At 41.9% G+C, this 57,671-nt stretch carries 48 protein-coding genes (2 of these 48 cut by a window edge); 26 read left to right on the top strand and 22 right to left on the bottom strand.

Going from position 1 to position 57,671, the window contains the following annotated elements:
* On the top strand, positions 1 to 582 hold the 3' portion of the coding sequence (locus tag L4D09_RS08890) for a phage integrase (protein ID WP_428457137.1). 423 nt of this gene lie to the left of the window's left edge; 582 of the gene's 1,005 nt are visible here — the last part of the coding sequence; its start codon lies off the left edge, out of view; the stop codon is at positions 580 to 582.
* 325 nt (positions 583 to 907) lie between these two features.
* Here L4D09_RS08890 and L4D09_RS08885 read toward each other — a convergent pair whose 3' ends face one another.
* Positions 908 to 2,287, bottom strand: a complete 1,380-nt coding sequence (locus L4D09_RS08885) for a hypothetical protein (protein ID WP_428457136.1) — start codon at positions 2,285 to 2,287, stop codon at positions 908 to 910.
* A 422-nt stretch (positions 2,288 to 2,709) separates the two neighbouring features.
* A complete protein-coding gene (locus L4D09_RS08880; RefSeq protein ID WP_428457135.1) occupies positions 2,710 to 3,417 on the bottom strand; it encodes an aspartate/glutamate racemase family protein in 708 nt (235 codons plus the stop codon).
* Positions 3,418 to 3,623: 206 nt separating this feature from the next.
* Between L4D09_RS08880 and L4D09_RS08875 the strand changes: the two genes are divergently transcribed.
* Positions 3,624 to 5,303 (top strand): mechanosensitive ion channel family protein, encoded by a 1,680-nt coding sequence (locus tag L4D09_RS08875; RefSeq protein ID WP_428457134.1) that lies wholly within the window; start codon positions 3,624 to 3,626, stop codon positions 5,301 to 5,303.
* Positions 5,304 to 5,613: 310 nt separating this feature from the next.
* Positions 5,614 to 6,054: an META domain-containing protein gene (locus tag L4D09_RS08870; protein WP_428457133.1), complete on the top strand. Its 441-nt coding sequence runs from the start codon at positions 5,614 to 5,616 to the stop codon at positions 6,052 to 6,054.
* Positions 6,055 to 6,149: 95 nt separating this feature from the next.
* Here L4D09_RS08870 and L4D09_RS08865 read toward each other — a convergent pair whose 3' ends face one another.
* Complete coding sequence (locus tag L4D09_RS08865) at positions 6,150 to 7,712, bottom strand: diguanylate cyclase domain-containing protein (protein ID WP_428457132.1); 1,563 nt, start codon at positions 7,710 to 7,712, stop codon at positions 6,150 to 6,152.
* A gap of 265 nt (positions 7,713 to 7,977) precedes the next feature.
* Between L4D09_RS08865 and L4D09_RS08860 the strand changes: the two genes are divergently transcribed.
* Positions 7,978 to 8,223, top strand: coding sequence for a hypothetical protein (locus L4D09_RS08860; RefSeq protein WP_428457131.1), 246 nt, complete (start codon positions 7,978 to 7,980; stop codon positions 8,221 to 8,223).
* A gap of 126 nt (positions 8,224 to 8,349) precedes the next feature.
* On the opposite strand, the gene metE is transcribed toward L4D09_RS08860, so the two are convergent.
* Positions 8,350 to 10,671, bottom strand: a complete 2,322-nt coding sequence (metE, locus tag L4D09_RS08855) for a 5-methyltetrahydropteroyltriglutamate--homocysteine S-methyltransferase (protein ID WP_428457130.1) — start codon at positions 10,669 to 10,671, stop codon at positions 8,350 to 8,352.
* A gap of 283 nt (positions 10,672 to 10,954) precedes the next feature.
* Here metE and L4D09_RS08850 point away from each other — a divergent pair, with 283 nt between their 5' ends.
* A complete protein-coding gene (locus L4D09_RS08850) occupies positions 10,955 to 11,866 on the top strand; it encodes a LysR substrate-binding domain-containing protein (RefSeq protein WP_428457129.1) in 912 nt (303 codons plus the stop codon).
* Between the two features lie 46 nt (positions 11,867 to 11,912).
* Here the strand turns inward: L4D09_RS08850 and L4D09_RS08845 are convergent, their stop codons facing one another.
* Positions 11,913 to 12,101: a DUF4250 domain-containing protein gene (locus L4D09_RS08845; RefSeq protein WP_428457128.1), complete on the bottom strand. Its 189-nt coding sequence runs from the start codon at positions 12,099 to 12,101 to the stop codon at positions 11,913 to 11,915.
* A 129-nt stretch (positions 12,102 to 12,230) separates the two neighbouring features.
* Positions 12,231 to 12,899, bottom strand: a complete 669-nt coding sequence (locus L4D09_RS08840; protein ID WP_428457127.1) for a hypothetical protein — start codon at positions 12,897 to 12,899, stop codon at positions 12,231 to 12,233.
* Positions 12,900 to 13,500: 601 nt separating this feature from the next.
* Here L4D09_RS08840 and L4D09_RS08835 point away from each other — a divergent pair.
* On the top strand, positions 13,501 to 14,349 hold the full coding sequence (locus tag L4D09_RS08835; protein ID WP_428457126.1) for a GGDEF domain-containing protein: 849 nt from the start codon (positions 13,501 to 13,503) through the stop codon (positions 14,347 to 14,349).
* 81 nt (positions 14,350 to 14,430) lie between these two features.
* On the opposite strand, the gene L4D09_RS08830 is transcribed toward L4D09_RS08835, so the two are convergent.
* The 3 genes from L4D09_RS08830 to L4D09_RS08820 are packed head-to-tail and all read right to left on the bottom strand — an operon-like array spanning position 14,431 to position 17,244.
* The gene (locus L4D09_RS08830; protein ID WP_428457147.1) at positions 14,431 to 15,210 is read right to left on the bottom strand and encodes a metal ABC transporter permease; all 780 of its coding nucleotides are present in this window, start codon (positions 15,208 to 15,210) and stop codon (positions 14,431 to 14,433) included.
* The gene (locus L4D09_RS08825; RefSeq protein ID WP_428457125.1) at positions 15,210 to 16,103 is read right to left on the bottom strand and encodes a metal ABC transporter solute-binding protein, Zn/Mn family; all 894 of its coding nucleotides are present in this window, start codon (positions 16,101 to 16,103) and stop codon (positions 15,210 to 15,212) included. The genes L4D09_RS08830 and L4D09_RS08825 overlap by 1 nt, the downstream gene beginning before the upstream one ends.
* Entirely contained in the window at positions 16,093 to 17,244 is a 1,152-nt protein-coding gene (locus L4D09_RS08820; protein WP_428457124.1) for a hypothetical protein, read from the bottom strand. Before L4D09_RS08820 ends, L4D09_RS08825 begins: the two co-directional genes overlap by 11 nt.
* Before the next feature lie 328 nt (positions 17,245 to 17,572).
* On the opposite strand from L4D09_RS08820, the gene glpA reads away from it, so the two are divergent.
* From glpA to L4D09_RS08800, 4 genes are all read left to right on the top strand, one after another.
* A complete protein-coding gene (gene glpA, locus L4D09_RS08815; RefSeq protein ID WP_428457123.1) occupies positions 17,573 to 19,234 on the top strand; it encodes an anaerobic glycerol-3-phosphate dehydrogenase subunit A in 1,662 nt (553 codons plus the stop codon).
* Positions 19,231 to 20,574, top strand: a complete 1,344-nt coding sequence (gene glpB, locus L4D09_RS08810; RefSeq protein ID WP_428457122.1) for a glycerol-3-phosphate dehydrogenase subunit GlpB — start codon at positions 19,231 to 19,233, stop codon at positions 20,572 to 20,574. The genes glpA and glpB overlap by 4 nt, the downstream gene beginning before the upstream one ends.
* Positions 20,571 to 21,782, top strand: a complete 1,212-nt coding sequence (glpC, locus tag L4D09_RS08805) for an anaerobic glycerol-3-phosphate dehydrogenase subunit GlpC (RefSeq protein ID WP_428457121.1) — start codon at positions 20,571 to 20,573, stop codon at positions 21,780 to 21,782. Before glpB ends, glpC begins: the two co-directional genes overlap by 4 nt.
* Before the next feature lie 220 nt (positions 21,783 to 22,002).
* On the top strand, positions 22,003 to 23,889 hold the full coding sequence (locus tag L4D09_RS08800) for a methyl-accepting chemotaxis protein (protein WP_428457120.1): 1,887 nt from the start codon (positions 22,003 to 22,005) through the stop codon (positions 23,887 to 23,889).
* Positions 23,890 to 23,969: 80 nt separating this feature from the next.
* Here the strand turns inward: L4D09_RS08800 and L4D09_RS08795 are convergent, their stop codons facing one another.
* Positions 23,970 to 25,193 (bottom strand): MFS transporter, encoded by a 1,224-nt coding sequence (locus L4D09_RS08795; protein WP_428457119.1) that lies wholly within the window; start codon positions 25,191 to 25,193, stop codon positions 23,970 to 23,972.
* Positions 25,194 to 25,293: 100 nt separating this feature from the next.
* Between L4D09_RS08795 and L4D09_RS08790 the strand changes: the two genes are divergently transcribed.
* Together L4D09_RS08790 and dcuC are read left to right on the top strand one after the other, a co-directional pair.
* On the top strand, positions 25,294 to 26,169 hold the full coding sequence (locus tag L4D09_RS08790) for a LysR family transcriptional regulator (RefSeq protein WP_428457118.1): 876 nt from the start codon (positions 25,294 to 25,296) through the stop codon (positions 26,167 to 26,169).
* A gap of 328 nt (positions 26,170 to 26,497) precedes the next feature.
* Complete coding sequence (gene dcuC / locus L4D09_RS08785; protein ID WP_428457117.1) at positions 26,498 to 27,865, top strand: anaerobic C4-dicarboxylate transporter DcuC; 1,368 nt, start codon at positions 26,498 to 26,500, stop codon at positions 27,863 to 27,865.
* A 105-nt stretch (positions 27,866 to 27,970) separates the two neighbouring features.
* Here the strand turns inward: dcuC and L4D09_RS08780 are convergent, their stop codons facing one another.
* Positions 27,971 to 28,453 carry a prepilin-type N-terminal cleavage/methylation domain-containing protein gene (locus L4D09_RS08780; RefSeq protein WP_428457116.1) on the bottom strand — a complete coding sequence of 161 codons (483 nt, stop codon included), beginning with the start codon at positions 28,451 to 28,453 and terminating at the stop codon, positions 27,971 to 27,973.
* A 358-nt stretch (positions 28,454 to 28,811) separates the two neighbouring features.
* On the opposite strand from L4D09_RS08780, the gene L4D09_RS08775 reads away from it, so the two are divergent.
* From L4D09_RS08775 to L4D09_RS08765, 3 genes are all read left to right on the top strand, one after another.
* The gene (locus L4D09_RS08775) at positions 28,812 to 28,994 is read left to right on the top strand and encodes a hypothetical protein (protein WP_428457115.1); all 183 of its coding nucleotides are present in this window, start codon (positions 28,812 to 28,814) and stop codon (positions 28,992 to 28,994) included.
* 146 nt (positions 28,995 to 29,140) lie between these two features.
* Positions 29,141 to 29,860, top strand: coding sequence for a winged helix-turn-helix domain-containing protein (locus L4D09_RS08770; RefSeq protein ID WP_428457114.1), 720 nt, complete (start codon positions 29,141 to 29,143; stop codon positions 29,858 to 29,860).
* Positions 29,839 to 30,270 (top strand): hypothetical protein, encoded by a 432-nt coding sequence (locus L4D09_RS08765; RefSeq protein ID WP_428457113.1) that lies wholly within the window; start codon positions 29,839 to 29,841, stop codon positions 30,268 to 30,270. The genes L4D09_RS08770 and L4D09_RS08765 overlap by 22 nt, the downstream gene beginning before the upstream one ends.
* A gap of 79 nt (positions 30,271 to 30,349) precedes the next feature.
* On the opposite strand, the gene L4D09_RS08760 is transcribed toward L4D09_RS08765, so the two are convergent.
* From L4D09_RS08760 to L4D09_RS08750, 3 genes are all read right to left on the bottom strand, one after another.
* Positions 30,350 to 30,574: a hypothetical protein gene (locus L4D09_RS08760; RefSeq protein ID WP_428457112.1), complete on the bottom strand. Its 225-nt coding sequence runs from the start codon at positions 30,572 to 30,574 to the stop codon at positions 30,350 to 30,352.
* A 216-nt stretch (positions 30,575 to 30,790) separates the two neighbouring features.
* On the bottom strand, positions 30,791 to 31,030 hold the full coding sequence (locus L4D09_RS08755) for a hypothetical protein (protein WP_428457111.1): 240 nt from the start codon (positions 31,028 to 31,030) through the stop codon (positions 30,791 to 30,793).
* A 28-nt stretch (positions 31,031 to 31,058) separates the two neighbouring features.
* Positions 31,059 to 31,535, bottom strand: coding sequence for a prepilin-type N-terminal cleavage/methylation domain-containing protein (locus L4D09_RS08750; protein WP_428457110.1), 477 nt, complete (start codon positions 31,533 to 31,535; stop codon positions 31,059 to 31,061).
* A gap of 837 nt (positions 31,536 to 32,372) precedes the next feature.
* On the opposite strand from L4D09_RS08750, the gene L4D09_RS08745 reads away from it, so the two are divergent.
* The gene (locus L4D09_RS08745; RefSeq protein WP_428457109.1) at positions 32,373 to 34,757 is read left to right on the top strand and encodes a YgiQ family radical SAM protein; all 2,385 of its coding nucleotides are present in this window, start codon (positions 32,373 to 32,375) and stop codon (positions 34,755 to 34,757) included.
* 97 nt (positions 34,758 to 34,854) lie between these two features.
* Here the strand turns inward: L4D09_RS08745 and L4D09_RS08740 are convergent, their stop codons facing one another.
* The 3 genes from L4D09_RS08740 to L4D09_RS08730 all read right to left on the bottom strand — a co-directional run bounded on the left by L4D09_RS08740 (position 34,855) and on the right by L4D09_RS08730 (position 36,413).
* On the bottom strand, positions 34,855 to 35,010 hold the full coding sequence (locus L4D09_RS08740) for a hypothetical protein (protein WP_428457108.1): 156 nt from the start codon (positions 35,008 to 35,010) through the stop codon (positions 34,855 to 34,857).
* A gap of 115 nt (positions 35,011 to 35,125) precedes the next feature.
* On the bottom strand, positions 35,126 to 35,626 hold the full coding sequence (locus L4D09_RS08735; RefSeq protein WP_428457107.1) for a hypothetical protein: 501 nt from the start codon (positions 35,624 to 35,626) through the stop codon (positions 35,126 to 35,128).
* Positions 35,627 to 35,669: 43 nt separating this feature from the next.
* Positions 35,670 to 36,413, bottom strand: coding sequence for a YggN family protein (locus tag L4D09_RS08730; protein ID WP_428457106.1), 744 nt, complete (start codon positions 36,411 to 36,413; stop codon positions 35,670 to 35,672).
* 377 nt (positions 36,414 to 36,790) lie between these two features.
* On the opposite strand from L4D09_RS08730, the gene L4D09_RS08725 reads away from it, so the two are divergent.
* Positions 36,791 to 37,279 (top strand): LabA-like NYN domain-containing protein, encoded by a 489-nt coding sequence (locus L4D09_RS08725; protein WP_428457105.1) that lies wholly within the window; start codon positions 36,791 to 36,793, stop codon positions 37,277 to 37,279.
* 62 nt (positions 37,280 to 37,341) lie between these two features.
* Here the strand turns inward: L4D09_RS08725 and L4D09_RS08720 are convergent, their stop codons facing one another.
* Positions 37,342 to 38,004: a cation efflux transmembrane domain-containing protein gene (locus tag L4D09_RS08720; RefSeq protein WP_428457104.1), complete on the bottom strand. Its 663-nt coding sequence runs from the start codon at positions 38,002 to 38,004 to the stop codon at positions 37,342 to 37,344.
* Positions 38,005 to 38,187: 183 nt separating this feature from the next.
* On the opposite strand from L4D09_RS08720, the gene L4D09_RS08715 reads away from it, so the two are divergent.
* Together L4D09_RS08715 and aqpZ are read left to right on the top strand one after the other, a co-directional pair.
* Positions 38,188 to 39,075 (top strand): LysR family transcriptional regulator, encoded by an 888-nt coding sequence (locus tag L4D09_RS08715; protein ID WP_428457103.1) that lies wholly within the window; start codon positions 38,188 to 38,190, stop codon positions 39,073 to 39,075.
* A 198-nt stretch (positions 39,076 to 39,273) separates the two neighbouring features.
* On the top strand, positions 39,274 to 39,963 hold the full coding sequence (gene aqpZ / locus L4D09_RS08710; protein WP_428457146.1) for an aquaporin Z: 690 nt from the start codon (positions 39,274 to 39,276) through the stop codon (positions 39,961 to 39,963).
* Positions 39,964 to 40,025: 62 nt separating this feature from the next.
* On the opposite strand, the gene ydiJ is transcribed toward aqpZ, so the two are convergent.
* Positions 40,026 to 43,091, bottom strand: coding sequence for a D-2-hydroxyglutarate dehydrogenase YdiJ (gene ydiJ / locus L4D09_RS08705; protein ID WP_428457102.1), 3,066 nt, complete (start codon positions 43,089 to 43,091; stop codon positions 40,026 to 40,028).
* 175 nt (positions 43,092 to 43,266) lie between these two features.
* Complete coding sequence (locus L4D09_RS08700; protein WP_428457101.1) at positions 43,267 to 44,778, bottom strand: bifunctional NUDIX hydrolase/phosphatase PAP2 family protein; 1,512 nt, start codon at positions 44,776 to 44,778, stop codon at positions 43,267 to 43,269.
* A 174-nt stretch (positions 44,779 to 44,952) separates the two neighbouring features.
* Here L4D09_RS08700 and L4D09_RS08695 point away from each other — a divergent pair, with 174 nt between their 5' ends.
* From L4D09_RS08695 to L4D09_RS08670, 6 genes are all read left to right on the top strand, one after another.
* On the top strand, positions 44,953 to 46,620 hold the full coding sequence (locus tag L4D09_RS08695) for a VRR-NUC domain-containing protein (protein WP_428457100.1): 1,668 nt from the start codon (positions 44,953 to 44,955) through the stop codon (positions 46,618 to 46,620).
* Positions 46,621 to 47,277: 657 nt separating this feature from the next.
* Positions 47,278 to 48,582 (top strand): outer membrane protein transport protein, encoded by a 1,305-nt coding sequence (locus L4D09_RS08690; RefSeq protein ID WP_428457099.1) that lies wholly within the window; start codon positions 47,278 to 47,280, stop codon positions 48,580 to 48,582.
* Between the two features lie 241 nt (positions 48,583 to 48,823).
* Positions 48,824 to 49,651 (top strand): pirin family protein, encoded by an 828-nt coding sequence (locus L4D09_RS08685; protein ID WP_428457098.1) that lies wholly within the window; start codon positions 48,824 to 48,826, stop codon positions 49,649 to 49,651.
* Between the two features lie 336 nt (positions 49,652 to 49,987).
* Complete coding sequence (locus L4D09_RS08680; protein ID WP_428457097.1) at positions 49,988 to 52,093, top strand: TonB-dependent receptor plug domain-containing protein; 2,106 nt, start codon at positions 49,988 to 49,990, stop codon at positions 52,091 to 52,093.
* Positions 52,081 to 52,674 carry a YfiR family protein gene (locus L4D09_RS08675; RefSeq protein ID WP_428457096.1) on the top strand — a complete coding sequence of 198 codons (594 nt, stop codon included), beginning with the start codon at positions 52,081 to 52,083 and terminating at the stop codon, positions 52,672 to 52,674. The genes L4D09_RS08680 and L4D09_RS08675 overlap by 13 nt, the downstream gene beginning before the upstream one ends.
* Positions 52,667 to 54,667, top strand: coding sequence for a diguanylate cyclase domain-containing protein (locus tag L4D09_RS08670; RefSeq protein ID WP_428457095.1), 2,001 nt, complete (start codon positions 52,667 to 52,669; stop codon positions 54,665 to 54,667). The genes L4D09_RS08675 and L4D09_RS08670 overlap by 8 nt, the downstream gene beginning before the upstream one ends.
* Positions 54,668 to 54,883: 216 nt before the next feature.
* On the opposite strand, the gene L4D09_RS08665 is transcribed toward L4D09_RS08670, so the two are convergent.
* Both L4D09_RS08665 and L4D09_RS08660 read right to left on the bottom strand, forming a co-directional pair.
* Positions 54,884 to 55,360, bottom strand: a complete 477-nt coding sequence (locus L4D09_RS08665) for a DUF2947 domain-containing protein (protein WP_428457094.1) — start codon at positions 55,358 to 55,360, stop codon at positions 54,884 to 54,886.
* Positions 55,361 to 55,572: 212 nt separating this feature from the next.
* Positions 55,573 to 55,791, bottom strand: coding sequence for a hypothetical protein (locus tag L4D09_RS08660; protein WP_428457093.1), 219 nt, complete (start codon positions 55,789 to 55,791; stop codon positions 55,573 to 55,575).
* A 344-nt stretch (positions 55,792 to 56,135) separates the two neighbouring features.
* Between L4D09_RS08660 and L4D09_RS08655 the strand changes: the two genes are divergently transcribed.
* A protein-coding gene (locus L4D09_RS08655; protein WP_428457092.1) for a long-chain-fatty-acid--CoA ligase crosses the window boundary here: on the top strand, positions 56,136 to 57,671 show its 5' portion. Its footprint extends 9 nt past the window's final position; only the first 1,536 of its 1,545 coding nucleotides appear in the window; the start codon lies at positions 56,136 to 56,138; the stop codon falls past the right edge of the window.

Below are 57,671 nucleotides of genomic sequence, written 5' to 3'. Positions count from 1 at the left end.
GAGCTAATTCGGGTTAAAGAATGGGAATTGCCAAACCCATTTGCAGATGTGAAGAAAATTCGTGTTGGTGATTCTGAATTGGCGTTCTTGTCACCAGAAGAAATTAAAGTGTTATTGGCTTTTGTCACTGAGCGTAACAGCCCAGAAGAAATGGCCAATGTCATTAAGGTGTGTTTAGCGACTGGCGCACGCATTATGGAAGCCGTTTCGCTTAAAGGCAGCCAGCTGTCTAAGTACAAAATCACGTTCATCAATACTAAAGGTAAACGTAACAGAACAGTGCCAATTTCTGCTGAGCTGTATGACGCTATTTATAAGCCTGGTAGTGGGCCGCTGTTTTCGGTTAACTACCACCCTATCTATATGCGTATTAGAAAGTGCTTTCCAGATTTGCCTAAAGGCCAAGCAACCCATGTACTGCGTCATACCTTCGCGAGTTACTTCATGATGAATGGAGGCAACATTCTTGTGCTCCAACGTATCTTAGGCCATCAAGATATAAAACAGACGATGGTATATAGCCACTTCTCTCCTGATCACCTTCAAGATGCCGTTACGAAGAACCCACTCAACTCTTTGTAAGTAAGCAAATTTCCCGTCCTAAAAATGGCGATAAAGTGGCGACAGAATGGCGGCAGAGGTGAATTAATACCGCCTAAGTTGCTGATTATTGCGTTATCTTGAGAATTGTAAGTCATTGATACTAACAGCTAGCCATTGATTTCATTGAAGTTATTTGTTTTTGCCAATAATAGCGATGGTACTATTGCCCCCTTCTTGTAAGGGGGCTTTTTTTGTTCGAGTTTCACTTATTAGAAGATTCACTAACTACCGCGACCACGTTCCTGTTGAGCTGGCTGTAATTATTCCCAACTTCGTCCCCAAGGCGACACAATTTTAATCTGGTTTACTGTTGCATGGAATTAACTAGATTCTTGAATATATGGCTGGTAAACATGGTTGATTTATCTTTACCAATTCCATGGCAAGTAAAACAGTTATTGGCAACCATTTTATCGGGCATTGTATTAGGGTTAGGTTCAGCCTGAAATGTGGTTTCCATGGTTATATTGGCAAGGCCCAGTGAGCCTCTTAAGTGAGGGTTTGCTTTACTACCGACAATATTACCTGATATCCCATCTGCAAAGTTATAGCCTTGAACACTTAACCAAATAGAGCCTGAATAAAAATAGTTTCCCCAGATACTATCATTCTCAGCAAGATTCTTATCCACGCTGTCATTTAGCTGTGTAATATTAGAAAAAGTATCTTTATCTTGCTCACGCTGTTCAGAGCTTGCACTTAAACTGACATCCGTGCCTAAATATGGCAAACCAGTAGGAACCCCATATTGAAACATTCTAAACGTATTATTTATAACCTTATCAGAGCCACCAACCAAGGTAACATCACTACCTTTAGAGCCAACTTTATACAGCGCATAATCCTTGACAGCACTCACTGCCTTGCTACTGTCGTAATACTTAGAGTTATCCGCTGGGCCTTCAAAATAATCTGGGGATAACATGCTGTGTTCAAATGTGGCCCAAATAAATTCTGGATGGTTTTCAACAATACCTACAACATGAATACCCAGTAGTGCAAAATTAGCCCGTTCTTTAAACACAGAGTCGTCTTCAACTAAAGCCTCTCGAACATAAAAGCGCTGTTGAATATCTGTGTCAGGATACAATAATTCCAGCTGAGCCATATCAACCCATGCAGCTTTGATTTCGACTGAACCCACTTCAAACTTGTCTCCAATGTTCACACCATTATTCAAAGCATCGATAGCTGATTGATAGAAGGTATCATTTACATGAATTGAATATCGAACTGGTCCTAAATCTTGCTTCGTACTCAAAACAGTACCGTCCGCTTGAGTAATGTCGTCCAATACCATCAGCTTTAATAACTTAGTCCCCGTTGGATTTAACATGTCATTCCACGGTTCGAAATAAGGCATCATCTTATTATCAACTTGATAAAAGTTCGGTCCAAACATAACCAGATCATCAGTCTTTGAATCAGTTTGCATCAAATAGAGAAATTTATTCCAAGACCATTGATGAAAGTTACAGTTGGTAGATTTATCCTCACCATCAACAAAAGCAAATGGACTTTCTACTCCTTCAGCTGGAGGGAGTACAGGTTGTTTAAACCAACTAGATTTCGCTACACACTCCCCCACTTCTGGATAATAGTCAGAGCCATAAGCTTGTATACCGAATACGATTAACGTTACCAGAATGGTTTTTTTGATTATATTCCCAATGTATTTCATCATTAATATCCCTTTCATTTACGCGTTATTATTAACATTACGACTAAGTCACAGTGTTAATAGCTTCTCCGCATCTAAATTTTTTGTATTTTAATAACAATCAATCTAGTCGAAATCGCACGAGTAAATTATTACGCCTTATTACACAAGGATAAGATTAATGATGTATAGCGATGAATTGATACATCATAGATTTCAAAGCGGAGGCGTTATGTGAAAGCAAATGGTATATCGTTTTTGATCTTCTCTGGGGAGCAAACATCTGTGGGCTAATACACATGGATTAAATAAAAGTACGTCTCCAGCTTTCAAGTCATAGGCTAGAAAATTGGCGATAAAACTCCACTAATTTTAGTGGCCAAGTTATCTTTAAAACAGTTCACATCCATTATGCTATCCCTGCTTCTTGCTATTGAGGATTCTCGTTACATTGCCACCTTATCCGTTAGGGCTAATTGAACAGCCTGCTCGGCATGGATTTCAGTTGTGTCATACAATGGTACTTGGGTATGTTCTTGTTGAATAAGTAGCGCGATTTCAGTACAACCCAATATCACAGCCTCTGCACCTTGTTCCTGTAATCCGTTTACAATGTTCAAATACAGCTCTCTTGACTCTGGACGAATAACCCCACGACACAGTTCATCATAAATGATGTCATGAACAATTGTCTGTTCATCGATGTTAGGTACAACAACATCAATACCAAATTTGTCGACTAAACGGCTTTTATAGAAGTCTTGTTCCATTGTGAAACGAGTACCAAGTAAGCCAACCTTATTAACTCCGTCAATAACTAACTTACTGGCGGTTGCATCTGCAATATGAAGAATTGGGATAGAAATCTCAGCCTCAATCTCTGGGACCACTTTGTGCATTGTATTAGTACAGATCATTAAAAAGTCAGCACCACCAGCTTCAACTGCTTTTGCGGCATTCGATAGTATAACGGCGGTTTCGTTCCATTTTCCTTCATGCTGTAACTTTTCAATTTCGTCAAAGTTTACGCTATATAAGCAAATTTTTGCAGAATGTAGTCCACCAAGTTCAGACTTAATACCTTCATTTATTGCCTTATAATAGCTGGCGGTCGACTCCCAACTCATACCACCCAACATTCCGATTGTTTTCATTTTTACTCCATAACTTGAACAGCAATATTATTGTGTATCAGCGTACACTAGGTCATACCGATTTAAAGATAAAATAGTAGGGAGTTTGGTTTTCTCAATTCACCTATCTCCCCATTCTATCACCCAATAAATCCAGCATTTGAGCCAACAAACAGGCCACAACGTCTTATTCTTACAAAGGTCTGATGAGGTTGGAGCTGCTAGCTATGCGTTTGTTGATGATCATTTTTACGTTATTCACATCCATCTGTCTCGCTGAAACAGAGCAAAGTACAGAAACCAATACAGAAGCAAACACAGAAACTGAACAGGTCGTCGCTAAACCCGCATTCACCGATAAACTACAAAACCTTGAAGATGAAATTGCGGTTCTCTATAAAGAATCACTGACTAAGACAGGCACTGCTAAAAATATCGTCGAAATGCAGATGCTTAAAAAAAACGATGAGATAAGGGCCGAGTTACAAAATCTCATCAACAAAAGAACAGACGATACAGCCCCCCAAATTATCAAGTTTGTCGATGACCAAGTCGAATACCTTTCAAGAGCCTCTCAATTTCTTTCCGAACAAATTAGCTCAAAACAAAAAGAACTCGACGAGGCAGAAGAAGAACAAAAACTTATCATTCAAAAAAACATTCAGGATGCGACACGCTTTTACCACCGTTTATTAGGTGATCAGTGGATAAATTATCAATGGCTCAAATTGTTAGACGTCCCTCACCCTGAAGAGTCAGAGGCCCTTATTGACGATATTGAGCAACGCCTAGACTTTATGTCAGCCATGCTCACTTTTGACAATCAACAAGAATCAGCTCTTCAAAACCAATTAAAAAATGCCACTGAGGCTGAAAAACCATCATTACAACTACAGCATATTCTTGCTCAAAGAAAAGTCGCCAGTGATATTGAGGGACTACAATTTTTAGTCGACCTCGGTAACAAAATGAAGCTAGATACAACTAGCTATACCAAACAACTGTTCGAGACAACGGGTAACCTCACCAATGAGTTGCTTGATATAAAAGTCATCTGGTCGATATTCACTAGCTGGTTTGGTGACATCAAAAGCTGGTTAATTGACAATACACCGCAATTAATGTTCAAACTCTTTGTCTTTTTAGTCATCATCTCCATCTTTCGTGTTTTGAAAAAGATCACTCGTCGTATGGTGACTAGAGCAGTATCCTCCCCCACTCTCCATTTGTCACAATTGATGAAAGACTTCTTTATATCAATGTCGGGGAATATCGTTTTTATTATTGGTTTACTGATTGCCCTTTCACAGGTAGGACTCGACCTCACACCAATATTGACCGGCTTTGGGGTTGCTGGCGTGATTATCGGCTTTGCCTTACAAGATACTTTATCGAACTTTGCCTCCGGTATGATGTTACTGATTTATCGTCCCTTCGATGTGGACGACTTTGTCGAGGCGGGTGGTACCTCAGGGAAAGTAAGTCATATGAGCTTAGTCAGCACGACAATTAAAACATTTGATAACCAAATATTAATCGTCCCGAACAGTAAGATTTGGGGAGATACGATAAAAAACATCACCCACGAGCGTGTACGCCGTGTTGATATGGTATTTGGTATTGGCTATAGCGATGATATTGAACGTACCGAACAAGTATTACTTGAGGTCATCACAGCACATTCAATGGTACTTCGCTCACCAGAACCCACGATAAAACTTCATACTCTCAATACTTCATCGGTGGACTTTATCGTTCGCCCTTGGGTTAAAACGGAAGACTATTGGGACGTGTACTGGGACATTACGCGTGAGGTTAAAATGCGTTTCGATCGAGAAGGTATTTCTATCCCCTTTCCACAGCAAGATGTTCACCTGCACATGGTTGATAAAAAAGCGACCGACTAATTATCGGTTAGGCTTCAATGTTTAAACCAAATAAAGCAAGCACCGCTATGCGATAAAATAAAAATGACGTAGGCTTAACAATCAGTTGAGACGGTATCAGTAAGATACTATCTTTAAGGTTGTACAACATTTTATATGACCTGAATACTCAATCGGTTGTCATTATTTTATGTTCACATGTACTACACCTTGATATATAGTAACAATGAAAAATAAAAACACCGTTCAATTAAAGTTATATATTGACCAGTTTACATTCAGGAAAAGCATGTTTAACTGGTAATCTAAGCATTATCATTGGGAATCAATTATGATAAAGAAACGTTATCTTGCTGCATTAGCAATGCCCGTTATCCTTGCAGCTTGTGCATCTAACGATACACCGGTAAACAATATGACAACTGACGCTGATATTGCAACTCATAACTGGGTACTTACTAAAGTAGATAATAAAGCAGTCGAGCTTCCTGAGCCATTTAAAGCGCCAAACCTACAGCTAACTGCAGATCTGAATGCGAATGGTCACTCTGGCTGCAACCGTTATTTCGGCCAAGCCGAGCTACAAGACGGTAAGCTGCGCATTGAAAAAATGGGAATGACTATGATGGCTTGTCCTGAACCAGCGATGGAAATGGAGCGCCTGATGAGCGCGACATTAATGGATTGGAGCACCGCAGACGTTGCAGGTAATCAATTAACGCTAACTGGTGCTGAGCACTCATTGACGTTTACTCGCTCTGCAGCAGAGTAAGCACAGCTCCCCCCTATTTTGATAAACGCCTGCATTGCAGGCGTTTTCTTCTTTTATTATCCCTGCAGATAATACAAAAATAAAACCTTCTATAACTAGCACAGACCAGCAACTGTTTCCGGCAGAGGTTTCGCAACCTTCATCGCTCTTACGCAGTTTCGTCCTGAATTTTTGGCTTGATAAAGAGCCACATCGGCATGATTAAACATTGAGTCTATGGTTTGATCAGTAAGGGTGTATAACGTTACAACCCCAATAGAAACGGTTACCACGTCAGATACTTTTGAACCTGAGTGTGCAATTGCAAGACGCTCTATCACCTGGCGGCACTGCTTGGCGACAACCTCACCATTTGTTGTATTTGGTAAAATAATGCCAAACTCCTCACCACCGATCCTTGCAAGCATATCTGCAGGACGCTTTAATACTCGCTCCAGCTCACCAGCAACGATGCGCAAACAACGATCACCAGCCTGATGACCATAGGTATCGTTAAACGCTTTAAAGTAATCAATATCAATTACCATTAATGCTAATGGTCGACCATCACGGCTTGCGCGCATAAATTCTCTTTCTAAACTTTCATCAAAGTATCGTCGATTCGCAATACCGACCAGTACATCGGTTTTGGTCAGCCTTTCCAATTTTTTATTGGCTTCATCAAGTGCTTTATTCTTTACATCAAGTGACAAGAGTATTTGATGATTTCGCTTCATTATAATAAAGCCATAAAACATCGATAAGCCGAACACTAATACCCCAACCGCAAACACCATCAATGGCAGCTTGGTTCGTTTTGATGTGAAGTACAGTTTAGTTGGGATAGCTTCAAATACCCACCTTCGCCCACCATCTTCAAGCACTGACTTTGAAACAATAAATTGATTCTCTGGCATCAGGTGTTCAGAATCTGTCAATTTATTATTAAAAAGCACTTTATTTGCATCACTTGCTCCCACATCAATTAGCTTAAAAGCCATGCCTTTCGTCTCTGCATCTTGCAATGTATTCGCTAGAATATCAGTAAGATTATAAACGCCCAGCACAAATCCAAGTAACGATTCTCGGCGCTTTTTCACTGTTTGAGGAGAGACAGTCTCATACACTGGCAACAAGATCAGTAAACCAAAGCTTGCTGATTCAGTACCGGATTGAACCAATTTTACGCCTTCTGATATTTGTATTTTGCCACTATCTGTTGCACTCACGATAGCATTAAGACGAATCGCATTTGATCCCAAGTCAAACCCAATAGCTGCTTCATTGCCATTTACTGGCTCAACATAATAAACCGGGTAATATTCATTACGAACGGAAGCTGTGACCATTTCACCAGAGGCAACACGCTCGGTAAATTTAAAATTCGGTACTCTTACGCCAGCTTGTTGTTCAAAGGTTTGCCGTTGTTCTTCCGTTACTCTTGGAATCCACTCTAATGCTTGAATATTCTGATGCCGTAAAATTGAGGATTGTGCGATGCTTGAAAATGCACTTGGCTCAAGGACCCCAGAGTTATCAAATGCCACTTTAATACTGTGTAATACTTCTAAATGTAATGCGATTTCCTGCGATAACGCATCAACTTTTTCTTGAGTATCAGACTCAAACTGTCGCTGAATATTTGAGGTTTCAACTTGATAAAAAAGTTTAAAAAGCACACACAGCAAGATCACCCCAGTGAGTATCGTGCATGTAGTGATAAAAAAAAGCCTACGATCCATGATGACCTTAATTGTCTATCTTTATCGTTTAATTAAAGACAATATTTTTTAATTTTCAAATACCTAGAACTCACTATCACATTGTTCGACGCAAAACTGAGACATTGGTTAAATTATTCTCGTTAATAATACTTTTTTTTGCTACCTAGCTACAATTGAATTGTATGCAACACACTTCCACCATTTGCTAAGGTAAGCCGTTATGAACAAGTTAATATTATTATCAGCTGTTGTGTTTTCTTTTTCTTCACAAGCATTTGAATTACAAGGAAGGGAAGATAATTATCATATTTCTGAGCAGAACGTGAAATATATAAAATCTGATTATAAACCGTCATTTAATGATATTCAGGGGCAAAGAGAAACAACCGATTTTCCAAAGCTAGACCCCAAATACACACCTTCAAATTACAAGCCATCATTTGATGATATTAAAGGGCGCTCTTAACGATTCTATTTTATAAATTGATCGATTTATGTCTATTCGAATGAATAATACCAAATAAAAAGAGCGCTAAGCGCTCTTTTTATTTATTCCATTCGCCAACACTAGTATTGACTGACTACTTTCAAACTAAACCGCTTTAGCTTGCCATTGTTTGCGTAACACTTTTGCGGCTTTGACCATATTGGTTAATGCATTTTCTGTTTCTTCCCAATTGCGGGTTTTTAATCCGCAGTCTGGGTTGATCCACAAGCGCGCGGCTGGAATCAAAGTCTCTGCTTTTTCTACTAAATCAACAATTTGCTCAACCTCTGGAATATTTGGTGAATGAATATCATAAACACCTGGCCCAATTTCATTCGGGTAATCAAATTCTTCAAACGCTTTCAGTAATTCCATATCTGAGCGTGACGTTTCAATCGTGATCACATCAGCATCTAAAGCAGCAACGGCTTTAATGATATCGTTAAATTCGCTGTAGCACATATGAGTATGGATCTGCGTTTCTGGCTCTGCACTTGCTGCTGAAATCTTAAATGCTTTCACTGCCCACTTTAAGTATTCTTGCCACTCACTGGCTTTCAGTGGTAAGCCCTCACGAATTGCAGGTTCATCAATCTGAATGACTTTGATGCCTTTATGTTGCAGATCCGCCACTTCATCCCTTAGCGCCAATGCAATTTGGTTTGCTATCGCTTCACGGCTTAAATCTTCACGTGGGAATGTCCAGCCCAGAATAGTTACAGGACCAGTCAGCATGCCTTTTACTGGTTTATCAGATAATGATTGCGCATAGCTTGTCCACTCAACAGTCATCGGCTTTGCACGATAGATATCCGAGACAATTACTGCAGGCTTAACACAGCGAGAACCGTAGCTTTGAACCCAACCAAAACGCGTGACGGCAAAACCTTCTAACTGCTCTGCGAAATACTCAACCATGTCATTACGTTCAGCTTCACCATGGACCAACACATCTAAATCAAGACGCTGTTGGCGTTCGATGGCATCTGCAATATGGCTTTTCATTGCCATGGTGTAATCTTGCTCTGATAGTCGTCCCGCTTTGAAATCACGTCGCTGAGTACGAATTTCCGTTGTTTGAGGAAATGAACCAATCGTCGTGGTAGGCAGTAATGGTAAATTTAATGACTGACGTTGTTTTCTTGCTCGTTCATTATATGGCAACTTACGGTCAGCTAAGGCATCGCTTATTGCTTGAGTTCGTAGGCTTACTGCTTTGTTATTAACACGTTCACTGATTGCCCTCGCCTTAATTGGCGCACTGTAGCGTACACAATCATCAATGGCGATTTGGTTTCCATCCAATGCTTGAGCTAGCAGCGTAACTTCACGGCATTTTTGCTTCGCAAACGCTAACCACTGACGAACTTCTGGATCGAGTCCTGTTTCTAAGTCTAAATCAATCGGGGTATGAAGTAATGAACAAGATGTTGCCACCCACAATCGTTCACCTAACTGTGCTTTTATTGGGGTGAGTGCTTCAAGTAATGCACTAACATCTGCACGCCATACATTTCGCCCATTAATCACACCCGCTGAAAATACCCAGTTATCAGGTAAAGCATCTGCCACCGTTTGAAGCTGTCTTGGTGCTGAGGCTATATCGAGATGTAAACCATCAACCTTTAATGATGTTATACGGTCTAGATGGTGGGTAACGTTATCGAAGTAAGTCGTCAATAACAGCTTGGTGCTTCCGTGTAGTACTTGATAAGCAATCTTAAACGAGTCAGCCCACGCTTTAGGCAACTCTAACGCCAATATCGGCTCATCAATCTGAACCCACTCAACACCCAAGTTAGCCAGTTTACTCAGTATTTGTTGGTAGGCTGTTAGTAACCTTGGTAACAACGAGAGACGATCGAAACCCTGTTCTTTTTCTTTACCTAGCCATAAGTAAGACACGGGGCCAAGCAGTACAGGTTTTACTTTGTGACCGGCTTTTTGTGCTTCAGCAACTTCTTCAAACAATTGCTGCCAGCTTACCTTAAACTCATCATCCGCACTGAATTCCGGCACAATATAATGATAATTAGTGTTAAACCACTTCGTCATATCAGATGCTGCACACGCACAACCTGTTGGTGCCTTGCCACGAGCAACACGAAATAGCGTATCGAGATCAGGAAAACCAGTCCGGTGCCTTTTAGGTACATGTCCTAACAGTAGGCTTGTTCCAAGCACGTGGTCATACCATGCGAAGTCACCCACCGAAACATACTCCAAACCGGCACCAGATTGATCACCCCAATGACGGTGACGTAACAAGCTACCCACTTCTTTTAATTCAGATTGGCTGATTTCTCCACGCCAGTATTTCTCTTGTGCAAATTTTAATTCTCGTTGGCTACCAACGCGTGGGTAGCCAAGAATGTGTGTGGTCGTACCCGCGGTTTCTGCAGTGTCTTTTTGTTCTATTATCGTCATCGTGATTTCTCTCATCCATGTCAGCGGTATTCCGCGTTGATGTATAAACAATGACCTACAGCCGAATCATGAGCAATTTCTAATACTTAATGATTAGCATGAAATATATTCATAATTATTAGAATCGAAAAAACAATAACACTTTAGCCGTCTAGATGTTTACACATCCAGCAATACACAGTACATTGGCACAAAGATAGGTTGCATACTCAACCTGTAGACAGACATTGAAGCGGATCTTCAGCTGCCTCTTTCAATCAACAACAAGGATGAATTTGCAACGATGATTGAAATAAAACACCTTAGAACGTTATCAGTGTTACGCGACACGGGCTCACTAACGGCAACCGCAAATACGTTGTGCTTAACCCAGTCAGCGCTTTCACATCAGTTAAAAGATCTGGAACAACGCCTTGGCGGCCAGCTATTCTTACGGAAAACCCGCCCAGTGAAATTTACGGCAGAAGGACAAATACTCCTGCGCCTTGCTGATGACCTGATCCCAAGAATAACCAAAGCAGAACATGAATTAGCCAGCTTAAAAGAAGATACTAATGGACGTTTACATATGGCCATTGAATGCCATTCTTGTTTTCAGTGGCTCATGCCTGCGTTAAAAGAATACCAAATACACTGGCCTAGTGTGACGCTCGATTTCTCATCTGGATTTGGTTTTGAGCCGATACCTGCCTTATCCGCAGGTGAATTAGATCTTGTTATTACGTCAGATATACAACCACGTAATGAAATACATTTCGAACCCTTATTTGATTTTGAAATGCGACTCATCGTTTCACCACAGTCACATCTTGTCGATAAAGAATATATAAGCCCTGAAGATCTACTTGATCAAACCATGCTGACCTACCCCGTACAGAAAAACCGCTTAGATGTGGTTAAACACTTTTTACAACCTGCTGGTATTGAACCGAATCATTGGAAACAAGCTGACAACACCCTAATGCTCATTCAAATGGTCTCGGCAGGGCTTGGTGTGGCCGCATTACCCAATTGGGCCGTTTATGATTATGCCCGTCAGGGACTCATTGTGAGTAAGCCACTTGGTGATGGACTATGGCGTCGTTTGTTTGCAGGAGTTCGAGCCTCAGAGCGAGAAAGGCATTACTTAGCGGCATTTTTTGCTACAGCAAAACAGCAATGCCAAACGCATTTAGAAGGGATAAAGCCTGCATAGTCGCAATTAATTACTAATTGCGACTATTTATATTAAAGAGATGAGACTATTTAAATTGATTATTGATGGGATCGTAGTGGTAACCCAGCGATTCCATTTTTTCATTTAACTCGTTGAAGTCGAGTTCGTATCGACTCACGAGCTCTTCAACCGTCGAGCATTCAAGACGCAGCCTTTCATTAACGATGCCCAGCACAATGTTTCCATCCATGCTCAACAAGTTATTGATCTCCATACCTACCTCCTTGATACCAATTAACCAAATATTGATAATCAATATAAGCATAGTCAGAGTTAAGCTGATTGAAAAAATCCGCGTCACATATCTTACTTTTCCTCTGCAATGTAAGAAGCCGAGGTAAGGTTAGACAAGCGCGATTTGTAGGCTCGCTGAAACAGCCATAAAACAAGCTGCAACAACAAGTTGCCACTTATTCACGACTTTACCTGTTAGTAAGTGCATCGCCCACACCAGTAAAGCACATACCATTAAGAGTAATGAGCCTATTACATTGCTGGTTAATTCGCTTAATGCTGCTTCACTCAATGAAGAAGACAACCATAAAATACACAACACGCTTAACATCGCGCTGGCAAACCCGGCGAAAGGCAGTAATCGATGAAATGCCTGTAGGCGAGTACGAGCTTGCGTTAATAGTAAATGCGCAGTCAGTGAGCCAAACAATACAATGGCACAAAGGCTCAATGCTGCACCTTGCAGCGTTAATACTGATAATAAACCTAACCAAGCAATAAACGCTAGCGCATCGGCCGCATAGAAAACCTTTAGAGGGCCAGCATCACGGGTTTTGCCGGTTTTAACTTTCAATGTGAAATAACCAAGCGCTACCATAGGTAAAACTGCAAGTGGCTGAGATATAGACGCAATAAGCCAACCAATAATCAGTACTGGTAGCGTTTTGTGTACTCGACCACGTTGCCCTGGACAGATATCGCCCTTAGTAAGAACGAGAGTCAATATAAGCTGAGCGCCAAGCAGCGCAGGAATAAGAAACATAACACCTGTGTTCATAAAACGGGTTCTTTACTATTTGTCGGCCAATTAATATGGTGCTGATAATAGCAAGTCCCGCTTACGATACCAAATCAAGTACACCCAAAAGGCAGCACCATACTGGCTATGCTTTTTTAGCATTATCCTCTGTGCATATTAACTTACTGGATCAGTATCACTGAAATAAGTTGTACTCTATAGGATAATGATGAGTCATAGTTTACACATCCCATTAATTACGGCAGTGAATGGGATTTTTGTACTAATATCGATGGAATCGATATAAGCGAGAATAATGCACGAAACACCGAACCAGATAATACGTTCTATAAAGCTATACATCCCTGATTTATGGAGTGCGGATGCTCATTCAAACAGCTTTCGCAATACCCGCAGTGGTTACCTTTGTAGCAGAGTGAGTATGCTGGGTTCTGTATGGGGAATACTTGTACTCGCTTGGCTACCTTTTGACTTGGCTTTTCTCCCCGAGCATCACAGTTACCCTATTATTTTAGTACGGACACTACTTGGTATATCACTTCTTATCCTTGCTAAATATAATCATCAAGTCACCTCGCTAAAGCATTCTAGGTCTTCCATAGTTCTAATGGTCATCTTAATGAATGCTTTTTACCTTTACAGTATGTGGGTGCTTGATTTTCCAACGGTTTACAGCGGCTATCTTTATGGTTACACGCTACTCCCTATCATTCATGTTGCCATGTTGACCGTGCTGCCGGTCACCCTGAAAGAGAGCCTGAGTTTACTCACTATAACAGCAATGAGCCAACTGACGGCTGACTACCAATCTACCCCCTTTATTAGCCCTGAAAACATTGCGAATTACTGGTTACAGACAACGTTAGCTTTTATCGTTATTTGGTCTCAGCTGTCGAAGTTGTATATGTTAATGCGGCTATACCGACAAGCAACACTCGATCCACTGACGGGGATTTATAATCGCCGAATGTTACTCCAACTTGCGCAAAAAAATTTAACACTCTGTAAAAGTAAAAAGCAGCCTTTCTCAGTATTACTTATTGATATTGATAAATTTAAACGTATTAACGACACATGGGGCCACAATACAGGCGACCATGTTCTGCGTGATTTTACCGATTTAATACAACGTCAGGTTAAATCAACCGATTTATTTGGCCGCTATGGTGGAGAAGAATTCGTCCTATTCTTACCGAATACTCCTTCACATATTGCACAATATATTGCCGAGCAAATGTTAACCAATATTCGCCAACTCAAGTTTCCTACCATCGAGGAAAACAATCGGTTCTCTGTTACTGCAAGCATTGGGATAACAAGCTATTGTGAAGGTGATAACATCAGCACGATGCTAGAACGAGCTGATCAAGCACTCTATACATGTAAAGATGCAGGTCGCGACTGCTCAAGGTTATTTTTGGCAAAGCGGTTCCACACAAAAGATCAGTGCCATACTGTCACGGTTTAATAATTACGGAAAGGCATTCATGATGGATTCTACAAACTGAGACTGGCTAAGTTTTACGCTAGACAGTCTCAATATGAAAAGTCAGCATATACTCAGAGTGGGAAAGACTTTTTTATGAGTCCAGCCGAATAGCATGCCAGTAATGAATAACGTAATAACAATGCTAGCCCCACTGGGCAAATCATAATACGCCGATGCAGCAACCCCTGTAATGATCCCCACACAACCAATACCAATACTCGCGATAAAAAACTGGCGACCTTTTATAGAGGAAGCACAAAGAGCAGGGATCACAAGTAAAGCAAACTCAAGATAAATCCCTGTCAGCTTCACCGTAATGGGCATAAGCAGCGCAAAAATAATGTAGAACCCCTTCCCTTCCATAAATTGTGGCCAGCGCAAAATCACAATTAGCATTAGCGCTGTTATTGTTGCCAGTGGCCAAAAATCATCCCACGTCGCCCATAATAGCTGCCCATTCAAGATGTTTTGAATGAAGTCCGCACCATGAGGATCCTTGCTAACCAAAATAATCGCTAACGAAGCCGATACCGCGAACAAACTACCAATTAACGGCTCAAGGTGCTGCTTATAACGCGTTTCGATAAACGCAATAAAAGAGCAAAAAAGTAGAGATAACCCCCAAGAACCCGCCATGCTGCCTAGCCAGCTGCCAGAAAATAATGCTGATGTATTTAACCAATAATGACTGACTACAGCACCAAGTGCTGCAACTTGGGCAACCGCTAGATCAATGAAAATAATTTGGCGCTTCAACACCTGCTGCCCTAATACAACGTTGCCGATTAAGGCGATAACCCCACAAGCAATGGCAGGTAATAACCATGAATAGTTCGTAATCATTTATCTAACATCACTAATAACTTATCGATCACTTCATCGTACAGCTCTGACAGCGATTGGCCTTCTGAAACAGAAAGTGGTAGTTCAATCATTGGCTTTTTCGTCTGTCGATGTAACCAGCTTGCTGGCCGTTTATCTTGATGAGTGGAATAAATTATCGCATCAATATCATCGTGATTTAGCTGGCTCAGTGATTGCAAGTGTGAGGTTGTTGGCGATATCCCCGGCTTTGGTTCGAGATCGGCAACTTGCTCGACACCTAGCCAGTCATATAAGTATCGATAAGTCGCATGGTACCCCACCACTTTTTGACCTTTTAATGGCTCAGCTTTGTCTTGCCAATCATTTAACTTTTTCACCCAATTAGCACGAAAGCGCATACCGTTTAGTTGATACTGGCCATGTTGCTCTGGATCTAGTGCCTGAAGCTTACGGGTAACAGCACGAGAAATCGCAATCATATCTTGCGCTGCAAATTGAACATGTGGATTGCCATGAGCATGAACATCTCCCATTGCACGGTCAACATGGTTATGGGTATCAAGCATCCTGACAAAATCAGAAGCATACAGCAGGCCTTTACCATTCTCTTGAACCGCTGGATTACCACTCCGGTTCTGTAGCATCGGCAGCCAACCAATTTCTAATTCGGCCCCCGAACACATCACCATATCTGCTTGGCGCATTTTTGCGATCAATGATGGTCGAGCCTGAACATAATGCGGGTCTTGCTTCGCAGTGGTTGCCGAAAAAATATCGGCTTCAGGTGCATGCTCATGGATAAGCGCTTGCCATTCCGGTTCGCAAACAAAAATATTAAGGGCTAATGTTGGGGCTGAAAAAATGGCTGCCCCCGCAGCCATCATTCTTAGCCCTTGCTTAGAAAGCATGAGCACCGTGTGCGCCGAATGTCATCACGTATTGTAAGGTGAACACATTATCAGTATTTTCTTTACTGCCGTCTTTTTCACTTTCTACACGTGAGTATTGAGCACGAATAGTACCGAAGTGAGATGAATTCCATGCAACCATCGCATCGAATTCTTTATCTTTTTGGTCATGGAAGCCTGTGTGGTCACCATGCGAATGACCATAGTAGTTTTCAGCCTCACCATAACGAATACCCGCCGACCAGCTTGGGTTAAAGCGGTAGACACCAGAAGCATAGTAAGCGTGTAAATTATCCGGTGCAGAATGGAATTTTTTATCCGCTAGGTTATCGAGCATCATGTATTCAGCTGCAAAGGTAAAATTGCGGTACTTGTAGTTACCATCTGGTGCCCATTTCCATACAAAATCTGCACCGTATAAATTTTCCCCCGTCATTGCTGCACTATGGCTATGGTCATGATCGTGGTCATGTCCACTGTGCCCATGGGCATGATCATCATCGAAACTATTCGCCTTGCCATTTTCATTACGTAAATAACTTAAACCAAACTGCCAACTTGACTCTGCCGATAAATCTCCTCCCATTTTCATGGTGGCACCGTACACACCAATTGTTGAGCCGTCTTCGATTGCAGACATCTTGTCACCGCTTAATGCCTCAACACCAAAACGTACATACAGATCCGTGGGTAGTACGACGCTCGCACGTACGCCATCATCATAATAGTGTGAACCAAGGAAGGTTCGGTAAGCTGCCGGGCGCTCAGCAAAATTATCTTCATGCATATGCTGGTTATTCAAATAACCAAAATCTGATAGGAAACGACCAGCTCGAATATTCACCCCATTTGGCATTGCTAAGGTTTCAATAAATGCTTCTTCAATCAGTAAATCGCTGTGATCACCATGACTCTCAAGCACCGTTGTTAGCGAGCCATAAAACTTATCATCGATGTTCGCAGACATATTAAGCTCGGTATGACCCAAGCCAAAGCCTTCCTCTCTTTCAGAGTTATTACGCTGCCCATCTTGATAATAACCATCCAACACCACGCCAATCTGTGGATTAGAAAGTGTATTTGCAGCAGCAGGTACTGCGACCATAGTACCGATAATAAGCGAGAGTATTTTCTTTTTCACAAGTTACATCCTAATTGTTATGTTATAACATCTCTTTTGTGGCGATACGTTATAACATAACAATCAGATCATCAAAAAATGAAATGTTTCATTTTGTTAACCGACAAATGGCTAAGGCGAATATTTAGAATCAATTCGCTTTATTCACTTACCATCGAATACTTTTTCATCAAACAATCACATCAAAGCGCGAACGAATGCTCGTTCGCTCATTAATGTGTGCTTGATCAAATAATAACCCTAAGAAAAGTGGCATATTTAGCAGCATAAAAACGAAGGAAACCACCATTTTCCTGATTCATGGACCAAACAATAAGCGAAAACGAACATGAATAGTTGGTTTGAAACAGATGTTGTTATTATCGGCGGGGGCGCGACAGGCACTGGTATTATGCGAGATTGTGCCTTGCGTGGGCTGTCTTGTATTCTCGTTGAGAAGGATGATCTCGCTTCTGGTACAACTGGGCGTAACCACGGCCTACTCCACTCTGGCGCCCGATATGCCGTAACTGATCAGGAATCGGCAAAGGAATGCATTCAAGAAAACCGAATTCTTAAGAACATTGCCCGCCATTGTGTTGAAGATACACAAGGCTTGTTTATCTCTTTACCTGATGATGATCTCGACTTTCAAAAGCACTTTATTTCATCGTGTCAGCAAGCCGATATAAACGTTGAACAACTATCACCACAAGATGCACTGCGCTTAGAACCAAACTGCAACCCAAATATGATTGGCGCAGTCAAAGTACCCGACGGCACGCTCGACCCATTCCGGCTTGCGGCATCTAATGTGATTGATGCCGTTGAGCATGGCGGAAAATTATTCAACCACACCCACGTTACTGGGCTCATTCGTGATGGAGCTACAGTGCGTGGCGTGAAATGCTTGAACATGAAAACGGGCGAGCACTTCGACATCCACGCTAAACAGGTGGTAAATGCAGCCGGGATCTGGGGACAGCAAATCTGTGAGTACGGTGATCTCTCCATTAAGATGTTCCCAGCTAAAGGATCGTTACTGATCCTCGATTACCGCATCAACAACCTTGTCATTAACCGCTGCCGTAAGCCATCGGATGCCGACATCCTTGTACCAGGAGATACCATCTCATTAATTGGTACCACCTCCGAACGCATTGACTACGACCAAATTGATGACCTGCATGTAACCAGCAAAGAAATTGACATCTTGCTGGAAGAAGGCACCAAACTTGCGCCAATTATGGCCAATACTCGTGTATTACGTGCTTATGCAGGCGTACGCCCTCTGGTTGCTGTTGATGGTGATACCAGTGGTCGAAACATAAGCCGCGGCATTGTACTGCTAGATCATGCTGAGCGAGATGGTCTTGATGGCTTCATTACTATTACTGGCGGCAAGCTGATGACTTACCGCATGATGGCCGAATGGACAACCGATCTTGTCGCGAAAAAATTGGGTAATACCGCACCTTGCATTACCCACGAGAAGCCATTACCAGGCTCTGAGCAAGCAAAACCAAAGAAAAAACCAACAGCCAGTTTAGCAAAGCCTGTTTACCAATCGGCCTTTTACCGTCATGGCGAACGCGCTGAAAAGTTCCTCAATAACGATAAGAAAAGTCAGGCTGTCATTTGCGAATGTGAAATGGTGACCTGCGGTGAAGTGGAATATGCCATTAAAGATTTAGATGTGCATAACTTAATCGATCTTCGCCGTCGTACACGTATTGGGATGGGGCCATGCCAAGGTGAGCTCTGCTCATACCGTGCTGCAGGTTTATTTTCTGAATTTGGCAAAACATCGGGCAATGAAGCCAGCCATTTACTAGAAGACTTTTTAGAAGAACGCTGGAAAGGGATCAAACCTGTTTTCTGGGGGGATGCCCTTCGCGAAGGTGAATTCACTTATTGGATCTATGAAGGCTTATTCGGTGTTAGTGATTTACCAGAACAACAGACATTAGAAACTGCGCACGAAAATACCGAAGAAGAGGTAGCACAATGAAATTTGATAGCATCGTAATTGGTGGTGGCGTTGCTGGGCTCAGCTGTGCGATACGTTGTGCTGAAGCTGGCTTAAAAACCGCTGTAATTGCAGCAGGTCAAAGTGCGCTACACTTCTCATCCGGCTCTGTCGATATATTAAGCCACCTACCTAATGGCAAAGCGGTTGCATCACCATTCAAGGCTTTTGACTTACTGGCAGAGCAAAGCCCCGAGCACCCATATAGTAAGCTTGGGTCTATCGCTAGCCGCGAGGCGATTAATTGGTATCAGGGCATGATGGAGCAATGTGGTGTATACCTTAGTGCTCAAGCAAATGAAGATAACCACTACCGTGTCACGCCTATGGGAACATTTCGTTCAACTTGGCTTTCTCAACAGACCGTTCATCAGTTTCCACTTAATGAACTTTGCCAAGGATTAACAAATGTTGCACTCGTCACTGTCGATGGTTTCCGCGATTTCCAGCCTCAACTTGCAGCCGATAACCTTGCTAAATTGCCACAGTTCGCTCATGTAAATATCAAAACAGCTGCTGTTGAGTTACCTGATTTTGACAATATGCAGCGTAACCCGTGTGAGTTCCGTTCTATTGATATTTCTCGTGTACTTCGAGATGAAGTTAAATTGCACGCCTTTGCCAAATCCATGATCCAACAGGTAGGCAAAGCCGACCTTGTGATTTTGCCAGCAATTTTTGGCAATGGCGATGGTGCTGCCACCATCAAGCTTCTTGAAGGACTAACCGGATTTAAAATTTGCGAGCTACCAACCATGCCACCATCACTTCTTGGTATTCGCCTAGAAGAAGCCATGAAATCACATTTTAAAAAGTTAGGTGGCTTACTACTGGCTGGTGATGAAGTGCTAAAAGGCGATGTCGAAGATAATAAACTAACCAGAGTTTATACACGCAATCATCATGATATTGCGTTAAGTGCAGATAACTTTTTGATAGCAAGTGGTAGTTTCTTCAGTAAAGGATTAGCGGCTCATCGTGAAAGTATTGAAGAACCTATTTTCGGTTTAGATATTGCTAAAAACTCTCACCGCGATCACTGGTATCAAAGCCAATTTTTTGCCAAAAAAAGCCACCCTTTTATGAAAATGGGTGTCAGCTGTAACCAACAACTTAACCCTTCTATCGCTGGTAAAACAATCAGTAATTTGTATTGTGCTGGTGCCATTTTAGCACACTACGATCCGGTACAAGAGGGCTCCGGTTCTGGCGTCGCGATTTCTACAGGCCATTATGTCGCCGAAAGAATGATCGCTCAATCTTGCCATCACGCAATGCCACATTCAGACACAATCGTAAAACAAGAAAGGACAACAGCATGAGCCTTCTTCAAAAAGACACCAGTTTTGATCAGTGCATAAAGTGTACCGTCTGTACCGTTTATTGCCCTGTCGCCAAAGCAAACCCAGAATACCCAGGGCCGAAACAATGTGGTCCAGATGGCGAACGGTTACGCATTAAAAGTCCGGAGTTTTATGATGAAACCTTGAAGCTATGCACAAACTGCAAGCGCTGTGAAACCGCTTGTCCTTCAGGTGTTAAAATTGGTGATATGATCGCAGTTGCCCGCGATAATCATGCAAAGCTCCCCCTCAATATCAAAACAATTCGTGATTATGTGTTAAGCCACACTGATTTGATGGGCTCAGCGGCCACCCCCTTTGCCCCTATCGTTAATACCATAACGAGCTTAAAACCTGTTAAAAAAATCATGCATAAAACCATTGGAGTGCATGACCATAAAAGCTTGCCAAAATATTCACACGGTACATTCCGTCGCTGGTACAAACAGAACTGTACCAGTCAGGCGCTATATCCGCAGCAAGTACACTACTTTCATGGCTGCTATGTGAATTATAACCACCCTCAGCTTGGCAAAGACTTCGTTAAAGTAATGAACGCCATGAGTATTGGTGTACAGCTACTGGATAAAGAGAAATGCTGCGGTGTACCGCTAATTGCTAACGGCTTTTTTGATAAAGCGAAGAAGAATGCACGGCTAAATGTCAAAAATTTCACCGCTGCGGTTGAAAAGTATGACTCACAAATTGTTTCAACGTCATCGACTTGTTCGTTCACGTTAAAAGAAGAATATCCAAATGTTCTTAAGGTTGATAACCATAAAGTTGCTGACAAAATTGAGTACGTCACTCGGTTTTTATTGAAGCAGTTCATGAACGGTAAAGTGCCGAAAATGAAACCGATTAATAAAAAGGTCGTTTACCACACGCCTTGCCACTTAGAGCGTACAGGCGGTAGCCTTTACACCATTGAGCTGTTGAAGATGATCCCCGGTTTAGAGGTCGAAGTGCTAGACAGCCAATGTTGTGGTCTGGCTGGTACCTATGGGTTTAAAACCGAGAACTATGACACTTCAATGGCTATCGGCGATAATCTGTTTAACCAAATCAAACGCTCAAAAGCTGACTTTGCCATTACTGATTGCGAAACCTGCAAATGGCAAATTGAAGAAAATGCAGATCTAGAAACTATTCACCCCGTTTCTTTATTAGCAATGGCGATTAATTAATGTAATACCCGTTTTCACCAAAGTAACACCCTACTGACAAAAATCTCAGGTTTAGCAGCAGTTCCCCTCATTTTGCTGCTATTTCTGGGATTTTTTACATTTCCCTCCCGTCTGATCCTATAGTTATAAAGTATGGAAAGTTTGTCTTGGGTATACATGAAGCTAGGCTAAAGCCCTACCAGCCTGTCGAGCCCTAAAAAGCAAATAACAGGAGAAAACTATGCGGGTGCCATCATTGCACACAATTAAAGCAAAATTATTACTTACCACCGTTCTGCTTGTCAGTACCATGATTGCTTTTGGCGCCTTTGAAGCCTTATCATTTAAAAAACTCGAACAACTACAATCTGCGGTTCAAGAAACTGTACATAGTAATTCCGACCTACTCACTCTTCGCCGCCATGAAAAAGACTTCCTTGCTCGGCTCGATCCAAAATATATCGAGCAGTTTAACCAACAGCAGATACAGCTTAGCCTAAGGCTAAAAAATATTAAGGCGCTTCTCGCTCAATATAATGACTCAAATAACGCAAAATTTGATAGCCTTCTGCTTTCTCTTGATAAATATTCCACACAGTTCAACATCATTGCCGATCAAACAATTCTGTTAGGGTTAACACCTCAAGAAGGTTTACGGGGGAACATTCGTAATGCAGCAAATGACGCAGAGGAAAAAATATTAATCACTGGCAATGAACTCCTCTACCGCATGTTATTAACATTACGCCGAAATGAAAAAGATTTCCTCATCACCAAAAACAGCGATCATATTGCTTCGTTCAACAATAATATCGAAAGCTTAACCTCCGCACTAAGTAACAGTGAACTCACGGTACGAGAACAAAAAACAATCCGCCGCAGTATCATCATGTACCAAATGATGTTTGATGAACTCGCCGAAGGTTTTACCACTATCGGACTGACTTACAATGTGGGTCTTTATGGTGAATTACGCAGTAATGTTCAGGCAGTCGAGCGTGATATAGAACAACTTGAAAAATCTATCATTAACAGCATTCAGGAGGAGCAACAGTCTGAAAAAGTCGCCTTGCTGGTTGGAGGTGTCTTATTAACGCTATTAATGGTGATCGCTCTCGGCACAATTAGCCGGAAGATCACCCGCCGCTTACACACCGTCAACCAAGTCATGAAAGACATTGCCAATGGCAACGGGGATTTAACCGTAAGAATGAATGACAAAGGCAAAGATGAACTTGCCGTACTAAGCCAATCGTTCGACCAATTTGCAGAGAAACTACAGTCTATCATTCAAAATGTAGCGTCTATATCCCAGCAGTTAAACACCAGTGCCAACGAATCAAGCGCCTCGGCCGCTAATAGCCTCAACAATGCCCAGCAGCAACAAAACGAATCTGCCAATGTGGCGACCTCTATTAATGAACTGCTAGCCACCAGCAATGAAATTGCTAGCAATATAACCGACGCTGCCGATTCCGCCGAGCAGGGAAAGAAAAATGCACAACAAAGCTTGGCTATTAGCCAACGAGCTGGAGAAGGCATTCAATCGTTGGCAGAGAAAATTCATACCGCACAACAACAAATTCAAACTTTAGAAGCTGAAAGTAATAATATCAACAAAGTGATATCGGTGATCCGTGATATTACCGACCAAACTAATTTACTGGCTTTAAATGCTGCCATTGAAGCGGCTCGAGCTGGTGAGTATGGTCGAGGCTTTGCCGTTGTTGCTGATGAAGTACGTTCACTCGCCCAACGGACTCATAGCTCAACAGAAGAAATAGAGCAAACGATTGAACGACTTCACATTGGTGTTGGCCAAAGTGTTTCACTTATGAAAGACAGCCAAACGTTGGCAATATCGACTGTTGAACAAACAAAAGAAGCCACCGATGCCGTCAATCGTATTACGGAAGCCATCACTGGTATCTCAGATAAGAGCCTGCAAATTGCATCCGCTTCTGAGCAACAAGCTGTGGTTTCCTCAGAAATAGACCAAAATATCATCCGTATTGCTGAACTGGCAACAAACACGGCAAGTGCTGTAGATCAGTCATCTGTAGCCAGCAAGCAAGTGACCGAAATGGCCAAAGAGCTCGATCATGTCGTGGGGCAATTCAAATTTTAGCTCTGAGAACTTGATACCTGAGCCTTGATACCTGAGCCTTGATACCAAGGTCTTGTTACCAGAGGCTTGGTCCTAGGGCGTTAACTAACGCCCTTTTTATCAGTACCAACGTCATGGTAATGGCTCTCATCTTTAGTGATACGTTGTAAACGAAAACATAACCAATAGATAATAACGTAGAGTGCCGATCCCCCGCTAATCACACCATCCCAACCATAGTGTTCCCAGCAAGCAATCAGGAAGAAGCCACCTAAACTTCCGCCGACATAATAGTGCACCAAATACAGTGCTGTTGCGGTCGCTTTAGATATTTGGGCGCGTTGACTCACCCACCCATATGCTAAAGAGTGTGTAAAAAAAGCGCCTGAACTGATCAGGACCAGGCCTATAAGCATCGTTGGTATTGATTCTATTAAGGCAAGCCACATGCCGAAGCCGCTAACAGTCGTCCCCATAACCATACCCGATATAGCACTAAAACGTTGCGTCCAGCGGCCACTCAGTTTTGCTGTAACCGTGCCACTTAAGTAGCACAAAAATATCATCGACGCCCAGCTCACTGGTACGCTATAAGGTTCAGCAACTAACCTAAAGCCCATTACCGAATAAAGGTTCACGAACAACGCAAAATTCACCCCGCCAATCATCATTGCAAACCACAGCTCACGATTACGTAAATGATGGATCACGCTGTATGTTTGGTTACGAAGTTGCCCTTTGGCAGGTTTAAAGTGCTGCTGCTTGGGTAATAAGCGGTATACCAAAATCGCAATGAATAGGCTAAATAGCGACATTGTAATAACGGCAACTTGCCACCCAAAACTATCGGCAATTAATCCGCCACTGATGCGACCGAAAATGCCACCTAATGAATTGGCACTAATATACCCACCGACCGCTAGCATTAAGGCTCTAGGCGTAAACTCTTCAGCCATATAGGCAACAGCTACAGCAGCAAAACCCGCTAAAGCCGCCCCCATTATGGCTCTCCCCAAACTCAGCGCCCATAACGAATTGAAGAACACCATCATGAAACCAATAACAGGGAGTAATGCTAAGCTGAGTAGCATAACTTCTCTACGCCCTATTCGCTCTGATAACACAGCCCAAGGAACCAGCATCACCGCAAGCGCAAGCGTGCCAGCAGCCACTAGCCAATTAACCTGCGTCGCCGAGGCCGAAAAGGCTTCAGCCATTAAGGGAAGCATTGGTTGAAAGAGATATAAATTACAAAATATTAAAAAAGATCCTAAGCACAAAGCCAAGCTAGCTCGCCGATACTCAGGTGTTTTTATATCTATCATGTTCCATTGCTCTTCAGTAATCCTATCCAAAAAGTAGCAATTTAAGCTTAATAATGAAAATATATAATAACTATAAGGATGATAAATAAAAGATATAGCCATGGATATTCGCCAGCTCACCTATTTCACGACGCTTGCACATACGGGTAACTTTACCCGAGCAGCACAAGCACTGAATATTGCACAACCGGCACTCAGTATCGCGATCAAAAAATTTGAAGCTCAGCTCGGCATCATTTTGTTTGATCGTAATGACCGCCGGGTCACCCTCACTCCAGAAGGTGAGGTATTACTTCGCCATGCTCGCTTGATATTACAAAACGTTCAGGATGCAACCACCGCAATGGAAGAGCTAAAAGGGCTCACCAAAGGTGAAGTAAAACTCGGGGTACCGAGTTCACTTGGGTCTTACTATCTGCCTGAAATTCTCATGGGGTTTAAGAGCCAGTACCCAGAACTAAAACTAACCATTGTCGAAGCTGGAACTGAAACGATAAGACAAATGTTACTCAGTAAAGAATTGGATCTTGGAGTCATACATTGTAGCCATGTACCCGAAAGCCTTTCAACGGAGCATTTAATTACCACACAGATGGTTGCAGCTGTCAGCCCAGACAACCCATTAGCGCAGTATAAAAGCATCAACTTTGATACTTTCTTTGAGCAAGAGCTCGTCATGTTCAAAGCTGGCTATTTTCATCGTGAATATATCGACCAAATCTGTAATGAATATAACTACAGCCCCAAAATCGCTTTCGAAACTAACTTATTGCCGATGATATTAAAAATAGTGCGTAATGATTTTGCCATTGCCGCGCTTTTAGAGATGGTGACCGAGCACGAAACCGGATTAGTTCCTATCCCCTTTGAGCACCCCGTTTACCTAAACATTGCCATTGCATGGCGGAAAGATGGCTATTTATCTGTTGCAGATCGTGCTTTTATGGAGTTTGTTAAAAAACACCACCAAATATAAATAATATTTACATTCAGATACAAGAAAATAGCAAGCTAACGCTTATTAACCCACTGTTTACTACGTGTTAGCTTTAGTTTGTATAAAATACATGCAAATAATAACATTTAACCAAATACAAACACCTGTTTATTCATTACTTTTCATTCTTGTAGCGCAAATACAACACACTACTTTAAATGCTGTTTCAGATCATAAAGTGGTACCATTTCTATCGTTCTACTGCCTCTTTTTAGGTAAATTTAAACCCAATTAATATGTAAGAATAGTTTTCAAAGTTACATATTTTTTCTTTTTATTTTACTTGTGGTTTAAGAGGATTTTTTCCATGTTGGAACTATTAATTGGCTTAGCAGTAACTGTTGCTGTTGGCTACTTCATTATCAAAGGGTACAAAGCTGCAGGGGTATTGCTAACAGCAGGTATCCTATTGCTATTGATCACTGGTGTGATGGGTATGAAAGTACTGCCTGACAGCATCAACTCGACTGGTAACTTTGTTACAGACTCACTGGAATATGTGAAGTACATGCTTCAGTACCGTGGGGGCGGCCTAGGTCTACAAATCATGCTACTTTGTGGTTTTGCCTCTTACATGACGCACATCGGCGCCAACAATGTGGTCGTTAAGCAATTCTCTAAACCACTTTCTTTCATCAAATCACCCTATGTTCTACTTGTTGCGGCTTATATCGTGGCATGTTTAATGTCGCTAGCGGTTAGTTCAGCAACAGGCCTTGGTGTACTTTTGATGGCAACCCTGTTCCCAATGATGACAGCAATGGGTATCTCTCGCCCTGCTGCGGTTGCAATCTGTGCATCACCTGCAGCAATCATTCTGTCACCAACATCGGGTGACGTGATTGTTGCAGCAGAAAAGTCAGGCTTACCACTTCATGTCTTTGCAGTAGAAACCGTATTGCCTGTTTCAATCTGTGCAATCATCGTAATGGCAGCGGCGGCATTCTTCTGGAATAAATACCTTGATAAGAAAGAAAATATCAAAATGGAAAAAGTTGATATTTCTGAAATCGAAGTAAAAGCACCAGCCTACTACGCAATTCTGCCATTCATGCCTATCTTTGGTGTATTCCTATTTAACGGCAGCACCATTGAGGGGCTAACGCTAGACATCTATACCATCGTAGTACTCTCTATCACCATTGGTGCTCTCGTTGATTTCGTTACTAAGCGATTCAAGGGTAAAGAAACACTAGAAGATCTAGAAGCATGTTACCAAGGCATGGCAGAAGCATTCAAAGGCGTTGTAATGCTTCTTGTTGCTGCGGGTGTGTTTGCACAGGGCCTTATGTCTATCGGTGCAATCGACAACCTAATCGGCCTTGCTGAAGCTGCTGGTGCTGGTGGTTTCGCCCTTATGCTACTGTTAACAGGCCTAACCGTTGCTGCTGCTATCGCAACAGGTTCTGGTAACGCACCTTTCTACGCTTTCGTAGAACTTGCCCCTGCACTAGCAGGTAAGATGGGCCTAAGCCCTGCTTTCCTTATTATACCAATGCTTCAGGCTTCCAACTTAGGCCGTACAATTTCTCCAGTTTCTGGCGTTATCGTTGCGACCTCTGGTATGGGTAACGTTAACCCGTTTGAAGTGGTTAAGCGTACTTCTGTACCGGTAATCTGTGGCCTGATCACCGTTATTATTGGTACTGTTGTGCTGGTACCAATGTACGCATAACACAAGCTTACGTTACCGCAGTGCCATTTAGATACACATTAAGAGGCAAAATCATACAACAAAGCCCGCAGCTTATGCGGGCTTTGTTAATTACTTGATTATTAGTTAGCAACCGTCTATTGCTAAAAACAGCTTCATACTTGTATATAATGGCTCATCGTCTTCAGGTACTGAACTGTAAGCCTCGTTCTCTGCAAGTAGATAACAACCACCATCTATTGTTTCTTGGTAATTATTTTCTTTTAGGCCATAAACAACTGATATTCCATCCTCCGAGTCATAGCCATATAAATCAGAATTCCATACCGCATCAAGCGAACTCAGCCTTGCTATTGGTAAGCCATCAATAAGATTAACTGACTCCCCTTCAATATTAATTTCAGCGTGCCCTTTCTCGATACCTTCAATAGCAGCCTTTCCAAAGATAATAGCATTAGCACCTTGCAACGCACCTTTAGCACCACTTAATGTAGCAACCCTTGCTTCTGATTGGATATTTAAAAACTTAGGTGCTGCTGTTACTGCAAGTATGCTCAGTACGACAATAACAACTACAAGCTCAATTAGAGTGAAACCTTTATTTTTCATTATTTATACTCTTTTTTGATAAATGGCTAATTCAAGTATTAGCTTTATCTCTAATGCGTAATCACCATCAAAGCCTATTTCAACACATGGAATATCTTGCGACTTATCTAACAGTCGATTGCTTACAATGCTTTATCTAGCATAATCACTGCCTATCATTTTTTGTTTAGACGGATTAATGGTACGCCATACCGCAGTTACAGACAAGCATTCTGTAACTGCAAAGGCGTTAGTATTCACGACGATACTTGAAGGTGTAGGGTAATAGGGTAATAGGGTAATAGGGTAATAGGGTAAATTTTACTTACTCACTAAAAACACAAACATTACAGCAGAAAAAATTCATGCCGTGGTTTCAATGGTTGATGAGATAGCAGAGATTGCCACTCAAATTGCAACAGCAACAGAGGATCTAGGGACGGTATCGGTTGAAATCAGTAATAATGTACACCAGATTTCTTTTTCATTTAGCCAGCACTTAGATCAGATAGAAGCCATGGAGCAAGCTGCCAATTCGTTGAAACCAAAATTACGATGTTAGAAGGACTAAATAAGTCATTTGGCAAAAAATGAAAAAAATTCGTATAAAACAAGGGGCGGAACCTTGTTTTTACATGAATTTAACCTAGAAGCAGAATTTATCGTCTATATTCGCCTATTAGCTTATATAACAAAAAAATGACGCCTATGCCCCACACTGAAAAAAGTGAACCGCAAACTATCTCATTGCAAACCTTGCGTTTTTCTGGGTCTGACTTAGCGGTTATAAACACCATCAATGGTGCTAAAAGCCAGCTGCGAGTAAAAGAAGCGGAGCTATTAAAACTACTTTGTCAGAAGTATCCGCATGTCGCATTACGAAAAGACCTTGCTGAAAGCATTTGGGCTGGAACGTATGTTTCTGATTTCACTATAAACCAAACCGTTAATGGCCTTCGTTCGAAGCTCTTTGATTTGGGTAAAAGCTTAATTATTACCGTGCCTAAACGCGGTTATAAACTCACCACCGAACCACAGTATGGTGAAACAGATAGCCCTGTTATTCCCCTTGCGGCTGACGATAACAAACAAAAGCCCGGAATTTTGTTGCACTCAAATTCTGAGTCAGTTGATACTGGTGCTGCCCAAAACACCAGCCAACCCACAGCCAACCTAATTCGCTCACCATGGCTATATGTTACAGCGTTTGTAGTCAGTGTATTTATTGTCACTCTTGCTCATTGGATTATTCCTGAAACGCCTGCTAGCTATATTGACCGAACAACGGTCTTGTTTATACCTACAGACGAAGAGCTTCCTTTCATTGAGAAAGCCATTGAATCAGAAAACTATCATTACATTGATAAAGTCAAAGAGACGTTGTATGGCTGTAAGGAGGACGAGACATGCATAAAGATCGCACCGTAGTTTTAACCTTTTTTATTGCCGTATTATTGTTTACTGGCGCACTTTTTTACATTAAAGATCGCATTATGCCGACATTTTCCAACTATCAAGGAATGTGGTATACCGAAACAGAAAATAGTGTGCGTTTTTATATTGATTTCGATGGCAACCATTTAGCTGTTTATGGGCAAGATAAAGATGCGCAAAAGTTCGATGTGCAATATTTAAGTCATTACCAAAAGGATGTTGATGGGCGTATTATTATTCGCCAGATTGATGCAAATGCTGACGATCCTGAGTTAAAAGCCAAACTCGATTTAAACACCAATGTGATCAGTTCAATTCGGTTACTGATTGAAGACGATGTACTCATTGCCAGCTTCTATAATGGCCACCAGCTCAAAGTCTACCGACTAAAACCTGTGCAGTAATGAGTTAACATACGTCTTTCCTCGTTTCTATTGATAACGGCTGTCTCTATATCAGCCGTTATCATCTTTGTTTAAAGCATTAATCAAACACTTCTTCTACGAAATCCTCTCGACGCTCCTCACGGCGGTCTTCACGACGTTCCTCTTTCCGTTCATCTTGTCGGTCGTCTCTGCGATCTTCCCTTCGGTCTTCACGACGTTCTTCTACACGCTCTTCATGCCACTCTTCTATATCAGCGTATGACACCGGTGAAAAACATAACGCAGAAACAAGGCCTACAGCCCAATGCACTTTTTTATTCATATTCGCCACTACCTACCTTCACTTTAAATAACACCCACAATGCATAATTGCTTATCAGCAAATCAGCATTGATATGAGTGGTACGAATCTTGAAATGAATAGTCGCGAATGGGCTGCATCTTAGCTAATTCAATATTTATTTTTTATACTTTTAAAAATAAATATGCAGTAACCCATTGTTAGGAAAGTAAATAATTAAGATGTAAAAAAAGAGGCTTAAGCCTCTTTTTTGTATGTAGACATTGTTTCTCTGAGGTAATAGCCATCACCAGTACCACGGCTCACTAAATCAACAGACTCAATAACATGAATCACTAGCGTTGAGTGCAGTAAAACCATCGCAATAGCACTAAGCGTAAACTGCTTAAATTTTATGTATGTAGACTCTGGAATACGGCCTGTCTTAACTAAGTAAATCAAGACAACCCATTTGAGTAACGAAAAAATTGTGTACATGACTCTCACTCAAATTTAAAAGTTATGACTATCCATTCGTATTCAAATTTAGCTCAACGTTACCGTCCCCTGAGCTATAAGCTATCTCGCCTTTTTCACCGAAGTAAGAATAAGTACATGTTTTGCTTCTTCGTTTATATTTAGTAAGCAACTCGTTATTATCCGCGTTACGCCTAACTGCTTCAGTACCCTCTATCAATGTATTCCAAATGTTAACGCACTCACGTTTATTTTTCGCAAACGGATAATCGTATCGATTTTTCTTATGAACAAACTGTAAGGTACTGCCATTAATAGTTAAAGTACTCGGCTCTCCCTCTAGCTTGTGTTTGCCATATATTATCGCTAGCGAACTTTCAAACGCACTTTTCATACCATGAAGAGCCGACTCATGTGCATCATCATCCAAATCTAAAAATCGTGGTGCAGCTGTAACAGCCAATATCCCAACGAGCACCACAACAATCACCAACTCTATTAATGTAAAACCTGCGTGATTTTTCATACGACTCTTACTGCTTTAGAGGAATGTTCATCCATGAAGGTGAACACATTGTAAAGCAATATACCGCTATCACTCAAGGCGATAAACATTTATACAGAATATTAATAAGGAAATAAGAATATTACATCTGTAATAACAAGCATTTGTTCGCCCTTACTGGTTAACATAACGGCGTTACTAGCCGGTCCTAACACTCCCCTCAAAATCAGTAAAATTTAAACATGGCAATAACCATATCATTTTTATTGATACCACTGCATCATCTATGACATAATGCAGTCCTTCTTGATGTTTAATACTTATCAAGAAATCTACGTTTACCGTCGTACCCTTTTTGTACGACGGTTTTTTTTGCCTTATGAAAACCAATTCAAGACAAACCAGCTTCACCCATATAGACACAACATCAATCAGAACTAACATTTGCGGGTTAACTTCAATACCGCGCGGCTACTTAATCGCACGTTATCCATACAGAAAGCATGGATTAAAACCAAGTATCAATAACTTATAGTCTAATTTCGTCCAACCAGTCTTAAGAAAATCATCAAAAAACAGAAATTGATGTAATACCGCGTGAACATGTTAAACTTCCTTCCCTTTTAAAGCCCTATACTACATTTAGCGTTACGACGATAAGTGCCAATAGAACCAATTGCTGGCAGGGTTTAAGTACATTTACAGCTACTAAATGGGGCATTCGAATGCAAGACAAGCCCATTGAATATGACCAATACTGAGCCTGTTGTAATTCGCTCCTTATTAAAGAATAAGACCGTTTGCATATAGATAAATGTCCCTATATGCCCCTAATTTAAATTAGTTTAATGTAAGAAGATGATTACAAACAAAATTAACGAATATCCAAAGTACTGGGCAGAATGCTACGGTGTAGCACCATTTTTGCCAACATCTCGTGCGGAGATGGATGCGCTCGGCTGGGACAGTTGCGATATTATTATCGTGACTGGTGATGCCTATGTTGACCACCCAAGCTTTGGTATGGCGGTTATTGGCCGCTTGCTAGAGTCTCAAGGCTTCCGTGTCGGTATCATCGCTCAACCAGAATGGAATAACAAAGACGCTTTCATGGCCCTAGGCCAGCCAAACCTATTCTTTGGTATTACCGCTGGTAACATGGACTCCATGATCAACCGCTATACCGCGGACAGAAAGCTTCGCCATGATGATGCTTACACGCCAAATAATGAAGGCGGAAAACGCCCAGATCGTGCCGTATTAGTGTATTCGCAACGTTGCCGCGAAGCTTATAAAGAAACACCTATTGTGCTTGGTGGTATCGAGGCGAGCCTACGTCGCTTAACACACTATGACTACTGGTCAGACAAAGTGCGTCGCTCTGTTATTGTTGATGCCAAGGCAGATATTCTACTTTTTGGTAATGCTGAACGTGCATTAGTCGAAGTTGCGCATCGCCTCGCTAAAGGCGATTCAGTTGATGAAATGAAAAACATTGCCGGCACCGCTGTAATGTTAAAAGAAATCCCTGAGCGTTTTCGCGAGATTGACTCTTCACGTATCGAAAAACCGGGCCGTGCAATGCCAATGCCGAACCCATACGCAACAGAAGAAGAGTGCAAAACCAAGCAAAGTGGCGATGCAAAGGCTGAGCCAGCAGCTAAGCCAATCATAGTAACGGCTTCTCGTCATGATCCGAAGAACTCAGTTGTTCGCTTACCATCATACGAAAAGCTGCGTAACGATCGTATTCTTTACGCACATGCTAGCCGTGTTATGCACCTTGAAGCTAATCCATACTCGGCTCGTGCATTAGTACAAAAACACGGTGATCGTGAATTATGGGTAAATACGCCGCCAATCCCGCTAACCACGGAAGAAATGGATTTCGTGTTTGGTTTACCTTTTGCGCGTGTACCACACCCTTCTTATGGTAAAGCAAAAATTCCTGCTTACGATATGATCAAAACGTCGATCAATATCATGCGGGGTTGTTTTGGCGGGTGTAGCTTCTGTTCAATCACAGAGCATGAAGGCCGTATCATTCAAAACCGCTCTGAAGACTCGATAATCAGCGAAATGGAAGACATTCGCGATAAAGTCCCAGGTTTTACGGGTACAATTTCTGATTTAGGTGGCCCAACTGCGAACATGTATCGCTTAGGATGTTCTGATCCTAAAGCTGAAATAAACTGCCGTCGCCCATCGTGCGTATTTCCAAAAATTTGTGAAAAGCTAAATACTGACCACAAACATACCATTGACTTATACCGCAGAGCGCGCCAAGTAAAAGGTGTCAAAAAAGTAATGATCGCTTCTGGTGTTCGTTACGATTTAGCAATTGAGTCACCGGAATACGTTAAAGAGTTGGTTACTCACCACGTAGGTGGCTACCTTAAAATTGCACCTGAACATACTGAAAAAGGCACGCTTGATCTAATGATGAAGCCGGGTATGGGCTCGTACGATCGCTTTAAAAACCTATTTGAAAAATACAGTAAAGAAGCAGGTAAAAAACAATATCTGATCCCTTACTTTATTTCAGCTCACCCAGGCTCAACCAATGATGACATGCTTAACTTAGCATTGTGGCTGAAGAAGAATGACTTTGAGTGTGATCAAGTTCAGAATTTCTATCCATCTCCAATGTGTAATGCAACATCAATGTATCACTCAGAAACAAACCCACTTAAGCGTGTTAAGTACAAAAAACGCGAAGAGTTATTTGTTGCAAAAGGTGAACGTCAACGCCGTGTACATAAGGCGTTATTACGCTACCACGATCCATTAAACTGGCCATTGATCCGCGAAACACTGATCAATATGGGTAAAAAACACCTTATTGGTAATCGCGATAATTGCTTAGTGCCAGAAGAAGGTTCAGAGCAAGAGGATCAGTTGACGCCAGCACAACGCCGTCAATCGGGTCGCCATGGTGCGAAACGATTTGCAACCAAACACCCTAACCAGCCAGACATCCGTAAGGACGGTAAACGTGGTAATCAATCACGTAACGGCAACGGCAACGGCAACGGCAACGGCAACGCAAATGGTAGTAAACGTGGTGGCCAAAATGCTAAAAACGGAAATGGTGGCAACCAAAGCCAATCAGGTGGTAATGGTCGTCCATCGCAGCGACAAGGCGAGCAATCGCAAGGGCAACGCAAGTCACCCAATGGCGGCTCTCGTCCAAATCGCAATGGCTCGCAAGGCAGTAAACCTAACCGCTCACGGGCGCGTTAAGCGTTAAAACCCAATAGGCTCGCATCATGCGAGCCTATTACTATCAATATCAATTAAATTATCGATATTGCTAATCAAAACATTTAAGCCGTTATTCTCAGCGTATTAGTTCCGATCCCATAAAAAACACAATTGCAGCAAGAACCAGTACACCAAATCCAATCAGCACTTTCTTTTGAGCATTTTCATCAAGGTATTTGGTTGCTAATGCCCCTAGCAATAACAAAACAATGATTACGCTTAGCTTTAACATAGTAATACCAACAATATTGACTGCAATAGTAAAACAATAACATAGCTATTGATGGCATATCGTTATCAATATCAACCAAATGGTAACCGATTGTATTTATGTTACCTGAAAGACCTCATCCACGTACCCAGCGCAACATTTTGGGGAATGTGGTGTTGCTATCGACATTCCGACATGTAGGCTCTACGGTCATACCAACATTTTGCAATAATGGCACTCCCAAAAACCGGCACTCACTCCAGCGCTCGAGTACTTGGTAGCAAGGTGCATTGGAAAATGAATACAATAATATATCAATACTCAATTCTAAATGGTGTATTGCCGCCCAACACCAAGCTAGTGCCATCATATTGTCATGGTTATCATTGCATTTGGCGCAACTTAGCCGAAAACGTTCTTCTTCAGGTGTAATTGCAATCAAAGCAGCCATGAACAAGATCTCGCCAGTTTTTACTTCCCTATTAGGCTGATGTTGGAAATAAATACGCCCAGCCTTAATCCAGCAATGGCTTTCAGTACTTGTTTCACCCTGTTTTTTTTCTATAATCGTTAAGCCTATATCCTGAATAAACTCCGTCACTATTGAAAAAGAATAGTAATGCTCTTCTAGATACACTTTTGTTCCAACTTCCTTTGTTTAACTAAAAGGGTTAATAACATTAAATTTCAAACATTGGATATGGTGCTAACTCTGGCACTATCATTTGTAATTCTTTTTCGTCTTCAGCTAAGTCTTTAATTGAATCACAAAGTTCATTAGCTTTATCTGCTACAGCACCTGACTGCTCATGAATTTGGTCTTGCAGTCGGCTTTTTAGCTCCGAAAATTTGGTCTGAAGTTCTGAAAAGTTAATTTCCCCGTTTTTCATTTCTTCAGACAACGCCGCAAATAAACTGCTTATCGACTCAAGGCTTATGTGTTGGAGTGCTTGTTCAAACTCTTGTTTCCAGTCACTGTCAGACACTTCAAAAATATGTGCTGGCATAACAAACTCATCGTCCTGATAGAACTTTTGCCGTGCTTTATCACTGTATTCTTGTATTAGGCTTTCGACATTTTCAAACGATGCTTGTGAATCAAAGCTCGCCGAAATTTCCTGTAAAATACCATTTGCCACATCGGCACCATCATCTGCAATATCAGCCATCTGAGGTAAGTAATGCTGAACATTTTTACTATAGACTTCCAAGGCTTGCTGCTGGAGTTCCGATAGTTCAATTTTCTCACCATTAATAAACAGTTGATATTGTTCATCAATCATCATCTTTGGCACGCCATCTTGATAGACAGATACCTGTTCGCTGCTAATGTGAATATCATTCGGTACCGCCACTGGGCACGTTTTAGCTGCGAGTCCAAAGGAAGTAACCAGTAAAGGAATCGCAATTACAATGATTCTCATAGCCAATCTCTTTATTGATGATTTTTATTGCCATACTTTCACATTTTTTGTGTTCAACAACAAGCTTCAGCCTCTCTGTTAGAGAAGTCATTTGCCATTAAATAGGTACTTTGATGTGTCAAAATATTAACGATGAATATTTAATGTTGATAATAATGCTACTGAACTCTCTTTTACGTTGATTTGAGTAAAAAACGACCGTTCCGACACGTTTAAGTGGCAGACTCTCCTATACGGCAAGGCGGCTCTAATACCGGTTTATCGCCGTCGATGAATAATATAAACTCCAGTTCAAATACTAAGTAAATACCATTGAAACACGCCTTGTGGTAATTTGGGTATATACTACCGTTGTCATTCATCAAGTTAGGTTAGCTGTGGAAAAAGTCGCTATTTTTGTTGATGTTCAAAACATCTATTACACCGTTAAAGACACCTACGGTTGTAACTTTGATTACAATGCATTCTGGGCTGAAGCTACCCAAGGGCGGGAAGTCGTTGCTGCCTACGCTTACGCAATTCATCGTGGTGATGAAAAACAGCGTCAATTTCAAAATATACTCCGTGGTATCGGCTTTGACGTAAAACTCAAACCCTTTATTCAACGTAGTGATGGCTCGGCAAAAGGTGACTGGGATGTAGGCATTACACTTGATGTTATTGAGCATGCACAAGATGCCGATCGTGTGATCCTACTTTCAGGTGATGGTGACTTTGATTTACTGGTCGACAAAGTACAATCTAAATACGGTAAAGATGTAGAAATCTATGGCGTACCGGGACTAACCGCAACGTCACTCATTAATACAGCACGTTTCTTCCGTGAGATTGAAGAAACCCTATTGCTCGGACAAATCCGTAAATAGTGGTCTCCTATATTCAATAATAAAAAAGGAATTAGCCATTTGGCTGATTCCTTTTTTATTCATCACTCTGTTAGCTCGAGCTTTAACTCTTTCAATGCACCAAACATCATTTTAATCGGGACTATCACAAAATAGATAGAAGCGATAACGACCATCGCAGGATCAGCATATGCTGCATACTGTGCATGTCCTACAACCACTAATAACGACGCGACAACAAAGCCAACCATCACTGCCCCACTAATCACAGTGTCCATCAGCCACTGCTTTGATTCCGCATCCACCAGCGCAGAGTTTGCACGTTTGCCGTACTTCTTTAATACCCAGTATGATGCACAGCACCCAATGACATTGATGACACCAAACAGTAAAGCCAAGCCTGTATTCACCTCACGGCCACCACTCATAATAGCCAGTACCGCAGAATAAAATGACACGACACACATGAGTGTTATGACTAACCCCTTAAATGCGATTACGGCGGGTTCGATAAATGCAGCGTCACGTTTGGCATTTTTACGTACAGGAGAGTGTATATAAGACGCTGCTATCAACGAAATAATGGTCAATGACAAACTAATAAATGAGTATGCGCCATCAAATACAATAACAAGTGAATTCATCCATAAACCCAACCCGATCCCAAGTAAGGCAAAAATAAACGCAGACACGGTAGAGAACTGTAATAATTTCCGCTCTAAAGATACAACGGTATGCTTTGTCATTTTAAACCGACAGGTTGTTCGTCTGCCGCCTCTTTCTTAATTACTTTATATTGCATACTACTGGGTATTACCGCATGATTAAAATCACTCAGCGACGTAATTTTCGTCGCTCAATCTAGCTACTGCTTTTACGACATAAATAACGGGTATAACTGGTATCACAATAACGTTTGAGGTCTAAATATGAAAATAACCCAGATTGAGATGTTCCTGGAAGCAAGTGTTTCAAACTCAATATCAGAAGCAAGTAGAAAGTTAGGTAAAAGCCGGACAACAGTTAGCTCTACCATTAACTCTCTTGAAGATACGTTAGGCGTTGAACTCTTTAAGCGATCTGGCAACCATGTTGAACTAACGCCTATCGGCGAAGCGATTAAAAATGACTGTGAACGTATGATGATGATTGCTGGCGATATCAATGCAAAATGCCAGCAACATTTGGGGGGGGTAGAATCCGCTTTAAGGATCGCTCGTGATGATGCCCTGCCAGAATCATTCTGGCGTCAACTTGTTCATAAAATGAGTTCAGAATTTCCCAATACCAGCGTCTCTGTTTATGTTGCGCCACCGCCTGAGCTTGACGGCATGGTTGAAGAAAACAAAGTAGACGTGGCATTTTGTTTGTTACCCCAAGCAGAAAGCCTATCAAAGAACCATTATTTAAAATTAGGACAGATACGGATGATGTCTGTCGCTCACGCGAATCACCCTTTATGTCAGCTCAGCAACGTTGTTAGTTCTGATTTAGAGCGGTACACGGAGTTTGCGTTATCCGCTTTTGATGATGAAGGGCTAAAAGCCGTTTCACCAGCGTCAAATAATTATATTGCCTTACCGTTCTATGAACATTTAAGGGATGCGGTATTAGATGGAAATGGTTGGTCAATCGTCCCTTCAGTGTTAATTAATACATCATTACGTGACGGCACGGTCAAGGTGCTCAATCATTATCAATCAATGCGGCTGCAGCCCTACGGCGTCATACACACAAGCAACAGCCAACAAGGCGCATTAACGTATTGGCTATCCGAAAAGATTGAACACTACCTAACTGACCATATGCCCAAGTAAACCCTCCCCCTAGACATGCCTTGATATTGCTAATTGCTAATTGCTCAAAGGGGTAACCTTGAGGTGCTACTGCACCTTCATTCTCATAAGACTGTTTCATTAATGAACCATCAAAAAAGCCGAAATGCTTCCTATACTCTCACCAGTATAAAAATAATTTCTTATTTATTAGGGAATAGTAAGGGAATCATAGTTATGATGAAAAAACTGGTCGCAGAATTTATCGGCACATTTTGGTTAGTGCTTGGTGGCTGTGGTAGTGCAGTACTGGCTGCGGCATTTCCTGATGTCGGAATTGGCCTGCTGGGTGTTTCACTTGCCTTCGGTTTAACTGTTGTCACCATGGCGTATGCCATTGGGCATATTTCAGGGTGCCACCTAAACCCGGCAGTTACTGTTGGTTTATGCTCTGGTGGGCGCTTTCCTGTAAGCGAAGTTGTCCCTTACATATTATCGCAAGTACTTGGGGCGATAGCAGGCGCTTACATTCTTTATACCATAGCCAGCGGCCAAGCTGGGTTTGATCTAGCTGGCGGCCTCGCGTCAAATGGCTATGGTGATCATTCACCCGGTGGCTACACAATGGTGTCTGGGTTTATTACAGAGTTTGTCATGACGTTTATGTTTCTCATCGTCATTCTTGGTGCTACCCACAAATTAGCAACACCCGCCATGGCAGGCCTTGCGATTGGTTTAGCCCTCGTACTCATTCACCTTATTAGTATCCCGGTTACAAATACTTCGGTAAATCCAGCCCGTAGTACTGGCCCCGCCCTACTCGTTGGCGATTGGGCACTCGCTCAGTTATGGCTATTCTGGCTTGCGCCAATACTTGGGGCGTTTGTCGCAGGGATTGTTTACCGCTGGCTGAGCCCTAACGAAGAATAATACCGAAAAAAAGCGGGAGAAGCACAAGCTCCTCCCGCTATACACGCAAGCTAAATATAATGCTAAATGGCTTTAGTCACTTGCAATAATACCTGTACAGGGTGCTTCATTTTAATGTGCTCAAAACGTTTAACTTGGCTTCGACACGAATAGCCCGTTGCCATGCAGCGTTCTGGGTCAAGTTGCTCAAGGTTTGGTTGCCAACTCAAGTCATATACGCCGCGTGATGTTTCAAGTTTGTCTTTCTCATGCCCGAATGTACCCGCCATGCCACAACAGCCAACGGCTATCGATTTAAGGCTTGTACCAAAGTGGTCAAATATTGCCCCCCACTCTTTTTCAGCATTAGGCAACATGGTTTTCTCGGTACAGTGGGCGAATAGATACCAACTGTCTCCATTGCGATTAGGGTAAACCGGTAATGAGGGTAACAATGGCAGCAACCATTCATGCGCTGTCAGCACCTGAAAATCGCCACGATTATCGGCTAGCACTTCGTTATATTCATCTCGGTAACAAAGTACCAAGGCAGGATCGACACCTACCATTGGGATCTCAAGTTCTGCCAGTTGATTTAAAAACTCCGCAGTGTTCGCTGCTGTTTTGGCAAACTGACGCAAAAAACCTTTTACATGCTGTGCTTTACCATTGGGCTTAAATGGCACAATCATCGGCTTTTTACCAATCTTGTCACACAACTCAACGAAGTCTTTCACCACATCGGCATCATAGAAACTGGTAAACGGGTCTTGGATGATCAATACATACTGCTCACGCTCTTGCTTTGATAACGCTTGCAGCCACTGTAAATCAAACCGTGTAGCATGGTGACCATCAAGCCCTTCCATTAATGTAGGTACTGAAAGTGCAGGCATATCAACATAACCTATCGACTTCTCGGTCAGCTTTTTCGACCAGGCAGGCCGCATCATGGCATTAAATGCCACAGGGGCTTTTGCCATTAATGGCAAATAGTTTTCAACATAAGCAACCAGATAGTCTTTCGCCGGTCTTTGATAACGACTGTAATATACGTTCATAAACCGAGAGCGGAAACTTGGTACATCGACTTTTATCGGGCATTGGCTCGCACATGCCTTGCAAGCCAAACAGCCATTCATCGCTTCCATAACTTCATGCGAGAAGTCATAGTCTTTACGTTTCGATCCAAAGGTATTTCGCCAACGATCAATGATCTGCTTAACAGTGGGCGAACATGCCATAAGATCGTTTTCTATTGCCACCGGATCAACACCTTGATCGGCCAGCAACCTCAACCATTCACGAACCAGGCCAGCTCGACCTTTTGGTGAATGACGACGATCCGCTGTGATCTTCATCGATGGGCACATTGGTGAGCTTGTGTCATAGTTGAAACACAAACCATTACCGTTACATTCCATCGCTTGCTTGAAGCTATCACGTACCTTTACTGGAATTTGACGATCATAAAACCCACGCTTGACACCATTTACTTTCACTAATTCAGCTTGGCTGTCTAATGGCGTACAAATCTTTCCTGGATTCATGCGGTTATTGGGATCAAATGCCGCTTTTACGCGTCTTAATTCAGTGAAAAGCGCTTCACCAAAAAATTCTGGGCCGTATTCAGAACGGTAACCCTTACCGTGTTCGCCCCACATCAAACCACCGTACTTTGCCACCAACGCAACAACCTGATCGGAAATCGACTTCATCAGGCGCTCTTGCTCAGGATCGCATAAGTCTAATGCTGGACGTACATGTAAAACGCCAGCATCGACATGGCCAAACATGCCGTAATCCAAATAATTATCATCGAGCAACTGACGGAACTCAGCAATAAAGTCAGCAAGGTTTTCCGGTGGTACACACGTATCTTCAGCAAAAGGAACAGGTTTTTTGCGCCCTTTAGCCGCCCCCAATAATCCAACAGCTTTCTTTCGCATACCGTAGATTTTTTGGATACTCGCTAACTCATTACACACCTGATAGCCAATAATGCCGCTCTGTTGTCTCTCCATCAAGGCATCTAATTGATGACAAAGCGCTGTGACTAATTGCTCATTTTCTTGCAGGTCGTTACTGGCATACTCAACAATGTTGATACCCAGCATTTCTTTGCCAGGTACATCTTCGATAAGGTCACTCACGGTATGCCAAACAATATCTTGTTTAGCTAAATTCAACACGCGGGAGTCGACCGTTTCAACCGAAAGCGCTTTAGCTTCGACCATCATTGACGCGTTACGAAGTGCAGAATCAAAACTATCGTACTTAATATTAACGAGCGTACGAGACTTTGGAATTGGCGTAATATTCAGTTTCGCTTCTGAAATAAACGCAAGTGACCCTTCAGCACCACACAAGAGGCGGGCAATATCGAATTGAGTTACCGTTTCATCGAAGCCATTTTTTAAATCATAACCTGTTAAAAACCGGTTCAGTGGCGGGAATTTATCAACAATCTGCTGCCTGTTTTCACGACAAACCTGCTCGGCAACTTTAAGTGCCTTAGTAGCAAGATCATCGCTCTGAGCTAAGGCTTGAATTTCGGTCGAAGACAGTGTTTCAGTATCGAGTACTGAACCATCAACCAAAATAGCCTTGAGTGATAAAACATGATCAGAGGTTTTACCGTACTTTAATGAGCCCTGCCCAGAAGCATCTGTATTGATCATTCCACCGACGGTAGCGCGGTTACTGGTCGATAAGTCAGGCGAAAAGAAAAACCCATGTGGCCGAAGTGCATCGTTTAGTTGATCTTTAATAACGCCGGTTTGAACACGAACCCAACCTTCTTCAGGGTTAACTTCGAGAATTTCATTCATATGGCGGGAGATATCAACCACAACTCCCGGCGTTAATGATTGACCATTCGTGCCAGTACCGCCTCCTCGGGCAGAAAATGCAATAGTCGTAAATGCTTCTGATTGGGCAACTTGCCCCAACACAATCAGATCAGCATTATTACGAGGAAAAACGACCGCCTGTGGAAGTTGTTGATAAACGCTATTATCAGTTGCGACTGCAAGGCGACTGGCATAACTGTGTTCGATATCTCCACGAAAGCCAGCTTGTTCTAACTCTTGAAGATAAGACAGTACAGAAGACTCGATACTGTCTTGATGTGTCAGTGCAGGTAACATTGCTCTCCTTGTCCAGTATACCGTCGTATCCTACGACTACTGGCCTCTCTATATAATTTGCCTTTCTCCACTTTACCTTACCGCTAAAATTAAAAAAAGCATGTTGCTATACCAAGTTACCTTTAGCACAAAGGAAAGTATCTTGAGGGTGGCTTCTATACACGAGACTCTAATGTCATGCCTTGTCTCTCCCATGCTTTAAATGGCCATATTTACGATGCAAATAAGCAGTGCTACTGACTAGCCATACTGCCACTAGCATTGAACCAACTCCTTTAATGGCTAAAACCACCAAGCTTACAGTTGAAAATGAAGCGGCGTACGGTATAAGCCAAAACAGTACAACAATGCCAACAGTAATAACGACAAAGCTGATCAAACCCTGTAGCCAAGGCAACCTTACGGTTTTCGACGATTGTTTGGCAATATGATCAACCGTTAAGAAGATACCTAGCCCCGCAGTAAACAAATAAGCATGAGCAGGCACCAGCGTAAAGCTAGCAACAATGCCTACAAAGATGGTAATAGATAGCCAGAACCATTTATTTAATAAATAGACATAATACGAAGACTTTATATCTGAACGCCAGACAATGATTACGGAGACAATTACAAGCCCTAGCATGATACTCATAACCGTATCGCTAATGAAATGAACACCATACCAAACTCGCGCCAAGGCCTGTCCAGCGATCATAAAGGTGACCACCGCTGTCAGTAAGTACTTATATTTATTAGCTACTACTTTTGATAATACATGCCACAATATTCCCCAGAGCAATGTCGCTAACAATGTATGACCGCTAGGGAAACCAAAACCATACGCATTTATTTTCTGTAATTCAGGAATAATCACAGAAGGCCGAGGCGAAGCTAAACCGTATTTCAATAAAGACGACGTAAACGTTGCCAGAAACAAGACAAACAACAATTCAAGTAATGCCTTAGACCCCCAAAATCCCGCAACAACAAGTAATAGCGCAACCACAAACCATGGCTCACCCGATAAATTCAATACAAACATCAATGCATTAAAGATATCACCCAAAATACTCGGCCATTCACTAACAACGTGTTGGAGGTTCTTAATCACTCTCAACTCAAATTGATGTAAGACATTAACGCTATCGCTAAGATCGGTATATTTCAATATCTCACTGTTAGGGGTTTTATCTAACCAAGTAGATAATAGTTGGGCATCTTCTGCATAACGGTATTCCTTAGCAGACACATCTTTTGGGTCTATGAGATAAACCCGCTCTACTTCGGTCGCAAAGTGCTTAGAAAACCATGATGCAACTGTCAGGTGCCCCGTATAGTCACGAAATGAATACACAAGAATCGGCGATTGTGCAACGCAACTATAAATAGCGGCACGACCACGATATTGAATAAGATCAGCAACCGTGACATGAATCCCCGTTTCTTCTAAGGCTTCTCTTACGGCAGCTTGCTGTGGCGTATCTCCCTTGTCAATGTACCCACCCGGCAAGGATAATTTTCGCGTGATAACCTCTGATAACATCACCATTTTGTTATCATGACGAATGACGCAAACAGCACCAACAATTTCTTCCGGTGTCTCGCTTGCTTTGATACTTGCTTCTTGCGCCGATAAAAAAGGGCTAACTAAACAGAGTAAAAAAATAAACAGCCAGCGGGTCATTCCAGTTACACTAACAGACACTATAAACCTTTTTATAAAATTGGTGGCACGTATGATGATAGCAGTACAAATTAAGGTAAGCTATTGAGTACATTAACAAATGAAGATATTTTACGCTTACACTTATGTTACTTGGATCTGTTTCATAAAATGACACTATAGGTGACAGGATTTTTATTTTACTTAGGTTATGCCATGAATCCCCCACAACCTCTTCGCAATGACTATTACTTAAGTAACGTCTTAACCCTTATAGAAGTGGTCACAAGCCAATATAGCGATCTAATGTCGACAAGCGAACTGACATGGCTACACACATTCGGCCAGCTTAGTGATGATGCTAAAAAACTATACATACGCCTATTATCCAGAAAAGGCGCATTGTTTCGTTTTGATAAGTTAGCCTACAGCGAAATTGACAATATCGAACTGGCAGCTATCGAATTAGCTAACGGCCAGTTTGCATTTATATTCCAACAGGAAAAAGAAAATACACCGACATGGCCTGTTAATTTAGCCGCCGTTAGTGCACTTTTTACAAAGCCAGAATTACTCCGATTATTTGATGAGTTATCCGCTTGGAAATCCTATAAAAAAGATAAACTCGTTGATGCGTTATGCCAATTATCCCCGGATATTAGTGCCTTTCAACAAGACATTATCGAACTACGTCAAACAGAGCATTTGAATGTATTCTTGTTACTTTTCTTCGGTAATAGCCACCAAAGCCTGACTGACTTTGTACTTAGTGATTTAGGCATTCAACATTATGAAAACTATAATATAGATCGACAGTATCGCTTTTTTAACGCACGTGAAAATATCGAGCAATGGCTTGCACTCTCAGCACTCAATGAACTGTACTGGCAAGCCAAAGAAGAAAAAGATTTTACTGCGATTGAAGTGATGGCCAATCAACTGCCACAACCGATTGAGTGGTTACCACTTGAGCGTAAAAGGCAAAAGTTAATTAACCACATAGCACGGGATCTAGAACGGTTTGCAAAAAATAGCTCCACTAAGCTTGAAAGCGCCCGTTTATTGTTTTCGCAAAGCGAACTGCCACCATCACGAGAACGACAGGTGCGCATTCTCGATAAACAACACAATTATGCTGATGCCTATCAACTTGCCTGTGAGATGCAATTAGCGCCAAAATCAGAAGAAGAAGCAGATATAGCTGCGACACTTGTGGGGAAACTCGCCCGTAAGTTATCCCTTTCAGCTCCCCCTCGTAAAAAGCCTAGATTCACGAATAGCTTCCTCACACTAAACAATACTGATACAAGCGTTGAGCTTGTTGTCGCTGAGCACTACTCGCAACAAGGCTGGCAATGTTACTTCCTCGAAAACACCTTTATATGTGGTTTATTTGGACTAACCTTCTGGGACATTATTTTTAGTGATGTGAAGGGGGCTTTTCTGAACCCTTTTCAACGCTCACCGAAAGGCATGTTCACTCCGGAATTTTACCAGCAAAGAAAAGCAGCTCTCGACAAGCGCCTTGAAGAGCTTCAATCCGGTCATTGGCAGCATTGGCTTGATGTATTTCAAGAAAAACAAGGTATTACCAATGATTGGGTTAATTGGACATTATTAACACCTAACATTATTAATCATGCGATTGCTCATTTCCCGATAGAAGCACTGTGCACCCTATTCAAGCGTATTTTGTTTGACCCGAAAAGTAACCGCAGCGGTTTTCCTGATCTCATCGCATTTAATGAGCACACTTTTCGCTGGATAGAGGTAAAAGGCCCCGGCGATAAATTGCAGAGCAACCAAATCCGCTGGCTAAACGTATTCGAAGAGTTAGAGCTGCCAGCTGAAGTAGTATATGTTGAGTGGTCAGAGGCTCAGTGAATCATTTATATCGGCTATATTCACCAGCTGTATTATTCTGACATTTTACTAATAAAGAACGTTACAGCCTTTATTCACAGTCTAAATCAAAAGCAATAATTCACCAGTACGCCACTAGCTTAATATATACACATGCGTTATATTTATGATGTTTAATATTAACTATGTCAACTCAACCATATGCGCATTATTACGCAATGTAAAATTTAACCTATATTTATAAATCAACAGATTCAGGAGTTTTATACCAAGGCTATTTTGGCAACTAAACCCCTACAACATAAAAAAACAAAGCACTTTAAAAACAAGGGATTAAGCGCAAGCATAATAATAAACACATTAGCACTCACAATATAACCTTTACTTTTCATGAAGATAGAATAAAATACCCAAATTAGAATATAAACTCTAATAAAGCCCACCAAACAATCTTGAAACATACAATATAAAAATAAATATATTAATATGGAATTACAATATTTATTGTAAAGCACCAAAGTTAGAACATAATAATAACCAAAAGCATTCACCTCTATACAAATAAGAAACGTTTCAACTGGTCTAATTTGTTTGTATATATATTAACAATAGAATCCCCCGAAAAATTAGCAGCTATGACTGCCTCAATTAATAATCACAAACAATATAAGTATAATTATGTTCAAGAAGCGTCTTTTATCTTGTGCTGTAGTTTCGGCTATGGCTCTTTCATCTACCTCCACAATAGCCGCTGGTTTTCAGCTAAACGCACAATCCGCTACAGGCCTTGGCCGTGCTTTTGCTGGTGATGCCGTTATTGCTGATAACGCATCAGCCATGGCACGTAACCCTGCCACTATGGCAATGTTTAAAGAAACCAGCATGTCATTGGGTTTCACCGTTATTGATACCGATGTGCGTATCAAAGATGGTACCTACCAGCAATTAAAGCTCGGTGGATTTCCTCCCGTGGGTAACAATGAATTTGATATTTCGGGTACTAACGGTCTGGGTAGCTCTGCTGTTGTTCCTAATTTCTATTTAGTTGTACCTGTTAACGACCAATGGGCATGGGGTGTTTCTGCATATTCGAACTTTGGTACAGGTACTGAGTTTAAAGATGACTTTGCAGCGTCTGTTTTTGGTGGTACTACCGACATTAAAAGCATGAACTTAGGCGCAAGTGTATCTTACCGCCTTAACGAGCAATGGAGCTTTGGTGCCGGCTTAGATCTGATCTACGGCATGGGTAAGCTAAAACGCGATATTGATTTAGAATACTGTGAAAACGTTAGTGATGGCTGGATACCTGACTACCAGTGTGGCGATCAAAAATTCAATGCCCTTGACGTTGACGCATCAGGTTTCGCCGTTGGCGGTAATGTCGGTGTTGTTTATGAAGTAAACGAAAACCACCGTTTTGGCCTGTCTTACCGTTACAGCCCAACCGTAACTGCTAAAGGCGATGTAGATACCATTGCTGGCAATACCGACAAAATGGATATGCCACTGCCAGACATGGCTGAGTTTTCAGGTTACCACCGCCTAGCCGACAAGTTTGCAGCTCACTATAGTGTGCAGTGGGTTCAATGGAGCGCCTTCGATTCACTACAAATCGCTGGCATTGAAAAAGAATACGCATGGAAAGATGCTGGGCATATTTCTGTCGGTGGTACCTATTACCTAAATAACGACTGGACATTACGCGCTGGTTACATGTATGACGTAGCAGCGACCGATGAAGTTAAGTCTATTTCAATTCCAGATTCAGATCGCCAATGGCTATCTGCAGGCTTTACTTATCATATTGACTCGCGTTCGAATATCGACTTTGGTGCCACGTACCTAGTTGGTAAAGATACCCAAGTTGATGAGTTCATGGGGATTGAAGATACACCAATTGGCGACATCGGCACTAGTGTGTCAGCTACCACTCGTGCCGATGCGATTCTTGTTGGCTTACAATACAGCCGTACATTCTAAGTCGGACCTATACGGTTACGATAAGGCGATTTAAAGCCTAGCGAAAAGCAGAAGTCCATTATTCACTTAAAGGCTTCTGCTTTTTTATTAACTAATTACTCTTTCATAGCCCTTTCTCTTTATTCGCATTGGTGAAACGCCACTCTTAGGTCTAAGATTTAATTCAAGTATTAGAAAATATTTTGACTAACTTAATAGTCACTCTTGCCTTTATATTTATCATGATTGTCGGTGGCTCGTCATGAGAAAAACAAGAACAGTTCATAAAATTCGGTTTGGGAAAAAAAACGGCCTGCTAACAGCATTCATTAATAATACTGAACGTGAGTCACTCGACCCCTTTGTCTTATGGGATCATTTTGAAGCCAAGGCAGTCGTAACGTCTACGGGGCTTGATTATCATGGCCATTCCGGGATCGATGCCATTAGCTACCCTGTTACCGGCTCACTCAGTCATCATGACTCTGCAGGTAGCCACACGACATTATCAAGTGGTGATGTAAATATCATGACGTCGGGTAATGGCGTTATTCATAAAGATACGATGACACCGCGGGATGGCAGAGTAGAGTCATTCAGCCTCTGGACCGCTCTCCCTGCTGGAGAGCCAGAAATGGCAAATGCTTCCAGCCATAATATTCTCTCGCAGCATTTGCCACTTGTGGAAGAAGCAGACTCCACCACCAAAGTGATTATCGGCCACTATAAAGGGATCTCCAGCCCTGCAAACTACAGTATTCCTATCACATACCTCGACATTATGATTTCACCTTACGGGGTATGGCATTTTGTGCCAGAAGAGCAGCAAACAGTCGGCTTTATCTATTTGCGTTCAGGTAGCGTGTATATCAGTGGCAATCAGTTACATCATCACCAAATGGCGACATTACATAAATCGACTCTTCCTATCGAAATTCGTACTGGAAAAATAGCTGCACGCTTATTTGTTATCTTAGGCAAACCGCTCGAACAACCTTTCTACTCTTCAACCCAATCGGTACATTCCTCACCCGATAATTTGTCAAAAGCGACACAAAATATAGGTACACTACTCGCCGAATTAAAGTGATATTGGTTCCAGCTTCAAAATCAATGTGATACTTCTCACACTTTAAACAATCCATTTTTTTGACACTAAAATACACCAATAAAGCATTTTTGCGTCATTACCGACCCATTTGAGCAATGGAGAATCTGCTTTTAAAACAAATTGATTCTTAGTGTCGTTTTTTTGCTTATCAAGAACAAAGGTATATATGAATATATATGTGTTATACGCCACAAGTATCGCTAAATGGCATAAATCAGAATATTAAAAAACCCACGCTAATAAACTGAATATAAATGCTTTTTCATATTTTTGATATTATATAAACCATTGGTTCCCTATTGGTTTGTATTGGCTATGGCATTCTCTCTATATCACCAGAAAACATATTTATTCAAACCATCACGATTTGCATTTATATGCTTTCTCCCTGTATTAACAATGCCCGTTAATGCCAGTGAACTGGATATGCTAATGGCAATGAGTTTAGAGGAGCTAGCAACGGCAGAGATAAAAGTAACCTCTGCGGCTAAAAAGAACCAAAGCATTGATGAAACGCCCGCTGCTGTTTATGTCATTAGCCATACACAAATAAAACGCAGTGGTGTCCGCTCTGTTGCAGAAGCACTTGCACTTGCACCCGGTGTACAAGTGACAAAAATTTCAGAATTCAATTGGCAGGTATCATTACGAGGTCTTAATGAAGTCTTGTATAACAAGCTTTTAATTATGATTGATGGACGTAGTGTATATAGCCCACTCATGTCAGGTACTTTTTGGCATACCATTGATACGGTTTTCGAAGACATTGAGCGCATCGAAGTCATTCGCGGTACAGCTGGCACAATGTGGGGCGGAAACGCTGCTAATGGCATTGTAAATATCATCACTAAAAACAGTCAGGACACCCTTGGCCATTACGGGGAAATATCCGCTGGCGAACGCCATTATCAAAATATAAATTACCGCTACGGCGCCGCTTTTAATGATAATTTAACCGCTCGTTTCTATGCCAAAGGCACTAAAGGCGATTATTATCTCGAAAATGATGATACTTGGCGTAACCTTTCTGGTGGAATACGTGCCGACTATGACGTCAATAACCGTCAAATCACCATCCAAACGGGTGGTTTTCAAACAAAATCAACTCATGATTGGTATTATGCTAATTATAATAATGCCCCCAGCCAAGTCATTACTGAAACGGAACTGAATGTCTATTCTCGTGGGGGGTTTATCAGTCTAGATTGGTATGAGCAACGTGAAGATGCCAATTACGAGCTACATACGTGGGTCGATGCAAACTCGACTAATGAACCGTCGGCAAAAGGTGAGTTTTATACCTTTGATCTTGATTTACTCACTCACCGCCGAATAGCGAATAACCATGAATTCACTCTTGGTGGTGGCATTCGTACAATACATCGTCGCACAGAGCCCTATCCTGACAGTACTTACCAACATGTTGAGCCCTGGGGACGATACAGCCTAGACCCCAAAGGCACCGATACAATACTCAACATCTATGCACAATTAGAATCACGATTAACTGAGCAAGTCATCGTCACTCTGGGCACCAAAGTTGAACACTTTTCATTAAACGACACGACTGAAGTTCAACCTCAGGCGAGGGTACTTTATAAGCACAACAATAGTCACCGTTTCTGGGCTGGTGTTGGGCGTGCGGTAGTAACGCCCTCATTTGTTGCAACAAAAACAGATGGCTATTTTTCGGGCTCAGTTTGTTTAGATGACCAATGTAATAATACCCGCCCACTTATTATATATACTTCCGCTAATGAAGATTTAGATAATGAGTCGGTCATCACCCTAGATGTAGGGCACCGTTTTACGATGAATCATGCGCTCGATATTGATAGTACGTTATTCTACAGTGAATATAGAAACTTACGTATGGAAGACCAAAGCCGGTGGCATTGTGTCTTTGGAGAATGTAGCAATGGAGACAGCCTACCTTATGAGATGTTTATTTTAACTGAAACATACTCCGATAACCTTGAAGCTAATAGTTATGGTTTCGAAACAGCCATTCGTTGGACACCTTTTTCATCGCTAGAAATCAATACTAGTTATAGCTATATCCAAACGAAGGCATCTTGCGACGGCGCGATCCAGTGTAATGACAATGCAGAAAGCGGCTACAAGGTAAAATATAACCACCAGCCAGCCCACTTCGTTTCAATTCAAACATTATGGGACATAACAACAGCTTGGCAACTTGATTTATGGTACAAACACAAAAGCGCGGTTTCTTCAAACCATGTCACTTACCAAGCGCCTTCTATTAGCACTCTGGATATTCGCCTTGCTTGGCAAGAATACCCAACATGGCCAAGGGTCGAGTTAGTGGTTGATGCATTAGGTAAATCAGCCTATGAAGATTTACCTTATAAGGCCAAAATTGAAGAAAGCGCCTTTTTACGAGCATCATGGAACTGGTAATAATGATAAAAATGGCTATCACCTCACGGCACTTAGTCAATCTAGCAATGTGCTTTACATTGCTAGCACTGAGTATTGCCGCCAAAGCCAGTGCCAATACGTCACAAAGCTATTCTGCACATAAGATAAAAACGGTATACGTCTACCGCCTTGCCAATTTTATCCGCTGGCCATCTCCTCAACCACAGCCTTTACGCTACTGCGTTTTAGGACGTAATAGTATTACGGTTACGCTCGATACTTTTTTTTCCAATGTAGAAATCAGTTCCCCACTCGTGCACATGACTGATCTCACTGCAGCCAGCCAACAATGCGACGTACTTTATATTACAGAGCAAAAACTCAATATCCTTCAAGCTATACCGCAATACCCTAACCTACTGACCATTAGTGATAGCCCTCAGTTTTTGGAGCGCGGTGGTATGATAGAGCTTCGCACATATAGCAGCCAAATAAAGCCAGTCCTAGCACTTACGCATCTTGAGCGTTCTAACCTCTCGGTAAGTTCTCAATTACTTCGTATTGCCATTATTCACAGGCCACAAAAGCCTGATAATGCCAGGGGAGGAAACCATGAATAGGTGGATTGAAAAACTCAGTTTAAATCAACGATTATCTATCCCTATCATGAGTTTTATTCTGGTCGTGTTTTTCACGTTTCAAATTCTCAGCTACCAACGTTACTTAGAAGTCGAGCAAGATAACTTAGTCAGCCGTACCAATATATTAGCAAGTGGGGTGGGCATAAACCTAACAGCGCCTGTGCTCTTTAACGATATTGTCTCAGCACATGAGATTTTATCCGCTTTCAAAGCCGACCGCCTCATTGCACAAGTACGCCTAGAAAGACCCGATGATAGTCTGTTTGCGCAATATGAGAATGCATCGATTAAATTCATTCCTCCAACCGCCAGTCAACAGCAGCTTAGCATCCAAAATGGATACCATTTTGGTACCGAGATGCTCTACATCATTGTGCCCATACTGCTAGAAGGTGAGAACATTGCTCATATGCACATCGCCGTTTCGCTACATGAACTACAATCGCTTCGTATCTCTCATCTCAAAGTCAGTCTCTTTTTATTGCTGCTGCTTTTCGGTGTCGCGACCTATATTATCAATCGCCTTCAACTCTGGGTGGTTAACCCGATCACCCAAATAAATAAGGCAATTAAACGCCTAATCGTTGGTGATGAACATCAGCCTTTGCCACAAAGCCACTATACCAATGACGAGCTGAGCTCGTTGGTACGAGGCTTCAACCAAATGGTTGATAAAATTAGCTATCGAGATTGTAAAATACGTGAAGCGATGGCTGATCTTGCCGAGGAAAAAGCGTTTGCCGATGAAGTCATTGAAACAGTACGCCATGCACTCGTTGTCGTAAACCACCGGGGCTATATAACGCTGGTCAATCAAGCTTGTCGCAATGTCTTTGATATCCCACTACACCAGCTATCGGGGCAGCTCTTCATCGATATCATTACACCAACCGATAATAGTGCCAGTACATCGATACTGAAAGATGCGCTTTCTTCAGGGTCTAGTATTGATCATCTAACCATTAAAAGTTTAACCAGCACGGGTGAAACCAAAGTCTACAATGTGTTTAGCCGTCCATTAAAGCAACGACATCAAACCCTCTTTGCTATAGAAGATATTACAATTCGGGATCAAGCTGAAAAGCAGCAAAAGTTAGCCGCTAAAATATTCGACAACAGTCAAGATGCCATTTTACTTTTTGATAAAGATGGTTATATTTCAATGGTCAACGCCACATTTCAAACACTTACAGGATATAAAGAGACTGACATCCTCGGTCAGCACTTCAAGGTACTGGTTAACGATGAGTATCAACAAGCTGAACAAGCCATTAGCCTAAGCTTGAAAAGCGCCAATCAATGGCAAGGTGAAGTCAACACTCGAACCATCAATAATGAGATCCTCCCTTTATTCGTCCGAGTGAACCGAATACAAGACTCACACAGCCAAGAGCAACAAACTGTTGTTATTGCCTCAGATCTGCGCTCGTTAAAAGAAATGCAACGCTTAGAGCACCTAGCGACTCATGATTCACTGACCAACTTACCAAATCGCGCTAAATTGCATCAAACTCTACACCAGTACTTAATTCAACAAAAAGTAGCCCCGCAAATCTCTGCAGTGCTGTTTATCGATTTAGATGGTTTTAAAAACGTCAATGACACTTATGGGCATGAAGCTGGCGACCAAGTACTGACCATCATTGCTGAAAAACTAAAGCGTACAGTAAAGAAATCAGACTTTGTTTCGCGCTTGGCTGGTGATGAATTTGTCATCTTACTCAACCCCATTGAAAGTGAAGAGGCTGTGCAAAAAACCTGTACTAGGCTATTTAATCGTATTGCTGAAGAGATTCATTTGGATAAAGTCAGCTTATCGATCAGTGCAAGTATTGGCTGCTATTACGTACAACCACAAGATGAACAAAATGAAGACGATATTTTACGCCGAGCAGACAAAGCAATGTATGAAGCAAAATTAATGGGAAAGGGTCAAGTTATTGAATATAACAAGATAAGTAAGAAGTATTAATACCAATCTGGATAAGTAATTAATCTAAGTATTACGCAGGAAAAATTGTTGTTATCAAGGCAGAGATTGCAGTAACTAGTGGTTCTAATTACCAAATCTCTAACGTAGAGAGCAACGGTTTTAACCAGTAAGACTGATCAAGTACTTATGTAGGTTGGTATAAGTACCAGCCAGAAACCGCTGACTGGTATTCATTATCACATAATTCGCGATGTATTAGTCACCACGTAGTGCACATTTGAATGTGCCTTTAGAACTAAACCAAACGGCTTGTTTTTTCTTACGTCCAAGGAGTATTGGGCCATCATCAAAAAACAGGAAGTTCTTCCAATTGCGCTTGAATACGTTCCACTTTGTCTCAATCACATTGTATTTTTCATAGCAGAAGAAAACGGTGGTGTTATCTTCCCACTCAAGAAATTCAAGTAGCTCTTCAGGTAGCTCCGGTTCATCGCTATCCCATGCATCTTGCCAATCATGAGCCGCTGACCAAATTTTGCTATCAAACGCCCAGTCACCCTTTTCAAAATGATCTGCGTCAGGGCTGTGAGCACTGATATGATCACGCCAGATCTGTGCAGAACGGGCTTGGGTAAAAGGTTTGATCAAGGCTAAATCAGTGGCTTCTACAGGCATTGAAGCGTGGGTAAAAATCCACTTGCGGGAATAGCTATCTAACTCTACGTAATTCATGCGTCGACCTAAAAGTTACAGACGAGAGGAATGTACCTGAGTCGATCACATTTATCCAGCGGCTTATGCAACGTAATCCTCGTAAGATCACCTATAACAGAACAATTCAGGCAGTCTCTCAGAGTGGAAACTGCGATAAAACGTATGCTGTCACAGGTGACATTCACTATCAAAATACTGCTATGCTAGTAATGACATTTTTTACTGTGGTGCTATTTCTTCGCGTCCCATAGGTTACTCACCCATCCACCGACACTATCATCATAATGACAACCACTATAATGCTTTTCAACAACTTCAGTATTCTGCTGGCTTGAATTTAATAAATCAGATATGTGGCAAGCCATCGGATCACCTTGCGATTGTAACTGCTTACGTACCGCAACCTCTTTGATGACTTGTAAACGATAGGTCGAATTCATTTTTTTCATTTTCCACACCTCTGTCAGTTAAACCCAACTAAAAATAGAAGTGGACATTAAAATCGTCAAATAAACGACATCAAACCTTCATCACTCTGGTGTAAGCGCTAAGTGTAAATAAAGTATTCAATTCAGTTAGTTAGAAAACACAGTCGAGACACGCAACCGGTAAACGCATTCATTAATTACGTAACCAGTTGAATTGACTATACTTTCATTGTAATAAAAAATTCGTCTTTTCTTACAAAAACAAGTCTCTTCGCAAGTTATAGAATAAATCTGAGTGATTTTTTCACATCAACAGCCTAGCTATATTAGAATATCCGGGCCATTCACCGTCTTATCAATACTCTATGTATAATTTAGCAACGAACCTTGAACGTAATGCCGCTTTTCGATCTAACGATATCGCCCTGATTTTTGGGGAACAACATATAAGCTACCAAGCACTGAACACAATGGTTAACCAAGTCGCCAACCATTTAGTTCAGCTCGGTATTAAGCCTGATGATAAGGTTGCAATTTCTTGCCCAAATACACCGGACTTCGTGATTGGTTATTACGCGATTCAAAAAGTCGGTGCAGTAACAGTACCGCTGAATGTTATGCTAAAAGGCTCAGAGGTTGCTTATCACCTCGATGATTCTGATGCTGTAGCGCTGATCAGCTTTGAAGGTAGTAGCGCCCTACCTTGTGGACAGTATTGCTTTGAAGGTTTCCAACAAACACCAAGCTGTAAACACTTTATAACGATTGAAGCGAATACGGAGCAAGTGCTCCCAGATGGCGCACACCGTTTCAATCAATGGTTACAATCGGATCTTACCGAGTTTGATGCGCAATACCGACGTGCCGAAGACACCTGCGTTATTTTATATACATCGGGGACAACAGGCCGAGCGAAAGGGGCCGAGCTCAGCCAAAGTAACATGTTGTGTAATGCCCAAGCCTGTCAAGCACTCACCAACCAAAAGGGTACTGACGTCAGTATGGCGATTTTGCCACTCTTCCATACTTTCGGGCAGTCACTGATCATGAATACCTCTATCCTCGCGGGTAGTACGTTAGTACTTGTACCTCGCTTTGTGCCCAAAACGGTTATGCAGTTAATGCAAGCCCATAAAGTCACCCATATTGCGGGTGTACCCACCATGTTTATGGGCTTACTGGCCTTTGTCGAAAAACATGGCGACGATTACGTTGCTGACATTGCCAGTACGCTCAAGGTCGCCATTTCAGGTGGTGCATCTATGCCTGTCGAGGTCCTTAAGCAGTTTGAAGCAAAATTAAATGTACCCGTTATAGAAGGTTACGGTCTTTCTGAGTCATCACCCGTTGCTGCATTTAATCATTTAGAATATGAACGTAAGCCAGGCAGTATCGGCCAACCATTACCTGGTGTCGCCATGAAAGTTGTCGACGACCAAGGTAACGAGGTTGCCTCAGGTAAGGAAGGCGAGCTGCTTATTCGTGGCCATAACGTGATGAAAGGCTATTACAAAAAGCCTGAAGAAACCGCGCAAACCGTCGTTGATGGTTGGCTCCATACTGGTGATATTGTGCGTATGGATGAGCAAGGCTATGTTTATGTTGTCGACCGACTTAAAGAAGTTATTATTCGTGGTGGGTTCAATATCTACCCTCGAGATATCGAAGAAACCTTCATGAGTCACCCTGATGTTCAGATGATTGCAGTCATCGGTATCGAGCATAAAACGTATGGCGAAGAAGCAAAAGCGTTCATCATTCTAAAAGAAGGTTCGACGGTATCTGCTAAAACATTGGTTCACTGGGGTAAAGAGCGCTTAGCTGATTACAAATACCCTCGCCACATTGAATTAATGACTGAGTTACCAATGACAGCTACAGGTAAAATACTAAAACGCCTA

This window comes from Photobacterium makurazakiensis, assembly GCF_050336715.1.
Taxonomy (GTDB): domain Bacteria; phylum Pseudomonadota; class Gammaproteobacteria; order Enterobacterales; family Vibrionaceae; genus Photobacterium; species Photobacterium makurazakiensis.
The sequence above is the reverse complement of the archived record's forward strand: the minus strand, read 5'-3'. Positions and strand labels throughout refer to the sequence as shown.

What these genes read in the sequence shown, in the direction of transcription:
- L4D09_RS08885 (WP_428457136.1), bottom strand. Translation starts at nt 2,287, where the DNA reads ATGATGAAATACATTGGGAATATAATCAAAAAAACCATTCTGGTAACG.
- L4D09_RS08880 (WP_428457135.1), bottom strand. Translation starts at nt 3,417, where the DNA reads ATGAAAACAATCGGAATGTTGGGTGGTATGAGTTGGGAGTCGACCGCC.
- L4D09_RS08875 (WP_428457134.1), top strand. Translation starts at nt 3,624, where the DNA reads ATGCGTTTGTTGATGATCATTTTTACGTTATTCACATCCATCTGTCTC.
- L4D09_RS08870 (WP_428457133.1), top strand. Translation starts at nt 5,614, where the DNA reads ATGATAAAGAAACGTTATCTTGCTGCATTAGCAATGCCCGTTATCCTT.
- L4D09_RS08860 (WP_428457131.1), top strand. Translation starts at nt 7,978, where the DNA reads ATGAACAAGTTAATATTATTATCAGCTGTTGTGTTTTCTTTTTCTTCA.
- metE (WP_428457130.1), bottom strand. Translation starts at nt 10,671, where the DNA reads ATGACGATAATAGAACAAAAAGACACTGCAGAAACCGCGGGTACGACC.
- L4D09_RS08850 (WP_428457129.1), top strand. Translation starts at nt 10,955, where the DNA reads ATGATTGAAATAAAACACCTTAGAACGTTATCAGTGTTACGCGACACG.
- L4D09_RS08845 (WP_428457128.1), bottom strand. Translation starts at nt 12,101, where the DNA reads ATGGAGATCAATAACTTGTTGAGCATGGATGGAAACATTGTGCTGGGC.
- L4D09_RS08840 (WP_428457127.1), bottom strand. Translation starts at nt 12,899, where the DNA reads ATGAACACAGGTGTTATGTTTCTTATTCCTGCGCTGCTTGGCGCTCAG.
- L4D09_RS08835 (WP_428457126.1), top strand. Translation starts at nt 13,501, where the DNA reads ATGAATGCTTTTTACCTTTACAGTATGTGGGTGCTTGATTTTCCAACG.
- L4D09_RS08825 (WP_428457125.1), bottom strand. Translation starts at nt 16,103, where the DNA reads ATGCTTTCTAAGCAAGGGCTAAGAATGATGGCTGCGGGGGCAGCCATT.
- glpA (WP_428457123.1), top strand. Translation starts at nt 17,573, where the DNA reads ATGAATAGTTGGTTTGAAACAGATGTTGTTATTATCGGCGGGGGCGCG.
- glpB (WP_428457122.1), top strand. Translation starts at nt 19,231, where the DNA reads ATGAAATTTGATAGCATCGTAATTGGTGGTGGCGTTGCTGGGCTCAGC.
- glpC (WP_428457121.1), top strand. Translation starts at nt 20,571, where the DNA reads ATGAGCCTTCTTCAAAAAGACACCAGTTTTGATCAGTGCATAAAGTGT.
- L4D09_RS08800 (WP_428457120.1), top strand. Translation starts at nt 22,003, where the DNA reads ATGCGGGTGCCATCATTGCACACAATTAAAGCAAAATTATTACTTACC.
- L4D09_RS08795 (WP_428457119.1), bottom strand. Translation starts at nt 25,193, where the DNA reads ATGATAGATATAAAAACACCTGAGTATCGGCGAGCTAGCTTGGCTTTG.
- L4D09_RS08790 (WP_428457118.1), top strand. Translation starts at nt 25,294, where the DNA reads ATGGATATTCGCCAGCTCACCTATTTCACGACGCTTGCACATACGGGT.
- dcuC (WP_428457117.1), top strand. Translation starts at nt 26,498, where the DNA reads ATGTTGGAACTATTAATTGGCTTAGCAGTAACTGTTGCTGTTGGCTAC.
- L4D09_RS08780 (WP_428457116.1), bottom strand. Translation starts at nt 28,453, where the DNA reads ATGAAAAATAAAGGTTTCACTCTAATTGAGCTTGTAGTTGTTATTGTC.
- L4D09_RS08775 (WP_428457115.1), top strand. Translation starts at nt 28,812, where the DNA reads ATGGTTGATGAGATAGCAGAGATTGCCACTCAAATTGCAACAGCAACA.
- L4D09_RS08770 (WP_428457114.1), top strand. Translation starts at nt 29,141, where the DNA reads ATGCCCCACACTGAAAAAAGTGAACCGCAAACTATCTCATTGCAAACC.
- L4D09_RS08765 (WP_428457113.1), top strand. Translation starts at nt 29,839, where the DNA reads ATGCATAAAGATCGCACCGTAGTTTTAACCTTTTTTATTGCCGTATTA.
- L4D09_RS08760 (WP_428457112.1), bottom strand. Translation starts at nt 30,574, where the DNA reads ATGAATAAAAAAGTGCATTGGGCTGTAGGCCTTGTTTCTGCGTTATGT.
- L4D09_RS08755 (WP_428457111.1), bottom strand. Translation starts at nt 31,030, where the DNA reads ATGTACACAATTTTTTCGTTACTCAAATGGGTTGTCTTGATTTACTTA.
- L4D09_RS08750 (WP_428457110.1), bottom strand. Translation starts at nt 31,535, where the DNA reads ATGAAAAATCACGCAGGTTTTACATTAATAGAGTTGGTGATTGTTGTG.
- L4D09_RS08745 (WP_428457109.1), top strand. Translation starts at nt 32,373, where the DNA reads ATGATTACAAACAAAATTAACGAATATCCAAAGTACTGGGCAGAATGC.
- L4D09_RS08740 (WP_428457108.1), bottom strand. Translation starts at nt 35,010, where the DNA reads ATGTTAAAGCTAAGCGTAATCATTGTTTTGTTATTGCTAGGGGCATTA.
- L4D09_RS08730 (WP_428457106.1), bottom strand. Translation starts at nt 36,413, where the DNA reads ATGAGAATCATTGTAATTGCGATTCCTTTACTGGTTACTTCCTTTGGA.
- L4D09_RS08720 (WP_428457104.1), bottom strand. Translation starts at nt 38,004, where the DNA reads ATGACAAAGCATACCGTTGTATCTTTAGAGCGGAAATTATTACAGTTC.
- L4D09_RS08715 (WP_428457103.1), top strand. Translation starts at nt 38,188, where the DNA reads ATGAAAATAACCCAGATTGAGATGTTCCTGGAAGCAAGTGTTTCAAAC.
- aqpZ (WP_428457146.1), top strand. Translation starts at nt 39,274, where the DNA reads ATGAAAAAACTGGTCGCAGAATTTATCGGCACATTTTGGTTAGTGCTT.
- ydiJ (WP_428457102.1), bottom strand. Translation starts at nt 43,091, where the DNA reads ATGTTACCTGCACTGACACATCAAGACAGTATCGAGTCTTCTGTACTG.
- L4D09_RS08695 (WP_428457100.1), top strand. Translation starts at nt 44,953, where the DNA reads ATGAATCCCCCACAACCTCTTCGCAATGACTATTACTTAAGTAACGTC.
- L4D09_RS08690 (WP_428457099.1), top strand. Translation starts at nt 47,278, where the DNA reads ATGTTCAAGAAGCGTCTTTTATCTTGTGCTGTAGTTTCGGCTATGGCT.
- L4D09_RS08685 (WP_428457098.1), top strand. Translation starts at nt 48,824, where the DNA reads ATGAGAAAAACAAGAACAGTTCATAAAATTCGGTTTGGGAAAAAAAAC.
- L4D09_RS08680 (WP_428457097.1), top strand. Translation starts at nt 49,988, where the DNA reads ATGGCATTCTCTCTATATCACCAGAAAACATATTTATTCAAACCATCA.
- L4D09_RS08675 (WP_428457096.1), top strand. Translation starts at nt 52,081, where the DNA reads ATGGAACTGGTAATAATGATAAAAATGGCTATCACCTCACGGCACTTA.
- L4D09_RS08670 (WP_428457095.1), top strand. Translation starts at nt 52,667, where the DNA reads ATGAATAGGTGGATTGAAAAACTCAGTTTAAATCAACGATTATCTATC.
- L4D09_RS08665 (WP_428457094.1), bottom strand. Translation starts at nt 55,360, where the DNA reads ATGAATTACGTAGAGTTAGATAGCTATTCCCGCAAGTGGATTTTTACC.
- L4D09_RS08660 (WP_428457093.1), bottom strand. Translation starts at nt 55,791, where the DNA reads ATGAAAAAAATGAATTCGACCTATCGTTTACAAGTCATCAAAGAGGTT.